Annotated in this window: 55 protein-coding genes, 1 other RNA gene and 1 pseudogene (1 of these 57 running past the window's edge); 33 read left to right on the top strand and 24 right to left on the bottom strand. The window is 44.0% G+C overall.

Going from position 1 to position 56,516, the window contains the following annotated elements; translation table 11 throughout:
* Window positions 1-195: the final stretch of a YbaY family lipoprotein gene (locus AACT19_RS23605; RefSeq protein WP_076649053.1), read on the top strand. The gene continues 246 nt to the left of window position 1, outside the view; 195 of the gene's 441 nt are visible here — the last part of the coding sequence; its start codon lies off the left edge, out of view; its stop codon occupies window positions 193-195.
* 75 nt (window positions 196-270) lie between these two features.
* On the opposite strand, the gene AACT19_RS23600 is transcribed toward AACT19_RS23605, so the two are convergent.
* Complete coding sequence (locus tag AACT19_RS23600) at window positions 271-573, bottom strand: MGMT family protein (RefSeq protein ID WP_004736416.1); 303 nt, start codon at window positions 571-573, stop codon at window positions 271-273.
* 51 nt (window positions 574-624) lie between these two features.
* On the opposite strand from AACT19_RS23600, the gene AACT19_RS23595 reads away from it, so the two are divergent.
* From AACT19_RS23595 to AACT19_RS23585, 3 genes are all read left to right on the top strand, one after another.
* Window positions 625-1,368 (top strand): hypothetical protein, encoded by a 744-nt coding sequence (locus tag AACT19_RS23595; RefSeq protein WP_017080372.1) that lies wholly within the window; start codon window positions 625-627, stop codon window positions 1,366-1,368.
* A 196-nt stretch (window positions 1,369-1,564) separates the two neighbouring features.
* Window positions 1,565-1,661: signal recognition particle sRNA small type (gene ffs / locus AACT19_RS23590), an RNA gene on the top strand.
* A gap of 132 nt (window positions 1,662-1,793) precedes the next feature.
* The gene (locus AACT19_RS23585) at window positions 1,794-3,725 is read left to right on the top strand and encodes a site-specific integrase (RefSeq protein ID WP_076649051.1); all 1,932 of its coding nucleotides are present in this window, start codon (window positions 1,794-1,796) and stop codon (window positions 3,723-3,725) included.
* Window positions 3,726-3,807: 82 nt separating this feature from the next.
* Here AACT19_RS23585 and AACT19_RS23580 read toward each other — a convergent pair whose 3' ends face one another.
* Entirely contained in the window at window positions 3,808-5,532 is a 1,725-nt protein-coding gene (locus AACT19_RS23580; protein WP_076649049.1) for a DUF3987 domain-containing protein, read from the bottom strand.
* A gap of 248 nt (window positions 5,533-5,780) precedes the next feature.
* Between AACT19_RS23580 and AACT19_RS23575 the strand changes: the two genes are divergently transcribed.
* The 4 genes from AACT19_RS23575 (at window position 5,781) to AACT19_RS23560 (ending at window position 9,165) form a co-directional block, all read left to right on the top strand.
* Window positions 5,781-6,662 (top strand): hypothetical protein, encoded by an 882-nt coding sequence (locus AACT19_RS23575; RefSeq protein WP_242658975.1) that lies wholly within the window; start codon window positions 5,781-5,783, stop codon window positions 6,660-6,662.
* Window positions 6,663-6,986: 324 nt separating this feature from the next.
* Entirely contained in the window at window positions 6,987-8,159 is a 1,173-nt protein-coding gene (locus AACT19_RS23570) for a hypothetical protein (protein WP_076649045.1), read from the top strand.
* A 9-nt stretch (window positions 8,160-8,168) separates the two neighbouring features.
* Entirely contained in the window at window positions 8,169-8,675 is a 507-nt protein-coding gene (locus AACT19_RS23565; RefSeq protein WP_076649043.1) for a hypothetical protein, read from the top strand.
* 169 nt (window positions 8,676-8,844) lie between these two features.
* Entirely contained in the window at window positions 8,845-9,165 is a 321-nt protein-coding gene (locus AACT19_RS23560) for a hypothetical protein (protein ID WP_076649041.1), read from the top strand.
* Window positions 9,166-9,535: 370 nt separating this feature from the next.
* On the opposite strand, the gene AACT19_RS23555 is transcribed toward AACT19_RS23560, so the two are convergent.
* Together AACT19_RS23555 and AACT19_RS23550 are read right to left on the bottom strand one after the other, a co-directional pair.
* Window positions 9,536-10,297 (bottom strand): transporter substrate-binding domain-containing protein, encoded by a 762-nt coding sequence (locus tag AACT19_RS23555; RefSeq protein ID WP_004736414.1) that lies wholly within the window; start codon window positions 10,295-10,297, stop codon window positions 9,536-9,538.
* Window positions 10,298-10,550: 253 nt separating this feature from the next.
* The gene (locus AACT19_RS23550; RefSeq protein ID WP_004736413.1) at window positions 10,551-11,183 is read right to left on the bottom strand and encodes a LysE family translocator; all 633 of its coding nucleotides are present in this window, start codon (window positions 11,181-11,183) and stop codon (window positions 10,551-10,553) included.
* A gap of 90 nt (window positions 11,184-11,273) precedes the next feature.
* Between AACT19_RS23550 and AACT19_RS23545 the strand changes: the two genes are divergently transcribed.
* Window positions 11,274-12,191, top strand: coding sequence for a LysR family transcriptional regulator (locus AACT19_RS23545; RefSeq protein ID WP_076649039.1), 918 nt, complete (start codon window positions 11,274-11,276; stop codon window positions 12,189-12,191).
* Between the two features lie 33 nt (window positions 12,192-12,224).
* On the opposite strand, the gene AACT19_RS23540 is transcribed toward AACT19_RS23545, so the two are convergent.
* Window positions 12,225-12,563, bottom strand: a complete 339-nt coding sequence (locus tag AACT19_RS23540) for a hypothetical protein (RefSeq protein WP_076649037.1) — start codon at window positions 12,561-12,563, stop codon at window positions 12,225-12,227.
* Between the two features lie 237 nt (window positions 12,564-12,800).
* Between AACT19_RS23540 and AACT19_RS23535 the strand changes: the two genes are divergently transcribed.
* The 4 genes from AACT19_RS23535 (at window position 12,801) to AACT19_RS23520 (ending at window position 15,707) form a co-directional block, all read left to right on the top strand.
* Entirely contained in the window at window positions 12,801-13,634 is an 834-nt protein-coding gene (locus tag AACT19_RS23535; RefSeq protein ID WP_004736410.1) for an AraC family transcriptional regulator, read from the top strand.
* Between the two features lie 157 nt (window positions 13,635-13,791).
* Window positions 13,792-14,520 (top strand): AzlC family ABC transporter permease, encoded by a 729-nt coding sequence (locus AACT19_RS23530; protein WP_076649035.1) that lies wholly within the window; start codon window positions 13,792-13,794, stop codon window positions 14,518-14,520.
* 2 nt (window positions 14,521-14,522) lie between these two features.
* Window positions 14,523-14,852, top strand: a complete 330-nt coding sequence (locus tag AACT19_RS23525; RefSeq protein ID WP_004736408.1) for an AzlD domain-containing protein — start codon at window positions 14,523-14,525, stop codon at window positions 14,850-14,852.
* An 81-nt stretch (window positions 14,853-14,933) separates the two neighbouring features.
* The gene (locus AACT19_RS23520) at window positions 14,934-15,707 is read left to right on the top strand and encodes a ribonuclease H1 domain-containing protein (RefSeq protein ID WP_076649033.1); all 774 of its coding nucleotides are present in this window, start codon (window positions 14,934-14,936) and stop codon (window positions 15,705-15,707) included.
* Between the two features lie 159 nt (window positions 15,708-15,866).
* On the opposite strand, the gene AACT19_RS23515 is transcribed toward AACT19_RS23520, so the two are convergent.
* Window positions 15,867-17,015, bottom strand: coding sequence for a glycosyltransferase family 4 protein (locus AACT19_RS23515; RefSeq protein WP_017100983.1), 1,149 nt, complete (start codon window positions 17,013-17,015; stop codon window positions 15,867-15,869).
* 294 nt (window positions 17,016-17,309) lie between these two features.
* Between AACT19_RS23515 and AACT19_RS23510 the strand changes: the two genes are divergently transcribed.
* The 6 genes from AACT19_RS23510 to AACT19_RS23485 all read left to right on the top strand — a co-directional run bounded on the left by AACT19_RS23510 (window position 17,310) and on the right by AACT19_RS23485 (window position 22,190).
* On the top strand, window positions 17,310-18,236 hold the full coding sequence (locus AACT19_RS23510; RefSeq protein WP_076649031.1) for a glycosyltransferase family 2 protein: 927 nt from the start codon (window positions 17,310-17,312) through the stop codon (window positions 18,234-18,236).
* Window positions 18,237-18,252: 16 nt separating this feature from the next.
* On the top strand, window positions 18,253-19,689 hold the full coding sequence (locus AACT19_RS23505) for a lipopolysaccharide biosynthesis protein (RefSeq protein ID WP_076649029.1): 1,437 nt from the start codon (window positions 18,253-18,255) through the stop codon (window positions 19,687-19,689).
* Window positions 19,690-19,805: 116 nt separating this feature from the next.
* Window positions 19,806-20,159 (top strand): hypothetical protein, encoded by a 354-nt coding sequence (locus tag AACT19_RS23500; RefSeq protein WP_083717904.1) that lies wholly within the window; start codon window positions 19,806-19,808, stop codon window positions 20,157-20,159.
* A gap of 130 nt (window positions 20,160-20,289) precedes the next feature.
* Window positions 20,290-20,904: a LysE family translocator gene (locus AACT19_RS23495; RefSeq protein ID WP_017089636.1), complete on the top strand. Its 615-nt coding sequence runs from the start codon at window positions 20,290-20,292 to the stop codon at window positions 20,902-20,904.
* 36 nt (window positions 20,905-20,940) lie between these two features.
* Window positions 20,941-21,717: a phosphotransferase family protein gene (locus AACT19_RS23490; protein ID WP_065607228.1), complete on the top strand. Its 777-nt coding sequence runs from the start codon at window positions 20,941-20,943 to the stop codon at window positions 21,715-21,717.
* Between the two features lie 38 nt (window positions 21,718-21,755).
* A complete protein-coding gene (locus AACT19_RS23485; RefSeq protein WP_076649025.1) occupies window positions 21,756-22,190 on the top strand; it encodes a GNAT family N-acetyltransferase in 435 nt (144 codons plus the stop codon).
* Window positions 22,191-22,232: 42 nt separating this feature from the next.
* Here AACT19_RS23485 and AACT19_RS23480 read toward each other — a convergent pair whose 3' ends face one another.
* The 4 genes from AACT19_RS23480 to AACT19_RS23465 form a co-directional block, all read right to left on the bottom strand.
* Window positions 22,233-22,700, bottom strand: coding sequence for a DUF3429 domain-containing protein (locus AACT19_RS23480; RefSeq protein ID WP_076649023.1), 468 nt, complete (start codon window positions 22,698-22,700; stop codon window positions 22,233-22,235).
* Complete coding sequence (locus AACT19_RS23475; protein ID WP_076649022.1) at window positions 22,697-23,242, bottom strand: glutathione peroxidase; 546 nt, start codon at window positions 23,240-23,242, stop codon at window positions 22,697-22,699. Before AACT19_RS23475 ends, AACT19_RS23480 begins: the two co-directional genes overlap by 4 nt.
* 104 nt (window positions 23,243-23,346) lie before the next feature.
* Window positions 23,347-24,666, bottom strand: coding sequence for an ABC1 kinase family protein (locus tag AACT19_RS23470; RefSeq protein WP_076649020.1), 1,320 nt, complete (start codon window positions 24,664-24,666; stop codon window positions 23,347-23,349).
* A gap of 222 nt (window positions 24,667-24,888) precedes the next feature.
* Window positions 24,889-25,275 carry a thiol-disulfide oxidoreductase DCC family protein gene (locus tag AACT19_RS23465; RefSeq protein ID WP_076649018.1) on the bottom strand — a complete coding sequence of 129 codons (387 nt, stop codon included), beginning with the start codon at window positions 25,273-25,275 and terminating at the stop codon, window positions 24,889-24,891.
* Window positions 25,276-25,675: 400 nt separating this feature from the next.
* On the opposite strand from AACT19_RS23465, the gene AACT19_RS23460 reads away from it, so the two are divergent.
* A complete protein-coding gene (locus tag AACT19_RS23460) occupies window positions 25,676-27,466 on the top strand; it encodes a hypothetical protein (protein WP_076649016.1) in 1,791 nt (596 codons plus the stop codon).
* 130 nt (window positions 27,467-27,596) lie between these two features.
* On the opposite strand, the gene AACT19_RS23455 is transcribed toward AACT19_RS23460, so the two are convergent.
* On the bottom strand, window positions 27,597-28,940 hold the full coding sequence (locus AACT19_RS23455; protein WP_076649014.1) for a sigma-54 interaction domain-containing protein: 1,344 nt from the start codon (window positions 28,938-28,940) through the stop codon (window positions 27,597-27,599).
* 288 nt (window positions 28,941-29,228) lie between these two features.
* On the opposite strand from AACT19_RS23455, the gene AACT19_RS23450 reads away from it, so the two are divergent.
* The 4 genes from AACT19_RS23450 (at window position 29,229) to soxR (ending at window position 33,026) form a co-directional block, all read left to right on the top strand.
* The gene (locus AACT19_RS23450) at window positions 29,229-29,786 is read left to right on the top strand and encodes a DUF1439 domain-containing protein (RefSeq protein WP_054546797.1); all 558 of its coding nucleotides are present in this window, start codon (window positions 29,229-29,231) and stop codon (window positions 29,784-29,786) included.
* A gap of 225 nt (window positions 29,787-30,011) precedes the next feature.
* Window positions 30,012-31,574, top strand: a complete 1,563-nt coding sequence (locus AACT19_RS23445) for a glutamate synthase-related protein (RefSeq protein ID WP_076649012.1) — start codon at window positions 30,012-30,014, stop codon at window positions 31,572-31,574.
* Window positions 31,575-31,899: 325 nt separating this feature from the next.
* Window positions 31,900-32,421, top strand: coding sequence for an NADPH-dependent FMN reductase (locus AACT19_RS23440; RefSeq protein ID WP_076649010.1), 522 nt, complete (start codon window positions 31,900-31,902; stop codon window positions 32,419-32,421).
* A gap of 164 nt (window positions 32,422-32,585) precedes the next feature.
* Window positions 32,586-33,026: a redox-sensitive transcriptional activator SoxR gene (gene soxR, locus AACT19_RS23435; RefSeq protein WP_017087167.1), complete on the top strand. Its 441-nt coding sequence runs from the start codon at window positions 32,586-32,588 to the stop codon at window positions 33,024-33,026.
* 17 nt (window positions 33,027-33,043) lie between these two features.
* Here soxR and AACT19_RS23430 read toward each other — a convergent pair whose 3' ends face one another.
* Together AACT19_RS23430 and AACT19_RS23425 are read right to left on the bottom strand one after the other, a co-directional pair.
* On the bottom strand, window positions 33,044-33,808 hold the full coding sequence (locus AACT19_RS23430; protein WP_076649008.1) for a carbohydrate deacetylase: 765 nt from the start codon (window positions 33,806-33,808) through the stop codon (window positions 33,044-33,046).
* A gap of 132 nt (window positions 33,809-33,940) precedes the next feature.
* Window positions 33,941-35,269 (bottom strand): 6-phospho-beta-glucosidase, encoded by a 1,329-nt coding sequence (locus tag AACT19_RS23425; protein WP_076649006.1) that lies wholly within the window; start codon window positions 35,267-35,269, stop codon window positions 33,941-33,943.
* Between the two features lie 104 nt (window positions 35,270-35,373).
* On the opposite strand from AACT19_RS23425, the gene AACT19_RS23420 reads away from it, so the two are divergent.
* The 3 genes from AACT19_RS23420 (at window position 35,374) to AACT19_RS23410 (ending at window position 37,307) form a co-directional block, all read left to right on the top strand.
* Window positions 35,374-36,258: a LysR substrate-binding domain-containing protein gene (locus tag AACT19_RS23420; protein ID WP_076649004.1), complete on the top strand. Its 885-nt coding sequence runs from the start codon at window positions 35,374-35,376 to the stop codon at window positions 36,256-36,258.
* A 76-nt stretch (window positions 36,259-36,334) separates the two neighbouring features.
* Complete coding sequence (locus AACT19_RS23415; RefSeq protein ID WP_004736381.1) at window positions 36,335-36,715, top strand: VOC family protein; 381 nt, start codon at window positions 36,335-36,337, stop codon at window positions 36,713-36,715.
* A 172-nt stretch (window positions 36,716-36,887) separates the two neighbouring features.
* On the top strand, window positions 36,888-37,307 hold the full coding sequence (locus AACT19_RS23410; RefSeq protein ID WP_029406066.1) for a globin: 420 nt from the start codon (window positions 36,888-36,890) through the stop codon (window positions 37,305-37,307).
* A 96-nt stretch (window positions 37,308-37,403) separates the two neighbouring features.
* Here the strand turns inward: AACT19_RS23410 and AACT19_RS23405 are convergent, their stop codons facing one another.
* On the bottom strand, window positions 37,404-38,174 hold the full coding sequence (locus AACT19_RS23405; RefSeq protein ID WP_076649002.1) for a DUF481 domain-containing protein: 771 nt from the start codon (window positions 38,172-38,174) through the stop codon (window positions 37,404-37,406).
* A gap of 137 nt (window positions 38,175-38,311) precedes the next feature.
* Here AACT19_RS23405 and AACT19_RS23400 point away from each other — a divergent pair, with 137 nt between their 5' ends.
* Window positions 38,312-38,701, top strand: coding sequence for a DUF4345 domain-containing protein (locus AACT19_RS23400; RefSeq protein ID WP_076649000.1), 390 nt, complete (start codon window positions 38,312-38,314; stop codon window positions 38,699-38,701).
* Between the two features lie 9 nt (window positions 38,702-38,710).
* Window positions 38,711-40,213 (top strand): arylsulfatase, encoded by a 1,503-nt coding sequence (locus AACT19_RS23395; RefSeq protein WP_065681155.1) that lies wholly within the window; start codon window positions 38,711-38,713, stop codon window positions 40,211-40,213.
* Window positions 40,214-40,362: 149 nt separating this feature from the next.
* Here the strand turns inward: AACT19_RS23395 and AACT19_RS23390 are convergent, their stop codons facing one another.
* From AACT19_RS23390 to AACT19_RS23375, 4 genes are all read right to left on the bottom strand, one after another.
* Window positions 40,363-41,394, bottom strand: coding sequence for a LacI family DNA-binding transcriptional regulator (locus AACT19_RS23390; protein ID WP_004736374.1), 1,032 nt, complete (start codon window positions 41,392-41,394; stop codon window positions 40,363-40,365).
* Window positions 41,395-41,657: 263 nt separating this feature from the next.
* Window positions 41,658-42,752 (bottom strand): porin, encoded by a 1,095-nt coding sequence (locus AACT19_RS23385; protein WP_076648998.1) that lies wholly within the window; start codon window positions 42,750-42,752, stop codon window positions 41,658-41,660.
* Window positions 42,753-42,951: 199 nt separating this feature from the next.
* Window positions 42,952-43,968 carry a nuclear transport factor 2 family protein gene (locus AACT19_RS23380; RefSeq protein ID WP_004736372.1) on the bottom strand — a complete coding sequence of 339 codons (1,017 nt, stop codon included), beginning with the start codon at window positions 43,966-43,968 and terminating at the stop codon, window positions 42,952-42,954.
* A gap of 126 nt (window positions 43,969-44,094) precedes the next feature.
* Window positions 44,095-45,390, bottom strand: coding sequence for an MFS transporter (locus AACT19_RS23375; protein ID WP_004736371.1), 1,296 nt, complete (start codon window positions 45,388-45,390; stop codon window positions 44,095-44,097).
* Window positions 45,391-45,738: 348 nt separating this feature from the next.
* Between AACT19_RS23375 and AACT19_RS23370 the strand changes: the two genes are divergently transcribed.
* Both AACT19_RS23370 and AACT19_RS23365 read left to right on the top strand, forming a co-directional pair.
* The gene (locus AACT19_RS23370; RefSeq protein ID WP_076648996.1) at window positions 45,739-47,280 is read left to right on the top strand and encodes a sodium:solute symporter family transporter; all 1,542 of its coding nucleotides are present in this window, start codon (window positions 45,739-45,741) and stop codon (window positions 47,278-47,280) included.
* Between the two features lie 26 nt (window positions 47,281-47,306).
* A pseudogene (locus AACT19_RS23365) lies at window positions 47,307-48,602 on the top strand (L-serine ammonia-lyase).
* 117 nt (window positions 48,603-48,719) lie between these two features.
* Here AACT19_RS23365 and AACT19_RS23360 read toward each other — a convergent pair.
* Window positions 48,720-49,205 (bottom strand): Lrp/AsnC family transcriptional regulator, encoded by a 486-nt coding sequence (locus tag AACT19_RS23360; RefSeq protein WP_004736367.1) that lies wholly within the window; start codon window positions 49,203-49,205, stop codon window positions 48,720-48,722.
* A 122-nt stretch (window positions 49,206-49,327) separates the two neighbouring features.
* On the opposite strand from AACT19_RS23360, the gene AACT19_RS23355 reads away from it, so the two are divergent.
* Window positions 49,328-49,927 carry a LysE family translocator gene (locus AACT19_RS23355; protein WP_004736366.1) on the top strand — a complete coding sequence of 200 codons (600 nt, stop codon included), beginning with the start codon at window positions 49,328-49,330 and terminating at the stop codon, window positions 49,925-49,927.
* Between the two features lie 187 nt (window positions 49,928-50,114).
* On the opposite strand, the gene ahpF is transcribed toward AACT19_RS23355, so the two are convergent.
* From ahpF to AACT19_RS23330, 5 genes are all read right to left on the bottom strand, one after another.
* Window positions 50,115-51,707 carry an alkyl hydroperoxide reductase subunit F gene (gene ahpF / locus AACT19_RS23350; protein WP_076648994.1) on the bottom strand — a complete coding sequence of 531 codons (1,593 nt, stop codon included), beginning with the start codon at window positions 51,705-51,707 and terminating at the stop codon, window positions 50,115-50,117.
* A gap of 227 nt (window positions 51,708-51,934) precedes the next feature.
* Window positions 51,935-52,492: an alkyl hydroperoxide reductase subunit C gene (gene ahpC / locus AACT19_RS23345; RefSeq protein WP_004736364.1), complete on the bottom strand. Its 558-nt coding sequence runs from the start codon at window positions 52,490-52,492 to the stop codon at window positions 51,935-51,937.
* A 201-nt stretch (window positions 52,493-52,693) separates the two neighbouring features.
* Entirely contained in the window at window positions 52,694-53,887 is a 1,194-nt protein-coding gene (locus tag AACT19_RS23340; RefSeq protein ID WP_065607710.1) for a multidrug effflux MFS transporter, read from the bottom strand.
* An 11-nt stretch (window positions 53,888-53,898) separates the two neighbouring features.
* Window positions 53,899-54,570, bottom strand: coding sequence for a glutaredoxin 2 (grxB, locus tag AACT19_RS23335; protein ID WP_065607708.1), 672 nt, complete (start codon window positions 54,568-54,570; stop codon window positions 53,899-53,901).
* Window positions 54,571-54,583: 13 nt separating this feature from the next.
* Window positions 54,584-55,450, bottom strand: coding sequence for an MBL fold metallo-hydrolase (locus AACT19_RS23330; RefSeq protein WP_065607706.1), 867 nt, complete (start codon window positions 55,448-55,450; stop codon window positions 54,584-54,586).
* Window positions 55,451-55,554: 104 nt separating this feature from the next.
* On the opposite strand from AACT19_RS23330, the gene AACT19_RS23325 reads away from it, so the two are divergent.
* Entirely contained in the window at window positions 55,555-56,454 is a 900-nt protein-coding gene (locus AACT19_RS23325; RefSeq protein ID WP_004736360.1) for a LysR family transcriptional regulator, read from the top strand.
* Window positions 56,455-56,516: the final 62 nt, after the last annotated feature.

Below are 56,516 nucleotides of genomic sequence, written 5' to 3'. Positions count from 1 at the left end.
GACGGTAAGCAAGTGCCGTTCGCATTCGAGCTGAGCTACGACAATAACAAGATTAAAGCTAACCACCGTTACAACATGCGCGCAACGATTCACGTTGACGGTAAACTGCGCTTCACTACTGACACTATTAAGTCAGTAATTACTGATGTAGAAAATACACAGCAAGCAGACCTACGTTTAGTTGGTGTTCGTTAACAAGAAATCGATGCCATTGTTAAGGCATCTTGATTGGCTTAACTTAGCCAGTTGAATTAGCGATTAGTGGCAGCTCTAGGGCTGCCATTTGTATATTCTGAGTTTGATCTTTCCTGCATCACTCACCTCAACCCCTTCTTTAACCAAATGCTGCTTTTGTCGGTCGAACGAATCACCCTTTAAAGATATTTCACCCTTGCTGTTGATTACCCGATACCAAGGCAGTTTACTACCTTCTGGCAGGTTACCCAGCGCTTTACCAACATGGCGCGCATAGCCCGGAAATCCTGAAAAACGTGCGATGTCTCCATAAGTTGTTACTTTCCCATATGGAATTTGGTGAATCACAGCAAAGATTTGAGGCAAAAATTGGTCCATACTAAATGTTCCTAGTTCATTAATACCACGGATCGGTAGAAGGAGAGGGCTATGGTATTTACAACGTTTCAGTTCTTGATAACCACATTATTAGCGGTTGTCTGCGCGAGAGCAATCAGTTTAAGTGAGGGAGATATCCCAGTACTTGCAATGGTCATTCCTGCTTTATGGATTTTGCCGCAAGGAGGCATCGCAGGATTAGCTTTGCTTGTCTCCATGACCACTTATGGATTAACGCTACCGCTACAACCCATAACGCTCTCAGTCAGTGTATGGGTATTATTCCCACTATTGATGGTGGTCTTTTCAAAACGCAGCAGTTTGTCGGTCGTGATTATTTCTGGCTTGATCGTCGCAACGCTACAAGTCGGGATTATGGTCACGCAATCTGCAGGTAAGCTTGAAGGCGTTCCTTGGGTTACCACACTACAAACCTTGTCAATCATCGTTATTTGGTGGGCGGCAAATCATCTTAAGCCAGCCAGCCGACACAGCTGGTGGTCATTAGGCTTGATACTTCCATTATGGATGGCCGATTTACCTTATGCCGCTTTGGTTGCTTTGTGTGTAACGGGCATCATGGCATCGATGGAAACACTGACGCGCTTGAAAACCTTCCGCTGGAATAAATTATTGTGTTGGACATTGCCGACGGTTGGTTTTGCGGCACTGGTGATTACCCCAAGCATCGAAGTGCCTAGTCCAGTCTTTGTGGTGTGGTTATGTTTATTAGGCACCGCGTGGATGACAGACTACATCATTCGTACAGAAGATAACGAAGACATCGATATCTAGTACGTAGATAAACCAAACCTTACAAATGCAGGTAAATGGTGAATTTACCTGCGATTTTCTAGTGGTTTGAATAAAGGATAAGCACTTAGACAGCAATTGTTCAAAAATAGGGTGGAAGGGCTTGCAATGGTTGCTGTGATGCTTAATAATCCAATCACTCTTTGAGGCAAGCCTCTTAGAAAACGAATCTATGGGGGCCTGGTCCTCCCGCAACAATAACTCGTGAACTCGGTCAGGCCTGGAAGGGAGCAGCCGCAGCGAGTGACTTGTGTGCCGGGATGTGGCTGGGTTCCCACCCATTTAAAAAGCCGTTACTGATGTGACGGCTTTTTGCTATCTAAATCCTTTCAAATCATGTGCTTACCACAACTGAAAGTAAGCTAAAAAGTGAAAATACGCTTGGTACTAAAAGATGGTACTAAACTATGCGTTATCTCCAATTAAAACCGAATGGAAAGTGGCAATTTCGCTTTCAAATTCCCCCTCAGTTTCGTCAACACTTCAACCATCGTCGAGAAGTAAAAAAGACTTTACATGCTAGTTCGAAACAGGAAGCATACTTATTAGGAATACAACACGAACTGGCAATTAAAGAATATATGTCCGAGATTACGATCGGTGGAACTGTTACTAGCTTCGATGAAGTTCATGTGCGAGAGATGGTCGCGAGAATGGCGACCAAAGGAATCTCTTTAATTCATGAGGCGGTATCGAGAATTCAGAATGACGCGACTTTCAAAGCGGCATTAATGCAAGCGAGGGATACTCAGGACGCGTGTGGCGGTGCAGAGCAAGTCGAGGGCTTCTTCTCGTTAGACTTAAGTTGTAGTGGTGCACTTAGTTCATTGAGAAGTATTTATCCTGACTCTGTATCACCACGAAAAAGGGCTGAGCAGTTAGTTAGATCTGAGAGTCTTTTAGATGAATCTGCGAAAGGAAGTGCAGCCTTTGACTTATTCTTCAATAAGTTGATCATGGTTTTCAAACATCTGATTGATGCGAGAATTTCGATTGAGAATATGGAGCTTGCTCAGGCGAGTGCTATTGCTGTTCAATTAAAAGATCTTTCAGTTATGGATAGCCAATCAGCTACGGTGAGAGAAGCTCATGCTCTGGTATCGTCATCTATTGCTGAAATGTTTGAACGAGGTAATGCAGTTAGACAGAAACATGATCGCGGGTCATCAGTGGCTGCTAAAGCCGTCACTCCTCCAGAATCTTCTTTGGCAAATACAACACCAATATTGACAGTTGATGAGTTAGAAAAAAGTTACTTGGCAGAAAAAGCAAACCAGAAAAAGAGCGAAAAGCTGCAGGCAGGCAAAGGTGGCGAAGAGATTAATCTAGCTGACACAAAAAAGGCGATTAATCGATTCAAAAAGGTTATTGCACTTACAGGTATCTCTGATCTAAGTAAAATTTCCCGTGATGATGCAATAGAAGTAGTTGATATATTGAGAATGCTACCTGCAAATCCATTCAATAAAAAAGGTAAAAGGCATCTTTTTGATGCGAATGATGTTAGTAGCTGGGTTGAAGTAAATAAAGAAGCTAAATTGCCAACAATTCAGGAGACTACCGTTGGTGCGTATATGGAAGCCGCGTCAACCATTTTTAATTGGGCAGTCAAGCATCAAAAGCTAAGCTATAACCCATTTCGTGGAATTGTTAACAAAAGAAAAGGCTTAAATAAGGACATCCAAAAGTCTTTCTCAGAGGACGACTTAGAAAAAATATTTAGTCATGATGTGTTTACTAAGCTAGAGCTTGGAACTGCAAGGAATACGAACCTACCTTACCAGTCACGATACTGGGTACCACAATTAACCTTATTACATGGAGCACGCCCGAATGAGATGGCTCAGTTACAAGGTAAAGATATATTTAAAATCAAAGATATATGGTGTTTGCGTATAACGGATGAAGGCAAGCATCAAAGTGTTAAAAATAAAAACTCACGCAGAATAATACCTATTCATAAATCTCTGATTGAGAGGGGTTTTTTAACTTATGTTGAAAGTATTGGTAAAGACGAACAACTATTCCCAGAGTTGGTGCACCATAATTCGGAACATTTTATGAAAAGGTTAGGAGACTGGTTTAGGACTTATATATCTGAACCAAATGGCTTCACTATGCGAAGTTTGGGCTTTTATAACTTTAGGCACACTTTCATTAACCACTTTAAACAAAATGGTGTTTCTGATGTCGTACCCGCTGAGATCGTTGGGCATCTTCATCAAAACTTCACCTACAACAATTACGGTGATGCAGTTGATGTGGTTAAGATGAAAGAGCACATAGATAACTATCAAGTGCCTGCTTTAGAGCAGGTTCAGCCTATGTTTCAGCGATAGAGTGCCATTGAATAATTTGTACTCTTAAATCTGGACTGCATTTGAATGATTGGAAGGGGCTAGTACATAGCCCCTTGCCATGCTAGACGTGATCTGGGTGAATGAGTAAACCTAATACAGGTTTGCTCGATTGTTTCGTTGTGATCATGCCCTCTCTCAAGTAACCGTGTACGATTAGCGTGGTGATGGCTTCTTCGCGTTGCTTAGCTGTTGTCAATGACTTCCAACCCTTCTGAGATAGACTATGTCTCGTGAACTGACCTTGGAATTTCGATAGGCGTGAGAGAAGTATTTGAGCTGGGCCATCAACCGCCACCTTGTCTTGTGCCGAGGCAACAATTCGATAAGCGTGAGAACGAAGGTAGCGCATCCACACCATAGCTTGGGTAATACTCTTTACTTCTACAACATTATTTGGCTGAAAGGGGCTACCCTTAGTTGTATTCGATGCTTCCTCAATCAGGTGAAAGATCATCGCAAGTTTTGCGCAATGCTCTAATCGCTTGACGTGATAAGACTCCATCATTGATGAACTATTCGACACATCTAACAACGCTTCTTCTGACCACTTTGTCCATTTTTCCTGCGCCTTATGAGAAAATTTGAGTACGATGGGGTCAAGAGGTGTATCCAACTCAGCCAACTTAGCAAATACATGATGCACAGATGCAGCTGCTTTGTCGGATACTCGATGATCTGTAGGTTTACTCTCAGTTCTATTCGGTAGGACTGACATTTGCAGGCAGCGTTCAAGAAAACCATCATTCTGTTTTCCCTCTGTTGCAGACCTGATGAGAGGCTTCAACATATCGGGCTGAATTCCGCCGAGTAACCCGACAAAAAGTTGCGGAAGAACAACATCTTCGCGGCTGACACGACGGATGACATAAGAGTTACGTTGACCACTGTAACCCTCCAAATAAACAGAACGTTCATGGCTTCGACTTTGTTGATTAAATACACTCAGTAGTCCTGAGATCTCATCTCGAACAATTGTTAATCCTGATAAAGATGTCTCCGCGCACTGAGTTAGAGCCTCAACTGTGCAGTCATTAATAAAAATTTCCCTCTGATCGAGAATTGGTGGTTCTTCTAGTTGAGCAATTTTATCTGCTATTGTTATTTGGAGTAGCTCATCTTCCATGTCGAAAGCATCTTCTAATTCTTGTTCTAACTCTTGACGCTTTACATTTAAACGCTTCCTCTTTAGGACATTTATAGTGGCGTTGCGTTTAGTTACAGGAGCAATGACCTCCTTCTTTACCTTATTAACAAAAGACATCGTTGCAGACATTGCTGGTGTTTTTTTCTCCGAGGCTTTACCTACCAACAATGACCACAGGATACAAACAACCCGCCATTTGTCATGTCGTTTCGGCTCTATTTCGACATTGCTACCGATCACAGCAGCTATCATAGTAATAAGTGAAACAGCGAGGTAGTCGGGCGACATGTTATCAATCGAGTATGCTTTTTCTCGAACAAATGCGCGAATTGATTTCGGTAGCATCTCATCACGCAGTTTCAATGCTGGGGGAAGGTCATCCTCAATGAGAGGTCGAGGTAGTTCCCACTTTGTAAATGTATCCCCTTTACCTGCAACACCTGCATCACCTGCCGAGTGGTTAGAGTCATCACTTGTTGGCTCAATGTTTGGTAGCTCAAGTTGTCTATAACTTAGATCACAAACGGTGTGTTCTACTTTTTGAATTGGGTCGTTGACCCTAACTCTAACGTTTGTTCCTTTTGGTTGTTTTTGCTCGATATTAGGCAGTTCAAGCTGTACCGCGTTCTTTATGTTAGACATAGATAGCTTCTTTCGATGAAACATCATTTATTTGTGAGAGAGACGCAAGTGCTCAACGAAAGAAAATTAAATAGAAGCACATATCTATTTGAAAATACTGTAAAGATTTTTAGGGAGTTCAGAGGGGCTCCCTCTGGCAAGTGGTGAAAAATTTAGCGACGAAGTCGCTGTTTTCCCTATCTTGACTACATCAGACTCAATGCAAGATTTTGTTTTAGCAAGGAAAAATCATATGATTTAGAAAAAGCATGCTAAAAAACTGGACGGTTATTACACAAGCAACCAGAAATGTGATGGCGAGGGAGCACTACCTCACTAATATGAAACATCGCAATCATAAAGAGACAGAGGCAATAGTGAATATCTATGGTTCAGAGATACAGTCACTAAACATGCTCCGAAATTGCGAGCGTTACAAACTAAAACAAGCAGCAGCAAGACGGGGGGGACGCCCTCCTAAAGAAGCGGTTGAGTTTTGCTTTACGTTACCGAAATCAATCCGTCCTTCACCTGAGAAGTGGCGTCAAATTCTTAATACACTGATGGTAAATTTAGCGTCGCATCTTGATGTAACAACAGGTCAATTAGCTCCGATCTCTCGTGCAGTCCTGCACCAACAGGAACAAGATTCACTGGTAAGAGGCAGCGGTGATCATATGCACCTGATCATCGGCAAATTTACGGACAACCTAACATATCTAGCGGAACTACAGCGTAAGTCGACAACTAGACTGCTGAAAACGGCATTTAATAACGCAGTATATGAGGCAACAGGGATCAGCCATCAATCATACCAACTGCAAAAAAACTATAGCGGCACAGCAAAGAAGAAAGCACCCAGTTGGAAGGTGAAAGCGGCTCGGAAACAAGAAGAAATCAAGTTACAAGAGCAGCAATTGATGCGAATGATTGGTCAAGCGGAGAAGTGGCTTCAAGCCTACGAGCTAGGTGACATCAAGCAAATGAACAGGCAATACAATCGTTTAGTCAAAGAAGTAGATACCATTGACGTATCAAGTGAAGAAATTGCATCGTTATATGAATTTATGCAGCAGTTAGTTCGTAAGGTAGAAACCAAAGCGCAGAAGGGGGAACCGTTAATGAATAGGGTTCCACAACCTTTAGTTTAATGTTGGCATCTATCGCACTTCTGGGCATAAGTTTCTGAGGGTAAACAATCAGAGCCGACTTCGACTGCCTAATGGCAAGCTTGTATCACCTCAAGATATCATTACAGGTCAAGCGCTATTGGAAATGGAATTAGAACTTGAACTGCAAGTATGTCGAGTCCTATTTTCCTATGTGAGGATACCTGCACCGTTAAAGAATAATTAGAGAAAGGCTTCTTTGTAGATTCTTTTACTTGGAAACAAATAGTTCAAGTTAAGTAATTCATTGATATAATTGATTTAAATTATGCCATTACTAATGGATATATCAATAGAGAGAGAATTATGTCAGACGTTAGAGGCTTGGTTACATATTTTAACTTCGACCACTTTGGGTTTTATAGAATTAGGCAAGGCAAGGTAGGAGAGCTTCACAGCGGCACAATCGAGCAAATTTTTGGAGATCTGCAGGCTTGGTTATCAGGAAAGCACCTAAAAGATACACTTGTTTTTGATGCTGAATCTAGTAGCCGAAGAAATCGAGTGTATTGTCGTAGTTTTGCAAAGAATGATGAGACAGGTGACATCGTGATTACCTTATGGAAAGCTGTAGGTAGTAAGAATGGTGGTGTAGGTGGAGCTTTTGCTGATGAATCCTTGTCTGCTGGGTCTAAGCAAACTTTAACCACTGGTACAGAAGTTGATGGGAAGGAGATCATTTGGGGGCAGCCATCTTACTATTGGGTGATTCCAGAACACAATAAGTTAGCTTCAATTCGCCTCACTAATTCGTCTGTGGATACAAGTGCTTTTTGCCAGTATATCAAGTCTTATGTCGACTTCAGACGAACCGATCCAGCTAAGAAAGTAACCGATAGAACGTTCGTTCACCCAAAAACGAATACTGAAGTTAAGAGTAAGACCGTTACATATAAGGTTGAAATTAAAGGAGAAAATGAAGGCCAAAGTGAGACTTGTTCACTTTCTTTCAAGTCAATTGCTCGACAATTTAAGAAAGGGACTTCTAGCGTAGATATAGAGACAATTTGCGAGGACGTGACACATATTGTTTATAGAGAGTCTTTTGAGAAAACAGTTCCTGATACACGAAGCGATTGGATGAAGCTTTATGATAAGCTTGGTGACTTATTTGATTTAGATACAGGTTCGCCGTCTACTAGCGAAACCACTAATATAGAGCTAGTCGTTGAAGCCAAACCAACAGTAGAAGCGCTACAAGCAATGATGGATGACTACACAATGAACTACGATGGCAAGGAAGAGTGGTGCAATGTAGGTCTAAAAAGAGACGGTAGGACTGGTAGAACAACATGGCTTGACGAGTTTGTTGTTACTGATGAAATACAGCTACCGATCAATAACAATGATTACTACGAATCAAGTGAAGTCTTATCTGTCATTAATACACACAGGCAAAGACTTTTGTCTTCATTAAAGACTCCGAAGCCGGTCCAAGAGCCTGAGCCTAACGAAAGTTTGGTAGCAGCCAATGGGTAGTATAAGCATATGAAAAGAATGATAATAAGTAACATTATAGCCTTTGTAGTGATGTTGGTGATAGCCAAGTTTACTTATTCTCAGGTTGTATACTCGGATATAAAAGATGTACTAGATATTTTAAAAAATGCGTCGGCAATGATCTTTACAATTGTAGGGATTTGGATTGCATATATATATCCAAATGCAATAACAGCGATTGTGAATCCTGATTCAATTTCGGTAGTCGCAGGAGAAAGAGATGCAAAAAGGATTGAAATGCTCGTAGGAGTAATTTTGTCCTCGGCGTTCGTGATTGCAGGAATTGTTGTGTTCTTTGTAGTAAAAACCCTTCTGGGTAATACTGCCACCTATGCAAATAACATCAATTGCTTCAAACCTGTTGGTATAGCTGTAGTGTTCCACTTAGCATTTCTCCAACTTACTGCATTGGTAAAGGTTGGTTGGAGCAATTATTTGTTCATTAATGACCTTCATTCAAAGATAAACAAGAAAAAGCTAGCAAACGAAGAGTAATTGTCAGTCTGTATTACATCTTGGAAATTAACTGCGAACCGAATGAACAGGGTGTGAAGGAGGTAGCGACAGAATTGTTCGGTATCCAGACCATCATGTTCCCTCGGTAACCACAGATAGCACAAATAATTTGTTGTCATCCCCAAATTATGTATGTTTAAGAAAAAGCATGCGACAAATTCCTATTACTCCCTTGGGAAGAGCGCTCCTCGGCGATAAAGAGATCAAACGAGCACTACTATTGAAACAAGTGGAAGACATCTGCCTTGAGGTTGGATTGCTTACACAGCTAGATGTCCTCACTAGCTCTAAACAATGGCACTGGGTGGAAGAGATAGTGGACGACCATATTATGGGGTCAGGACTACTTCGACGCTTAATGTTCAAGCATGCTAAACCAGATGATGGCTGTGAGTTGTTCAATTCGATTGTGCACGACATCGTTGAGAGGCTTATGAGCAATAAGAGCTCTTTTCCACGCAGGCGTTAAGCCAACCATAGAGGGTGCCAATATGGCACCTTTTTTAATATCTTTTTCGCAGGTAATGCAGGCTGTGCAGGTATCCTCTCCTCATTTGATGACACCATCGAGACTTCTTTAAGCGCAGCGATTGGTTTTTGTTGTTATCGATTATAAGATAGTTAAAGGTGGTACTGAAAGACGGTACTAAAATAAAATCTACCGAATCAAGGTTTTTTCATAAGAGTTTGATTTAAAGGCTTTTGTTGTTTTATAGGATGGGGAGGCTGGGTTCCCACCCCTTAAAAAAGCCGCTCTTTATGAGCGGCTTTTTGCTATCTGAAACTTTCAAAAAGTGAACAACAGTTCGTGATTGGTGGTGTTCACTCTGTACATCAGCCTATTCGTAAATGCTGTATGAAAAGTATTTACTTGCGATTTTTTGATGTTGACCATTGTCGATCAGTCTTTGTATTCCACTATCGATAAGATCTTTTAATTCGTCATCTTGTTTTCTAACAGCGACTCCAATACCACGACCAAACCACTTCTCTTCTGTGAATTTAGGGCCTGTAAAGTGATAGTCCTTACCCTGATCCGTTTCAAGAAAGCCTGCGTTGAGCCCCATTGAACCACCAAACACGCTATCTAAGCGGCCGTTGAGTAAATCGGTAAAGGCTTCATCGAATGAGCCGTAACGTTTGATATCTACATCTGGATAGATCTCAGAAAGGTACTTGTCACCAATAGTTGCTCGTTGAACCCCAATTGTTAGTTCATTTAAGCTGCCGTCATCCATATTGATTTCACGCCCCTTTTCCATGACAAAACGAGTGGGAACTTTAGCGTAAGGCATAGTGAAATTAACTTTCTTTTCACGTTCTTCGGTAATGGTCATAGCCGCTATAATTGCATCGTTTTTACGGCTTAAAAGTGATGGGATAATACCGTCCCAATCAGTTTTTGAGATGATACATTTTACTTCTAATTCGATACACAAAGCGTTGGCTAAATCGACTTCAAACCCCTCTAATTCACCATCTTGCGTTGTCCAACTGAACGGTGGGTAGGCCCCTTCAACAGTAAAGCGAATTTGTTTCCAATCTTTTGCGTATGTGAACACAGAGAAAACACTGACGAATGCAACAAGTATCCATTTCATTGGTTATTTCCTTATAGTAATAATGGATATGGATAATTAACCAATTGTTAACATTTATCAATGCAAATGCATATTGATGTGAGCAAAGGCATGCAGATCAATTAGTTTGCTCCAGTTTTATTGCCAGAAGTACTGTTAGCGTATTTAAGGACGTTAACAATACTTATCCGATTAATCCGCAGGTAGCGTTACAGCAGACGATTTTTCCCCTCGAATGAAACCCAATTTATTGTTTTTCCCTTTACTGGCTCGACTATAGGTTGGAGCTGTGACTTGTTACTGCGAGCGCGATGGCTGCAGTTAAAAGCGCTGAGCCACCGATTTTATTCAGGTACGTTGGGTGATCTTGCATAAACCCAAGCAGCTTCTTGGCAGAGATGGCGTAAATCATCACCCACGTAAAATCCAACACTGCCATTGTGGGGCACATCACCAACATTTGTGATAACAGGGGCTTGGTTGGGTCTATGAACTGGGGGAAGAATGCAGTGAAAAAGACAATCGCTTTGGGGTTACCCGCAGCAACGAAGAAACCACTTAAATAGAGTCTGTGGCCTGAAATCGCGGTGGGTGAATTGGTGGTTATTTGTGCATCACACTCAGGTTTATCACGCAACATCTTGATACCCATATACAGCAATGTTGTGACCCCAAGCCACTTGATAACGGCGAATGCTAGTTCAGACGTTGACATTATGATGCCAAGTCCAACTGCAACAATGATCATCTGTATGAAGTTTGCTGAGATATCGCCTAGTGCCGTAAAAATAGCTTTATTAACGCCATATTTCATTGAATGAATGACGCCCAACAAAATGCTGGGACCTGGCGTCATGGTTAAGATAAGTGAAGCGAGGCAGAAGGTTAGCCATGTTTCTATAGTCATTTGTTTTCTCCGGGTGACTGGTATCTATTTTTCGGAAAAAGTAGTCTGCTAGCATAGAGATAGATATCAAAATAACCTGAGGTTATATAAATGGTTGAAGACTTGGAAAGCATCCCATCATTAGTTCCCAAATTACTTCTGCAGCTACTAGCGCTCGGAAGTATCACTGATGCCGCTCTGGTATTAGGAGTCAGCCAACCCGCAGCGAGCAAAGCTCTTCGACGTGCTGAAGATGTGTTAGGTTTCGCTTTAGTCCGAAGAGACAGTCGTCCCTTATTGTTAACAGAGGAAGGGAGGTTGATTGCTGAGTTCGCTAAACAGCAGGAATTGCAGGGAGAGGTGTTATTGAGACAGCTTCGACTTATTCAAAAAGATGGCGCTGGACAGGTGAAAGTGGCTTCTTTTGGCGCATCCGCTTCCACACATATTTTACCCAGCCTAATTCATGCGATCAGCCAACACTTACCTCAAGTTAAAATTGAAATAGGCGAGTTTACTGACGAAGGAGCATTATTGGCATTGCGAGAGGGGCGCGTAGATTTTGCAATCGCGGTTGATAAAGAGTATTTAGATCTAGATATCATCCCAGTTTTTACTGACCGTATGGTGGCTTTAGTTCATGAAGATGACCCTTTATCCCAGTTGTCAGTTTTGTCGGCTGTGGATATCGAAGATCGAGATTTTATACTGAGTAAAGGGGGCAGCGAGGCGCTCATTAGAGAATGGTTTAAGCTATCAAAATCTCGCCTTAAAGAAAAACACACCATTGTTCAATTGACCTCGATACTTGCTTTGATTAGAGCGGGCTTAGGTGTTTCTATTGTTGCAGAGCTTGCCGTTCCAGAATCTCATCCCAGCGTAAATGTTATTCCTCTTGCGCCCGAGTACCCTCGTAATATTTGTGTAGCGAAAAGAAGCGGTTGTTTTTCTTCGAACGCAGCCAGGTTAACTTGGGACTTTTTGAGTAAAAATAGGTCACACAGTTACCTAAGCAAGCGAGGTCATTAAGTGCGAACAGGCGTTTAGCTGTCATTGCCTCATTTAATTCGCTGGCAATACTACAGCAGACGCTTCTTCGTCTGAATCTTCTTTGTCTTCTACTTGGTCAGCAACCCAATCAATTGTCTTTGTTAGATAAAGCTTGTTGGTTTCGGTGTCACACCAACTCTTAGATAATCCTCTTCGATTGAATTCACTGCCAATTGCTGCGAGTGTCTGGTTGCTTGATCGCCCGTAATACAAGGTGTCGCACAATTGCAGGTTCGACATGGATTGAGGGTACGTATTGACTGGCGAGGAGTTCATGCTCAGTGCTTTTGATTGGTTATGAGTGCACCCAGTTAGGCTCAGGAAAAAGAAAAGGATTAGCGTATTTTTCATGGTGTATCAGGTCTATTGCCGATGATTTGAAGAGAGTATTGCCATGATTGCCACACTAATTTGTCAATTTCTCGCCAACTAGTTATAGACCAAGACTTTCCTCCCAGTTAGAAAGCGTTATTAAGCCAACGATAAAAACAGTATTAACAAACAAAAGCGCAATTTTGTACAAAAGCTGAAAGAGCCTATAGAGTAGACTGATAAGTCGCTCGATAATTAACAGGCTTGGGGATTGTTATGGAGAACAAGAAACGCTCTAAAGAAAAGGCCGAATATAAGATCACAGAAGAGCTCGGTGGCCTTGAAACCCTTAATGCTGAATACGAAAAGCAGAACTTCTCGCGCCACAGTCACGAGGGCTACACGCTTGGGGTTATTGAGCAGGGCGCTCAGCGTTTCTATCGAACGGGCGGGCATCATATAGCACCACAAGATGCGATTATTCTGGTCAATGCCGACGAAGTTCATAGCGGTCACTCTGCCACTGAAGGTGGTTGGGCATATCGAGCCATGTATCCTCTCCCAGAGCAACTTGCCAAGATCACTCAAGAGCTTAACCTACCGAACTACGGCGCGCCTTATTTCCCAAGAGCGGTTGTTGAAGACCCTGAACTCGCTAATCAATTGAGATTAGTCTTTAACACGATTGATGAATCTGACAATCGCTTGTTAAGAGAAACCTTGATGTACGGGATGTTGGTTAAACTGATTAGCCGACACGGAAAATCGCCGCTTAACCCTCAACTCGATGGGAAAACTCAGCGCCAACTTGTCTTAGTGAAAGAGTTCTTAGATGACTTTCCACAAGCCGATGTGTCCCTAGAGGAGTTGTCTAAGCTAGCGGCATTGAGCCCGTTTCACTTAGTGCGTTCTTTTCAGAAAGAATTTGGTCTTCCGCCGCATGCGTATCAAATCCAATCTCGGTTAAGGCTTTCGCGTAAGTTATTGAAACAGGGACATACCATTTCTGATACCGCGCAAGAGTGTGGTTTTCATGATCAAAGCCATTTTCATCGACACTTCAAAAAGGCCAATGGATACACGCCGGGGCAATACATCAAAATGCTCTAAACTTGCATGGCTAAGGTATGGCCAACTTGTGTTAAGTACGGGCAAGTGCGGTTAAGTGTGGCAAACAGAGGGGCATGAAATCGAGCAAGTTTGTACAATCGAACCGACTCAACTCCTCTTACATTGAATAGCCAATGTGAAGAGAGAAAAGAACTATATGGATAGTGAAATAATGGATAGACGAACACAGTTATGGAAGGGCGTTTTAGCGGGAATGCCCTTGAGCATTGCGGTAATCCCTTGGGGAATTCTAGCGGGCTCATATGCGATAGATGCTGGATTGAGTCAGCTTCAAGCGCAAGCGATGTCGGCTATTCTATTTGCTGGCTCTGCACAACTTGTCGCTGCGGGTATGTTCAAAGCGGGTATTGGTTTAGGCACCATGTTGTTGACTACCTTATTCATCACGTCTAGACACTTTCTGTATAGCGTATCGATGCGTGACAAAATCAGCCATCTTCCTGCGCGTTGGCGCCTATTACTTGGATTTTGGCTCACCGATGAGCTGTTCGCGATTTGTAGTGGGCAGTCTCAGAAAGAATTTAATCGCTGGTATGCTGCGGGTGTAGGCGGCGGTTTTTATCTCGTTTGGAATATTGCGAGCTTTGTTGGCATTGTCGCGGGAAGCCAAATTCCTTCACTCAATGAAATTGGGCTCGATTTCGCGGTCGCAGCAACCTTTATCGCCTTGGTGTTCCCATTAATCCGAACTCTACCCGTCGTAGTGTGTGTGGTGGTTTCATTGGTCACTTCGGTTGCCATGTCGGTTAACAATATTGAGGGCGGGCTAATGATTGCAGCGATTGCCGGTATGTTAGCGGGCTTTATCAGCGAATCGTTCCAAGAGCGAAACAACGGCAACAAGACAATTGTGGAGGGGAAATAGAGATGATTTGGTTAACGATATTCCTTATGACAGCGATTGTTTTTTTTAGTCGGTATCTGTTTCTAGAGCCAGCAATCCCGCTTCGATTAAATCAAACCACGCGTCGCCTGTTACGCTATTCAAGTCCCGCTGTGCTTACCGCAATTTGGGGGCCGATTGTATTTGCACCAGAGCAGACATTTTGGCCAAGCCTTGAAAACCCATACTTGATAGGCGCGCTGGTCACAGGTCTGTTGATTTGGAAAACAGGCAATGTGCTACTTACTATCGGCGTCAGCATGGCGGTGTTTTTGTTCTATAACCTCGTTGCGGTTGATTACCTTTTTAATTGATTGACCTTGCAACGTATAGCGTGGTGGCATCTAATGTATTGATTCACTGTTTGTGTGTTTAGGTTTTGGCAAGGAGTTAGTTTGGCTAAGAAATATTATGTGGTTTGGAAAGGTCGTACACCGGGTATTTTTACCACTTGGAACGAATGTAAATCGCAAGTCGATGGCTTTGCAGGGGCAAGATATAAATCGTTTCCAACACTAGGTGAGGCTGAGTCTGCTTTCGGTGGTAAAACGTCGTCTGCGTCAGGTTCTACAGCGACAAAGCCAAGCTCTGCGGGTAAGGTGACGAAAGTGAAGGTGCCGCCTCTTTCGGAGCAGCAAATCACTGATATGCCTTTTGATATCAAGATCTTTACCGATGGTGCTTGTGAGCCAAATCCTGGTGAAGCGGGGACGGGTTTAGCGGTATACCAAAACAACCAATTAACAGAATTGTGGTATGGCTTGTATCAGCCTGTTGGTACCAACAATACCGCCGAGTTACATGGGCTTAAGCAAGCGTTTATTCTCGCGAAAGAGAAGTTAAACGCGGGTCTGTCTGTTGCGATTTATTGTGACTCTAAGTACTCAATTGATTGTATTACTAAGTGGGCAACGGGCTGGGAGAAAAAGGGCTGGACCAAGTCGGGCGGCGAGATCAAAAACCTCGATATTATTAAGCCTGCGTATGCTCTCTACCAAGAGCTGGCTTCAAAAATTACCATCTACCATGTGAACGGACACGTTGGTATTGAAGGTAACGAATTGGCAGATAGAATGTCGATTGTGGCTATTTCATCGAAAGAGCAGGAGTTAGCTCAATATCGTGACATCGAAGATATTGAGTCTATTTTGGCACTTCGAGCCGGCTAGCTAAGCTTCTTAATGAAAAGCTAATGAAAGTTACTGAAAGCATAAGTTGCCATCATTAGGCTGTGCTAAGTTGAGCGTTACATTCCAAATTGATGTAGCGCTCTTTTGATCTTGTGGTGCTCAGTCGCTTTTGTGAGGCATAGCTGTCTGAGTTAATCCTTATTGAGCTGGGTTCTCTATCCAACGAGATAATTGCTGAGCTTGTTTGATTGAATTAAAACTGTCTTTCACTCTCTCACGTGCCTTTAACCCCATCGATGCTTTATCGTTACTGCTTAGCTGCGCGAAACGCTCAATCGCTTCTCTTAATTCTTCCACGTTCTTTTCGCTAACCACAAAACCTGTTTCTGGTGAGACGATCTCTTTGCATCCCATGATGTTGGTGGTAATGACGGGTGTGCCCACGGCCATCGCTTCTTTTAAAACCAGTGGACCTGTATCCACACATCCAGTTTCTGAAAAACAGAAGGGCGCGATTAGGCTGTCATAATTCGATAGTTTTTCTTTGACCCACTCGTGAGGTTTAGCGCCAAGAAATGTCACGTTTCGAGTGAGCCCTTGCTCTTTGACCTGCAATTTTAACTGTTGCTCTAAATCGCCAGTACCGATGATATCGAGATGAATATCGAGAGGCTCGGCAATCGGCGCTAATGCATCAATAAGATGGTGGATGCCTTTTTGCTCCACTAATCGGCCAAGAAAAACGAGACGAAGTTGCTTAGCTTCGGTTTTTGGGTGTAGTTGAAATTGTTTGGTATTTACCCCACAGTGCAAGAGTTTAATGTTTCCTTTAGCCATGGTATTGAAGTCGGTGAGCATGTCTTTGCACACTGCGACCACAAAATCACTCGAAGAAATTTTCTGCTCAATGTCATAAGCGAATTCGTAAACATCATGACCGTGAGCCACGAATGAACAAGTGATGTTCAACAGTTTTGCCGCGACGATGGCGTGAGCTGTGGTGTGCTGACAGAAATGCGCATGAACGTGTTCGACGTCATTTTCCGCGAGTTGCAGTGCCAGTTTGAATCCATAAGCGAACAGTGATTTTTTGGGCATACTGGTTTGCTTGGAAACAAAGGATACCGCCCGGAGAAAGCCAAACCAATTGATGCTGGCTATCTTACCCGCCCGAACATCCTTACCAATTTTTATGATGTCATAGTCAAATGACTTTTCACTCTCTTCTATCTCAAATGCCATCACGCAAACATCGTGTCCACAAGCTTTCACCGAGTCGACTTCTGTTTGGATGAAGGTCTCGCTGAGTACAGGATAAGTTGGTGCTATAAATGCTACTTTCTTCATTTTTTGCTCCTTTGACTAATGCTATTAAAGTCAAATAAGCAAAATACGAACCAAGATAAAATCGTAGCTTTGGAGGGCTTTCGATGGTTTTCCGAAGGTTATCCCCCCAGCAGTCGCTCATTTTCTCAAATTGATAATCAAATTGGAGTTTTGACGCTCATGTCTGATCACCCTGTTCGTCATTTTGAGAGTGTCTGCGTAGGCGACTGATCTAAAAGTGATTTCATAGCAATACACTCTCGGCATAGAACATGCAACGTCAGCCATATAACGTATAAATCTGAGGGCGTCATTATGGCTAAAGTAAGTGTTGTTATTCCTACCTACAATTGTTTGGATTACCTGCCGAAGGCAATTGGCAGCGTACTGAAGCAGACTCATCAAGATGTTGAGCTCATTGTCATTGACGATAACAGCAACGATGGAACGTCGACGTATCTCGCTTCGATAGACGATGAACGCATTATTACCTTATCCACATTGGGTGTCGGGGCGCCTCAAGCGAGAAACCTAGGGATTGAAAAAGCGACCGGAGAATACATCGCTTTTTTAGACGCAGACGACTTCTGGTTTCCTGAAAAACTCGAACGCCAACTCGAATTTCATCAACGATACCCAGATCTCGCGATGAGCTTTACTAACTACGAACACCTTACTGAAGATTACCAAGTGATAGTCGACTGCTTTAGTTACTGGTCGCAGTTTCAAGACCAAGACGAGCTGTTCATCAATATCGAGAACCCGTTGGAGTTCATCATTGAAAACAATGTAATTGGAACATCGACGGTCATGGTAAAAGCGGATGTGTTTTCTCAAACAGACAGTTTCAATGCTGACATCAAGTATGGGGAAGATTGGGAACTGTGGCTTCGAATGAGTGAAAGCCATCAGATTGGTGTGTTGAACTCTGTGCAGGTTGGCTACTTGATGAGAGCCAGTTCCGTTACCCAAACTGAAAGTCTTAAATTGAGAAATTTGCAGTCTATCGAAACCATTCTTCAACGTTACCAAGATGACAGTCTGAGATGGAACTTACGGACGTCCAGTATCAAAATTGCAAAGGCAAGAATACTAGAAGGTTACGCCGACTATTACAGAGGCTTACAACAGAACCGACGGGCCATGTCTTATAGCATCCGCTCGTTAGCGTTGGCTCCTCAAAAAAGAACCTTACGACATCTTCTTGGGGACTGTAAGAGTTTCCTAATGCCTGCATTGTAAGGAATAGGTGTCTGCTATGGGGTCACTAAAACAGTCTGCCTATTACGCCATTGGCATCGTGATGATGAAAGGGATCTCGCTCGTGATGATCCCCTATATCACCCATAAGATGACGTTGGTTGAATACGGTTCTTTAGAAGCCATTGTCTTATTGGCTGACATCGGGACGATCCTATTTAGCTTTGGGATTGTTGAGGCAATGTACCGGTATGTGGGCGTCGCTGAGGGTGAAGAAAAGAGAAAGCTTGTCTCGAACTGTTTCACGTTGAGTGTCTTGGTCTGTGTGCTAGGTGGGGCTTTAATTGCTCTTAGTATGCCGTTGTTGTTACTGATGTTGCCCGTCGAGTTTCAACCTTATCAAATCCTACTTTTGCTAATACCGACCATGTTAGATGGTGCGATTTCTATCCCGCTAACATTGATGCGAATGAATGCGATGGCTAAGCGCTTTTGTATGCTCAATGTAATGAAGGCGAGTGTGCAAGCTGCTATGACGTTTGCATTGCTTGAAGCAGGTTATGGCATTGATGGTGTACTAATATCTGCCGCTGTTTCGAGTGTGTTGTTGATGCTGTGTTTACTGCGTTATCAATGGCAGGAGATGGGCTCATTTGGCAGCCTCAAATACTCTGCTAAGATCCTAAAGTTTGGATTGCCCACGTTAGTCGGTGGAGCTTCGATGTATATGATCACAGGGCTAGACCGTTGGGTGATGGCAAGCTTTGTTGGTGTTGAAGAACTTGCAATCTATGCGGTCAGTGGCAAGTTTGCATTGCTGCTTGGCTTGCTACTGCAGCCTTATGCTCTGTGGTGGTTTCCAAATCGGGTGGCCATGCTGCAACAACCTGATGGTAAGAAAGAGTGTGCGGACAGAGCGCTAGTCGGCGTTAATCTGGCCATTGTGTTGGGTTGTTTGATGATCCTCACTGTACCCGGTTTTATTACTTTGATTTTGCCCAGCAGTTATCAATATGCGGGTACCATCGTCGTGGCACTCTTGGCCATCGGCGTGATTAAGAATGCAGGGGATTACCTTAACCTTGGTTGTTTTAGCGGTGACTCAAGTCAGTCGCAAATGTGGATACAGGGTGGTTGTGCGATCTTAGCAACCATTGGCTATCTTGTTGTGACACCGATTTATGGCGTGTGGGCCGTGGTGGTGGTGCTTTGTGGTACTTATGCCGTGAGGTTGTCACTGCTCTATATCGTGAGCCAAAAAATGGAATATTTACCTTATGATCACCGTAAATGGATGGCAGCGTTGAGTATCGCCATACTTGCGATTACCAGTGACAGGCTTCTTGGTTGGGTGTTGATTGATGTTCATGACTTTGTTTTAGGCAGTTTTGTGGCAATAGTGACGTTAGTCGTCTTTGTTCGATACTCTGTTATTCCTGTTCCGCAAGCGCTGCTTGATAAGTTTACGCTAGGTAAGCAATCACATGTAAGTTGAACTCACTTCATCTAGATCGCGGGAAATCCTGATAAGCGTCTAGAAATATATGAATTATTAATAATAAAACACTGTTCATAATTATTTTAATTAGATAGTATTTATAAATATAACGAATGCTAACGATGGAAAGATATATGAATAAGTGGATGCTGCTCCTTTCTCTGTTTTCAGCTGTCTCATACAGCTCCTCTAATTTTTCAAGCGAGGGTATTACTGCTCCCGACTTCAATTCACCAGATTTCAAGCCGCCTGAAGTTTCTCAGCAGGAACAACACAATATCGTTTGTGAAAGCGTGGTCTGCAAATCAACGTCTGCACGCCCGTCGGTTCCTGTTGTTGGTGAAGTGCCCGATAGAGAGCTTAATCAAACCATCGAAACCCTTGCGAGTGCTATCTATATTGTCGGTGAAATTGGCGTCGCGGAAAATTTGTCTACGCCAGAATATGAGAAATTTTTTGAGAACTAATTAGCACGGTGCGTCAGAGAATGGTTACTGCTTTCAAATGTTGCTACCAAAGATATTAAATGCTGTTATAAAAGGTAAAGTCTCGTTCAACGATTCAATCACCGCGGCATCTGGCAATTAGGAAGCACCAATGGAAATCTGGAAGTTACTGCTGTTCATCCCCGCTTGTTTTGCGCTCAACATGACACCGGGCCCAAACAATTTGTTATCAATGAACAACGCCCGTTGTTATGGGTTTCAGGCCGCCTTTGTCGCAGGCCTAGGACGAATCCTCGCTTTTTCTGGCATGATTGCTTTGGCTGCATCCGGCTTGGCTGTCGTGCTTTATACCTCTGAAACTTTGTTTTTCCTTATTAAGCTATTTGGCGCGATGTATCTGTTGTGGATCGCGTTCAACCTATGGCGCTCACAAGCCAGCCCGGTCGCGGATATCGAACGAAATAAGAATTGGTTTGGTCTGGTTAAACAAGAGTTCGCGCTCGCGGCGGGCAATCCAAAAGCGATACTCATTTTTACTGCATTCCTCCCTCAATTTGTCGATGTTTCAGCGAACGTAAATACTCAATTCTTTGTGTTGGGAAGCACATTCTTAGTATTAGAAATGCTCGCGATTTCTATCTATGCCGCCTTTGGTTTATATCTACGAAATTGGTTTTCAAAACCTCAAATGGCCAAGCGCTTCAATAAAGCATGTTCTGTGTTTCTTGCCTTGTCTGGTGCGAATTTGTTAGTGAGCCGTCAATAGATTTGATTTTGCTGTTTACATAGATAGAAGGATGCTATGAGTAATCAAGACCTTTCACAAATGGGCGCTGCGCAGGTTTCATTAACTCAGCGTAATGGCTTTCCTTGTATTCATAAACAAGGGGCTGGCGAGGTTGAAGTCGCTTTTTACCAACACGCAGCGCAGCATCTTGATGGAGTGAATACGCCTCAACTTCTTGCGGTCGATGGTTGTGAGCTTTTTCTCGAATACATTCCTAATTCGGTTTGTCTTACTGAGCTACAAACGACAAGTGACGTATTTCAGCAGCTCGCGAGTATTCATCGTTCTCAATATCGACCAACATTCGAAGTTAAGCGCCATCAATGGAGTTTAGATGACACCACATCGGCTTTATCTTCCCTACAGTTGCCTCAAGTTACGCAAGACAGTCTTAAGTACATTCAATCGCAGAGTGATGTTCTTTTTAATCATGACACATTAATTTCGGGTGACTCCAATGAAGGAAATTGGGGAAGAAGAGATAACGGTCAGCTCGTGTTATTTGATTGGGAGAGGTTTGGCTTTGGTAGCCCCGCGATAGACTTGGCGCCACTCGTTTCTCAAATGGGTACTCTGAAAGATTATGAGCTGATTGTTGAACAGTATCTTTGCCATAACACCTTGATTCCGCGTGAAGAATTAATAAAGCAATTGATCATCGCTAAAAGCTGGATCGTAATAGAAGTCACGAATATATTAGTCGGTCGTAACAACCCACAAGCTTCCAAGTACATCAATTGGTTTAGAGATCAATTGCCAACTTGGCTGGCTTCAGTTGAAGGTCAGCTGTAGCTGAAGGGCGGTTGTAGTTAATCTATAAAGGTCTATCTATGAATATTGTCTGTGCGGAAAAACAAGAACTGGCTGATATCTACCAGCTTGAACATGTTTTGTTTGGCGATCACGCCTATCCGCTGTTTTTCTTTCGTCAGGCATTTGATTGCTGGGGGAAGGGCTTGCTGGTGGCGAAACAGGATTCGCAGGTTATGGGCTATGTGTTAATGACGCCAACCGACAAACGACAAGAGTATTGGGTTTTGTCACTGGCTGTTGATACTGCTTACCGAGGCATGGGGATTGGCCGTTCATTGATGCAGCAGGCAATAGAAACCTTGCCACAAGATTCCAAGCTGTTGCTTACTGTTGATCCAAATAACAGCTCGGCTTGTGAGCTGTATTTGTCGATGGGCTTCGTGACCATCAAAGAAGAGAGTAATTATTTCGGTGACTATGAGCCTCGTTTGGTCATGCAGCTCATCGTCTAGTTCCCGTTTCATTGTGTCTATTTAGATGCAGGCATCACGCGCTTAGGGCAGCATTACGATACCGTGCATCAACACCACGCTAGAGGTTAATCGTGTTCGCATATCAAAATAGCCGTCGGGGCCTTCACTTTGGTTCTCTTCTCTCACTGACCTTTCCGCTCGCCAAGCCGCAATGTAGCCTAAGATCAGAATCAGAGTGGTGAGGAACTCTTTCTGTTCACCGAGTAGCACCGCTAGCCACGCTGCCAACACAATAACATTGCTTAGAATCAGAGCCTTATTGCTGGATTGGCTTTCGAAGTTCTCTATCGCATTGCCCCACAAAATGCCCGACAAAAAGCTCAAGATAACCACGCTGTAAGTGATGAAGAGTGTTTCGCCGCTCAAGCTGAAGAATTGACTGTCGGTGAGTGATAACAGTAGACCGAACAAAAACGGTATTAAACCCATATAACCAAGCTTGGCCATGGTGTTGCGTGTTTGAGTTGTTTCCATGTAACCCGACCTCATAACTGTTGCTCAATAGCATTTTTGAGGGTACTACTGGTTGGCGATGTAGAACTCGGGAAGGTTGCTATCACTTTGCCTTCTTTGCTGACCAAGAACTTGTAGAAATTCCATTTCGGTTTGATACCAGCTTGTTGTTGGATTTCGGCAAAGACTGGATTTGCGTTTGGCCCAGAGAGTGAAGCGCGCGCCATCATCGGAAAGGTGACGCCATAATCTAGGTAGCAGATTTTAGCGGATTGCTCCTCGCTTCCTCTGTCTTGGCGAAAATCATTGCTTGGGAAACCAACAACCGTGAGTCCTTCGTCTTTATACGTTTGGTGAAGCTGCTCAAGTTGCTCGAACTGTGGGGTGAAACCGCACTGACTTGCCGTGTTCACGATCAATAAAGTTTTACCTTGAAACTCTTCACACAGCTCAATCTCTTCGTTTGAATTTAACAACCTTTGTTTACCGTTGAGTATCTCAGGGCAGTTAGCTGAAAATGCGAATGAACTTGTTAGGCTCGCGATCAGGGCGGTGGAGCACAGCAGTGAATGTTTCATAAGTCTGACTTATTTTAGTTGGCGTAACTGTTATTACTGTTCAACGACTTAAAATGATCACTTTAAAGACTAGAATTGCTTCAGTATCAGCTATCAGTTAAGTATCAGCTGTCGCTTAGCAAATAGGGCGCCACCAAGCGCCTGATATTCACCTTGGCTCCAAGGCGAGATGCCAGCAGGTACATGCCTCCAATCTTTCGGTGGAGGAATAGAGCGTCTGCTGGTGGCGTGTGCCAATACTCTTGCTCCATGCTGAGTATGGTTCCCGCTTCACGAAGCCTTTGGGCTAAACCACTGGCTTTGAAGTCGTAATCTTCATCGACAAGCATGGGTTCACAGGCCATTTTCACTAAGTTGAGAATCGCTTGGCGCTGGTCTGGGAGGATGGTCTCGCTAAAAAATCCAATCTGCTCTAACGCCTTGTTGAGTCCTTGTTCATCGTGAGTAATCACAGAGGTAAAAGCCAAACGATAGCCATCACTGAAGCGGCCGCTGTATTCTCGGGTTGCTCCAAAGTCTAAAAGCCCAATCTGTCGCGTGTTTTCAACGTAAAGGTAGTTGGCGAAGTTGGGGTCGGTCTGCACCATCTTAAAATCGAACAATTCCCTGAACAGAAGCTCGAGCAAGCTGTGCATCACAAAATCACGGGTGCTTTGATCGTAACCTTCTATTTGCTCTATCGAGACGCCTTCAATGAAGTCCATTGCGAGCACTGATTCTGAAGACATTTGGGGGTGAATTTTAGGTACAACGAAGTGAGCGTGTTCTTTTAATACATTGTGATAACGAGTCGCATAGTCAGCCTCGCGAGCATAATCCGCTTCGTCGTGGAGTTGTTTTTTTGCCTCTTCTAATAAGCCTTTGTAATCGACAGACTTGGGAATCAAACCAACGATGTTCAGCAATGTACCTACGTTGTCTACATCACTGTCGATGCTTTTTCGAATGCCTGGGTATTGGACTTTTATGGCAAGTTTGTCTCCCGCATCGCTATAGGCTTGGTGAACCTGGCCTATAGATGCGCTGGCAATAGGTTTAAAGTTGAAGGAAAGAAATTCTGCTTTCCAGTTGATGCCGAGTGAGCTTTCTAACACTTGGTTGAGCTGCTTTGTTGGCAGAGGATCTGCGTCTGAGCGCAGGCGAGAAAGAATATCGGCTAATTCAGGTTCTAAGACATCGCCTGCATCCATTGATAGCATCTGCCCCAGTTTCATTGCTGCACCGCGCAGGTGTGCGAGTTGATCGGTGAGCCGAGCAATGTTTTGTGGCGTTAATACCAAGTCTTTTGCTTTGGGTCTGTTTCCCTGCGCGAGCTGTCTCGTACCTTCAGTGATGACACTTCCGGCTACTCGAGTGGCGAGAGACGCGAACTTACTGAATCTTGAAATACGATGGGTAGGTAGATTTCTTTCTTTTGCCGACATAAAGGTTCTCACTTAGTTATCAAGACTCACTACAAAGTTCTATAAATCATTACCCAACCGAATGTTTTGTTGTGGTAACTTGTCTCGCGAAACAGTAAACAAAATTTAAAGGACAGAACATGAAGTTTATTTGGTTAAAAGTTGCGGTTACCGTTTTAGTTTTTGCTGCGCTGTTTGGTGTGGTGTATTACAAAGTCGCAAGTGGTATGTCTTAACCAAGTACTATTTTGTGCAGCTGTTACCATCGCAGCGTGACTTTCCAGTTAGCCAGAAAGAGACTTTGTATCGGTTCTTGGCAAACCGAAGATAACACCAGTCGGCCACTGGCTTGAATATCGCCCAACGTAAAGGGGCGTAAAGCCAACCTTTTCCTACTAAGCGCCATGCTTGGTAGGTCACGTCTAAACCTAGCAGCAGTTTTCCATTCTCATCCAGTGCATGCAAAACGGTGTTGGCTGCGTTGGCATCAATCTGAGGGTAGTCTGAAAAGGCTTCACTGTAGATATCGATGGTTTGAATCTTATTCTCGACATCATGCTTTGCAAGTGCCGCCATCTCCTTTGCGCACAATGGACATGTCCCATCGTAAAATATCGTAAGTTGTGTCATCGTCTGTTCGCCTATCATTTCACGAGTGAACCTTCAGTTACCCGTTAAGTCGGCACCCGTCAATTCAATCGCTTGTTATTCAATAATCTAGCAATGGCTACGTGATTGTACCTTTTAAAGATCACTCTCCTCGTATCAAAGCTAAAAAAATGTCTGACGTAAACACTTTGTTCATCTTTTCAAGTCCTTGATTGTTTGGTCAAATCTCTGGTTTATGGACAAAGGATAACAAAGCGTCCAATAAAGGTTTGCCTTCAATATATAAACATCAATCAATTCAACAAGTTGAACTTGGCTTGGAATATGCTCTATCGAACCTACGAATTGCTAATGGATTTTCTCCAATTTGGGCATGGCAGAAAACCCTAAAAGCATAAGTATGGATAAATGGAGAGAGAACATGAAGGTTATAAATTATTTACTTAGTGTGCTTTTGTTGTTTAGTAGCCCCCAGTTGGTGTGGGCTACTGTTGATGTGATGGAACTCGATGGTAACGCGACCAGTGATAATAGTGGTATTGATTGGGATGACGTAAATGATCCTAACAGCATGGTTGGGATTGCAGAATTTTTCGAAAAAGACCGTAACGGTATCGACCAAATCTTTTGGAAGGGTGGATCAAAAGATGATTCCGACATTACAGATTGGGCGTTCCGTACCGCGTCACCACAACCAAAAGATGACTTTACCAATGCGTATGCCGCTGCCTTTGAAAGCGAAGGTGACTTGCTGATTTACTTTGGTGCAGACCGATATGCGAACAATGGTGATATGTACATTGGCTTCTGGTTCTTACAAGACCAAGTAGGGTTGCCGGATGGGAAAACTAAGGGCGACTTTGTTGGGCAACATGTCAATGGAGACATCCTTGTGCTGATTTCATTCCCACAAGCGAGTGGCGGTAATCCGTATATAGAAGTGTTGCAGTGGGATTTAAATAATGTTGATGTCACCGACAACATGACGAGAATTTTCCAAACGGACGGTGACCCTAAATCGAATGACTTCGTTGGTGCAAGATGTGGCAGTGGTGCTGTCGGTGTCGAGAAGATCTGTGCGATTTCAAATGATGATTCTATCGGGGCAATTGATCTACCCAATGTACAAGGTTGGGAGTATCTCGCGAAAACGGGTGAAACAACCTCTATTCCGACAGAAAGCTTTGTGGAAGGTCGATTAAACTTGTCAGCTCTGTTGAATGATGAGTTTGGTATTGAGGATATTCCTTGTTTCAGTAGCTTCTTAGTGGAGTCACGAGCTTCTCGTTCGATTGATGCATCTTTGGCTGACTTCGTTGTCGGTTCATTCAGTTTATGCAGCATCAATATAGCGGCGACTTGTAACACAACCAGCTTTACGGTTGATGGTATGTTCAACATAGATTACACCGTGACGGTCACCAACACTGGCCCTGGTTCGTTAGGCACCAATGGTGACTACGAAGTGGCCTTTTTATCTGAGTCACCAATCTTAGGTGCACTTCCAGTGGTTGGTAACGGCGATGAAGTGTGGAGTGTCGGTGAGTCATTCGCAATCATGGGGAATTATCTGTCTGTAAATAACGGTGCCGTCGGCGTGATAGATGGTGCGGTGGATCTTGATGGGCTTATCGTGAATGCTCAAGCGCCAGTGGCCTACAATTGTCCACCAATAGACTTGAGCCCGATGGTTGAAATTTCTAAGGTGTGTAATAGCTTCTTAGAGGTTGATGGCGGTCAAGTTGTGCTTAAGAAAACCTATGATGTTGAAATATGTAATACCGGTGATATCCCATTAGCCATTGAATCGCTGGTGGATTCTAAGGATGACTCTTTGAGCCGTTCTGATTTACCTACTGAAGTAGTCAACAGCAGTTATTACCTCGACTTTGCTTTACCTTGTGATGATCTTGAGGATGTGACCACATGTGGTGCTGGCAATATGTGTAGTGCATTAAGTGCCGACCCTGAGTTGTTTGCTTGTAAAACGGGTGAAGGAGAGTGGATACCGAACTTTGGTGATGCGATTGGCCAAGTGTGTACACAAGTAAGTAAAACTTATGCGCCAAATGTGTTACCAACCGGAACTGCAGGAATGCTATCTAATCAAGTGACAGCAACGTTTGACTCGCTGTTCTTGCAACAAGCATTTATGGAAACATCGAACATTGCAACCTGTGATGTTTGTCCGTTTACTGTTCCTGAGCCATAAGTACTTTCATTAATTGAGTACAACTAAACTCCAAAGCAGCCTAGTTCGTTAGGCTGCTTTATTAGTTATTTAGTTATTTAGTTATTTAGTTATTTAGTTATTTAGTTATTTAGTTAGCTAGCTAGGCGACTTAAATTACTATCTGATGTTTTTTAATCAGCTTGTATAAGGTTGTTCGGGAAATAGACAATGCTTTAGCAGATTGGGAAATATTGTAGTGGTGTTGCTGAATCACTCGACGAACATTTTTTGAAGAAAGTCGTGCGTCACTCTCAGTATCGGGCGACGCGTCTTTTAATTGAATTCCCATATGACGAGTAGAGAGGGCGCTTGAATTAGAAAGAACAATCGCCCTTTTTATGCAGTTGAATAACTCTCTAACATTGCCCGGCCAATGGTACTGTTTCATTTGCTCAAGGGTGTCACTAGGCAGTTTGGTTTTGGATGCGTAATTGTGCTTCAGTTCAAATCGAACCAAATCTTCAATGTCTTCTTTGTGATCATTGAGTGGTACTAGGTCTAATGGAAGTACATTGATGCGATGAAAGAGATCCTTTCGAAATTTACCCGCAGCAACGGCTTGTTCGATATTGACGTTGGTGGCGAAAATTACACGGCAATCTACTGGCAATTGGTTATTACTACCGAGTCGTTCTATCGAACTATTTTCAAGAAAGTGGAGCAGGTAAGTTTGCAGCGAAAGTTCAAGGTCGCCGATCTCATCCAAAAATAGTGTGCCACCATTCGCTCTTTCCACGTGTCCGACGTAGCGTTTGTTTGCACCCGTGAACGAGCCTTTTTCAAAGCCAAATAACTCTGAGTGAATCAGGGATTGTGGAATTGCGCCACAATTTACAGCGATGAAAGGTTTTTGACTGCGGGCTGAGGCCTCATGTATTAAACGCGCACATAGGCTTTTTCCTGTTCCGGTTTCCCCTTGAATCAGCACTGGAAAATCGTTGTTAGCGATCTTGGCTATCTTCTTTTTAAGTTGCTGGATGGTTCTGGATTGCCCCACCAATTGACATTCATGGCACGAGACAGGCTTAGGTCTAGTTTGCTTGATGTCTACCATGCCATACGCATGCCCTAAATTTCGACAAAGCCATTCTGTATCAATAGGGAGGTGGTAATAATCCCAAAAGGTTTGCTTAATGAGCGATAAGTTGCGGCTTGGTGGTTGGTTGCAGATAGCGATTGCTTTTAAATTTGGAGAGTGAACCTTTAACGCTGATATTTGCTCACATTGTTTGTCGATTGAGGATGATGTTAGACAAGAAACCACAATTGGTGCGTAGCTTTCGCTGCGTGTATCGAGTAAGTGAATGGCCTGTTCGGTTGTTTCTGCAACTTGAGCTTCCCAGTTATGGAGACGCAGTTCTCCAACCCACTGACTATGGTGCAGGCATGCGGTGTTGCATAACAAAATCACAGAACGAGTTATTGGCTCAGGTGATACTCTTTTTGATGGCATTGTGCTCACTCTTCATGTTTCGATATCCATGATGAAACCTTCAGTAAGCCCCCTAAATATCCCATAAGCTTAGAAGCAAAATTCAATTAATTCGAGCACACAAATCTGATGGCGTTTGGCTGACAAGTGTCATTATCTCAAGCGGGAAAGCCAATCTGGTGCTTTACTTACTGATATTTATGCTTATTAATTAAAGGTATTCACGAATATCGTGTTTTTACTGTTTTGTTTATTGATGATCACACAGTAAACTCCGCGCTAATCACTAACGATAAAGAGCTGATATTGATGATAATTAACGTAGCAAAAAAGTTCATTTTGGCAGCGTCTGCGCTGGTGCTAGGTGGTTGTGTGAGCTATAGCGTGACTGAACAAGAAATGACGAACTACCTTCAAGATTCGGTGATGTTAGAGCAAGAAGTGGGTGTACAAAACGTTATGTATGCGCAAGTCGCTGTCGATGACTTAGCGGTGCAAATTGGCCGAGCTGATGCCGAGCGCGTTTCTGTTCTGGCTAATACCAATGCACAAGTTCAGGTGTTTAACGTGCCGAACATGAGGTTGGATCTTGATATCGAGTTCAGTGCGATTCCTGAATACGACAAAGAGAGTGGTGAGATTTATTTGAAATCACTGCGTTTAGAGCGCTTTGAAGAAAAAGACAAACAGCTTTCGCCTGAGGTCGCCAAACTACTTAAGCCTGCCGTTTCTATGATTGGTTTTGCGTTGTCTCAGTCGCCAGTTTACAAATTGGACAGCAATAAGGTTCAAGAGTCATTGATTAAGTCATCGGAACCTAATCTTGTGATTAAAGACAACAAGCTGGTCATCGAGTTATTCGATTAACCATTCACATTTAGCTGAGACTTAGATTTAAAACACAATGGCTGCCGATTTGGTGGCCATTTTTGTTTGTGTTGAATCAGCAAGATTTCTGTTTTTAGGCTGTCTATTAAGCTTGTTTTCTCTGGCTAATTATTGAATTAGCCGCGTATCTCACCTTTACTTTACTCTTGTGAGCAAGTCATCGCTTCAGTCATCAAATCATAAGAAAGAAAAGGTGAGCGAACTATGAAGAATCCAGTGATAGCGGATACCAAGCCAGTCAAAGTGGAGCTAACAGAAGGGGAGGAGTATTACTTCTGTACCTGTGGGAAATCGAAAAACCAACCGTTTTGTGATGGTTCTCATGCAGGAACGGGCTTCAAACCGAAGAGTTTCGTGGCCGAGGAAACCGGCGACGCTTACCTGTGCCGCTGTAAGTATTCGAACAATCTCCCTTTCTGTGATGGCACCCATAAACAGTTTACGGCTGAGCAAGTGGGCCAAGAAGGCCCTGATGTTCATATCCAAGCGGCAACGCCCGATCTCTCACCTGCGGCTTCTGCAACCAAAGAGGAGCCCACGGTTGAGTTCATTCATCAATTAGCACGAGATGGCTTATCCAAAGTGGGTCACCATGGGCCGATGACCTCAATGGGTGTTCCAAGATATCTACTGCCTCACTGGGATGATATTCAAGTGATGGTTGCACAAATGGCGACCAAACCGTTATTGGAACATGTGCCCGTCGGTACTGAGCTTATTATTGGGCCAAAAGCGAAAAAGCCGCTTAAATTGAACATCTCTTTATTTGTGTCTGATATGAGTTTTGGTTCGTTATCTGAAGAAGCGAAAATTTCTTTAGCGACAGGCGCGGAGCTTGCGGGAACGGGGATCTGCTCGGGTGAGGGCGGCATGTTGCCCGAAGAGCAAGCGGCAAACTCACGTTACTTTTATGAATTAGCCAGCGCACAATTTGGCTACGATGAATCTAAGCTCAAAAATGTCCAAGCCTTCCATTTTAAAGGTGGGCAGGGTGCTAAAACCGGAACAGGAGGGCACCTACCGGGGGCGAAGAATATCGGTAAGATAGCAGAGGTGCGTGGCATTGAAGCGGGTACCGCCGCGATTTCTCCACCCACCTTTGTTGATCTAAAAACCGTCGAGGATTTCAAAAATTTCGCCGACCGAGTTCGAGAAGTGACGGGCGGGATCCCAATTGGCTTCAAGTTGAGTGCCAATCATATTGAAGAGGATATTCAGTTCGCACTTGATGCCAGTGCCGATTACATCATCTTGGATGGTCGAGGCGGTGGTACTGGGGCGGCGCCAGAAATGTTCCGTGACCATATTAGCGTGCCCACTATTCCTGCGCTTGCTCGTGCCAGAGCTTATCTAGACAAGCAAGGCGTCAGTGACAGAGTCACCTTAATCATTACTGGTGGGCTTCGTGTTCCGATGGACTTCGTAAAAGCGATGGCGCTTGGTGCAGATGGTGTCGCTATCTCGAACAGTGCCATGCAGTCGATAGGTTGTGTTGCTGCCCGAATGTGCAACACCAATAATTGCCCGGCGGGCATCGCGACTCAAAAAGCCGATTTACGCCAACGCTTAAATGTCGAAAAGGCCTCGAATCAATTGAAGAACTTCTTCGAAGCTTCGACTGAATTGATGCAAGTGATGGCGAGAGCGTGTGGTCATGATCATTTGAATCAATTTAATCCTCACGATTTGGCAACATGGAATCGCGAAATGGCCGAGCTATCCGGAGTCGCTTACTCTGGTGTCAGTCCATTAAATCAACTTAAGTAAATAGTATTTCGATCAAGCACACTCACTGTATTTTGGGTGTGCTTATTTTTGTCTGTGTAATGCCAACCTATGTTTAACCTTTCGTAATTAACTGCTTTATAAGTGTTTTTAAATTATTTCCTATTTTTTGAAAATATCGCTTTACCTCAAGTTAACTTGAAGTTCTATCATCGTCCCCAATCTAAAAACACAATCTATCACCTTGTCGCCTAGTGCAGGTTTTGATGTTATCAAACAGACGTTACGAATCTTCAGTTATGAACTTTGAGCTCCGTAATTGAAGTCATGAGTGCAAAAAGGTGAGAAAAATGAACAAGGATCAACAATGAAAGTATTAGCGATTGGCGCGACCAACAGTAAAGCATCGATTAACCAACAATTGGCAGCGTACACCGCAAGCTTAGTTGAGGGCGCGCAAGTAGAGGTGCTCGATCTTAATGATTTCGAGATGCCCATTTACAGTGAAGACAGAGAAAAAGAGTCCGGTGTCCATCAACATGCGCAGCGCTTTTTTAGCAAGATTGGCGAAGCAGATGCTGTGGTCATCTCTTTTGCAGAGTACAACGGTTCATACACCGCAGCCTTTAAGAATGTGTTTGATTGGACATCACGAATCGACATGAAAGTGTATCAAGGCAAACCTGTTGTTATGCTCTCCACATCACCAGGCCCAGGTGGCGCAAGCTCTGTGTTGTCGTCTGCGGTACATTCTGCACCTTACTTTGATGCTGATGTGAAGGGGTCGATGTCGGTGCCAAGTTTCTACGACAACTTTAATGTAGAAACGGGTGAGATCATCAATGCCGAGATGGTCGAGAACTTGAAATCGATCATGAGTCAGATTTAGAGAGCGAGAACACCACAATAAAACAAAGCAGCCATTTGCGTGGTTTCTTTTCATTGCGCCCGTTGTCAAAGTTTAAGGACATTAACTGGTTAAGGTAACAATAGGTCGCTATTCTAAAGTTAAAGTAAGCTTTAAATATTTATGATCTCAAGGATAGTGTAACAATGAGAAACATCGTATACCTCAGCATAGGCCAGTTGGCAGAGCGCAGTGGCGTGGCTCCTTCGGCCTTACGTTTTTACGAAACCAAGGGGTTGATTGCTTCGATTCGCACTAACGGAAATCAGCGCCGGTATCAGTCGGCGATGTTGAGACGAATAGCATTGATACAAGTCGCGCAGTCGATAGGCTTCACGCTGGAAGAGATAACCGAAGAGTTATCGACACTGCCGATGAACCATACCGCGACTAAGCGAGATTGGGAGCGCGTTGCTAAGAAGTGGCAGGGGCAACTCGACAGTAAAATGGCGCAGATTAAATCGCTACAAGAGAACTTAACCGGCTGTATCGGTTGCGGGTGTTTGAGTATGCAGAAATGCCACTTGTTGAACCCTGAAGATATTCTGCATGATCAAGGGCAGGGCGCACAACGGATCGTTGAGTAGCCCTGACTTAAGGTTCCCTATTTGAGATCTTCGAATCCAATGCACTCAATCTGATGCTCAGCTAACCACTGTTTTAGCTCTGGGCTAGTGAGAAGTTGATGCTCTTCGACGCGTTTATCACTATAGCTTGATAGGGACTTAAGCTGTTCACTTGCCACTGATGAAGGGTGGCACATTAACTCAAGCACACCGTCAGGCATCATAGCTTGGTAGCTCAGCAATAAATCTTGCAGGCCATTAAGCGATACGCCTTCGTCAAAGAAACGCATATCGAAAGCGTCTGGCGTTGGCACTCTCAGTGCATCTTGGCCACTTAGGATGTTATCGATTCGTCTAACTGGAAGACCAATGCGATTCACTGTGCGGGTAAACGCTGCTTTTAGAGATTTAAATACACCACCAAAGTGATGGCTGTCGATATGGTTAATCTTTAAACCGGCATCGACAGCGGCTTGATATTGCGCGTTGAGTTCGAGCATCACCTCATCTTCATTCACGTCTGATTTATCGAACAGGGTGACGTTGCTAAAGAAGTGGCCGTGTTCGTCGACTAAGCTCGGAACTAACTCTTGTGAAGTCAGTGGTTTGCCTGCGGTGACCGTAAAGTGCAAGCCAACTTCAGGGACTAAACCTTGATGATAGAGCTCAATCGCGTGCTGTGTACCCGGTTGATTCATCATGATGGTGGTCGACTTAACCAACCCCGCCTTAAAGCAGTCGACGATGCCATGGTTCACGCTTTCAGTGAGGCCGAAATCATCGGCGTTGAGTATCAATTTCATCATGACCTCTTATTAAAAAATTTGGATTCAATATCTTGAATGAACTCTGCTGTCACTGAGCTCATTAGCTTGTTATCACCGAGCTTATTAGTTGTTATCACCGAGCTTATTAGCTGCTAACAAAATGCCACATTAAGTGAGTCGATGAGCAAACGCAGGCATGAAGTCTAAGTTCTCGCGAATGGTTTCTTGCAAAGCCTCGTCGATGTGCGAACCACTATCGACGATAGGGTTTAAGATCAGAGCACGTTTTGCTGTTGCGATGTCACCCGTCATCGCCGCTTTAACGGTCAAGGTTTCGAACTCTTTCATCTGCTGAATCAAGCGCAGCGTGTCGCTATCAAAAGGTTCAACGTTCAGTGGCAGGATTGCACTGCTGGTGATTACCGAACTTACTTCTACCGCACAGTCATCGGGTAATCCTTGAATCGCACCATTGTTGCGAGTGTTGACGTGCATGATAGAACGTTTGTTATTGTGAATACTGCTCATCAGCTCACAGGCCGCTTCAGAGTAATAAGCGCCACCACGTTCTTCTAACAATTTAGGCTTGGTATCGAGCATGGGATCTTTGTAGATCTCTAACAACTGTTGTTCAACCTTGGCAACTAAGTCTGCGCGATTGGTGCTGTTTTCAGACGCAGCAAACTCTTTGTCTAAGATATCTCTGGATTGGTAGTAGTAACGTAGGTAAGCACAAGGAACGATGTTCAGAGAACGAATCAATTCAGCGTCCCACTCAAAAGGAGGGATGTTCTTTGGCATCATTTGATCGTTACCACCAAGGAGTTGTTCGATGAGTTCTCCCAACTTGTCTTCACCTTTATGAAGCACCTTACGAGCCCACACTAGATGGTTTAAGCCAGCGATCTGCATCGTGACATCTTTACGTTCTGCGCCGAGCATTTTCGCCGCGCCTAGCTCCATGTTGACGGGAACGTTACATAGACCAACGGTTTTAATGGTTGAGTGCTTAATCAGTGCTTCCGTTACCATGCCTGATGGGTTGGTGAAGTTGAGTAACCACGCATTTGGACACAATATTTCCATCTCTTTCGCTATCTCGAGTGCAATCGGAATGGTTCGGCAAGCATTAGAGAAGCCACCCAAGCCATTGGTCTCTTGGCCGATCATGCGATACTTCAGAGCAATCCTCTCGTCACGTAATCTGGCTTCCATTCTTCCGGCGCGAAATTGTGAGCAAACAAAATCCGCGTCTTTCAGCGCTGATTTTCGATCCGTGGTGAGGTGAACATTAATCTCATAGCCTGCTTTGTTAATCATTCGCTTGGTGAGCGCCGCGATTATCTCTGCTTTTTCCATGCCTTGTTCGATATCGACCAACCACAGATCAGAGATAGGTAATTCGTGATGGCGCTTGAGCAGTCCTTCAACGAGCTCAGGGGTGTAACTTGAGCCACCACCAATCACAGTTACTTTGAGTTTTTGATTCTGTTGCATGCTGTTCACCATTTAATGTTGTAGATTACTTGGTTTAATTTATATGATGGTTACATACACCGACAAACCAGTTACGACGACTTATGAATTAGTGAGGTTAATGCATGGGGCTGTTCGAAAATCGCCAGCAAACGCTGTCACTGCTGCACACCTTTAGTGTTGCGGCTAAACATTTAAGCTTTACGCTTGCCGCCGATGAGCTCTTCTTAACGCAGGGAGGGGTCAGCCATCGCATTAAAAAACTCGAACAACAATTGAAGTTCAACCTGTTTGTGCGCAAGACAAGAAAGCTCGAACTGACGCCAGAAGGTCAGCGTGTATTATCCATGTTGAACGTCTCGTTTGAGTCTATCTTTTCCGAACTCATGGATATTCAAACGGGTGAGCTAAGCGGGGAGTTATATATCGCGACATCGCCTTATTTCGCTTCCTCGTGGTTAATGCCGCGTTTGCCGGAATTCAGACGCTTGTATCCGAATCTAAGCATCAAACTGCAAACCAAACAGAGCCAGGCAGACTTCCAGTTTGAACCTTATGACGTGGCAATTTTCTATAGCGAAGGCCATTACCCAAACTATTACAGTGAGCGATTATTCAGTGGAGTAAGAACTCCTGTGTGTAGCCCTGAATACGCGAAACGCTTCAAACTAGACCAAGGCATTCAACACTTAGACGATGTTCGTTTCATTCACAGTGGCGATATTACTGCGTGGCAGCGTTGGTTGTATGAAGCTCAAAGTGATACAAACTGCGCACTTCAGTGTGACTATTACAGCGATAACCGCTTGGCGATGGATGCGGCGATATTATCGATGGGGCTGGCACTAGGGCGGTTAGAGTTCATGACACCGCAGATTGAACAAGGCTTATTAGTCGCGCCTCTTATGAGCATTGAGTCGGGCAAAGGGTATGATTTAGTGTGTCCGAAAGGCATGGAGCAACGAACTAAGTTTCAGGTGTTTGCTCAATGGGTTAAGCAACAGTTGTGACCGAATAGCGTGCCTAGACAAACACGAATTATAGGTCTAGTTTAGGTGGTTCTTTCAATAAAAGAAGAGGTTAGTTATGTTCAGCCATGTTTTTCTCGGTACCGAAGATATTGAACGCGCGAAGGCTTTTTATGACCCAATCATGAAGGTGCTTGGTTATAGCGAAGGCTCTGTTGATCCCAAAGGGCGCTGTGTTTACGTTAGTCAAACGGGTGTGTTGGGTTTAACAAAGCCGATTGATGGTCAGCCTGCGACTCACGGCAACGGCATGACGGTGGGTTTTCTTGCGTCTTCTCCTGAAGTTGTAGATGAGTGGCATCGGATTGGCGTCGAAAATGGTGGTACCAGCATTGAAAATGGCCCCGGAGCGAGAGGTTCTGACGAGCGTCGCTTGTACATGGCTTATTTGCGAGATCCTGATGGAAACAAGATCTGTGCAACTCACTTTATGCCATAGTTCGCTTTATGTCATAGTTTACGTTATGCCACAGTTCGCCTTATGTCCTCGTTCAAAATATGCAACAGTGGCGTATAATTAGAGTGTGTTGATAGCTCGGAGTTAGTTTATAGCTACTCTGAACTAACCTGTTATTTTAAAAAACTGCTGACTATTGCAAAGGACTTGCTAGATGAAACCGAACGAACTGTTTTATGAAAGCTTTGAGCGCTGCCGGATTGACCAAGAATTTTTGGAGAGCTTTCTGGCGGATTTTTGCGAGCATAATCCAAGGTTTTCAGAACGTTTTGAAAAGATAGGGTTAGAGCAGCAAACCAAGATGCTTAAAGCCTCGATCATTCTTATCTATAATTCTGCTGGTCTGCCGAGCGTGCGTAACTCAGTAAAGAAATTGGGTAAAAGGCATAAAGACTTAGGACTGGATATTTCCGAGATTGAGCTCAACGAGTGGTTCAATTCGTTACTCAATACGGTTAAAAAATACGATCCTCACTATGATGAAAGCGTTGAACAAGCTTGGACAGAAACTCTCGAAGCTGGCTTAACTATCATGAAGAAAGAATGTATTGTGCCACACCCTGTGAATCCATAGGTAAGTCACCAGCAGCTTTTCGTGAAAGGTAGACTTCGTTTGAAAGGTAAGCCATGAATCTGGCTTACCTAAATTTCTAATATCCTGACTCTCTAATTAAAAGTGAGCAGCCCAACCAACCAGGAACCCTTGCGATGCGGTATCGTATTCAAAGGTGCCTTTGTTTTCGTAATCAACCCAAGTCGATTTGTAGGCAACATTTAAGTCAGACCAACTGTTTATCTGGTATCGCACGCCAGTTAACAGAGACGAGGTAAAGTTGGTGTCACTGCCAAGCCCTGCGTCAATAGTTGCGTGAAACTTCCAATCCTTATTGAGCTGCGTTATCCATCTCACACCTATTTGGTAATCAACCCAATCTTCATCGAGTGATCGGTCTACACTTAGATTGCCACCTGAACCGTAAAGCTTGGCATCAATGTCGTTATCCCACCAACGAAGTCCAAACAGATAATCAATCGTGCCAAAATCGTATTGGTAGCGCTTAAACCCCTTCACATCTAAAACACCTTGTCGGATATCAAGATTGCCCCTCAATACCTCTAGGTTGCTACCTAACACTGAGTTTGTTTTTCCGCTTAACTTCATGAAGCTGTAGTCAATGTAATAGCCCCACTGATTGTCATAGATACCCTCTAAACGCACCATTGCGGTCATATCAAGATGATCCATGATGAATGCAGGATCAACATCGACATCAGTAGACAAATCACTAATGGTGCTGTCTCCGCGGATGTTGAGTGCGAGCGCGTAAATTTCGAAGCTATGTTGCCACTTTTTTGTATCCGCTTGTGTGCTTGCTTCCTGAGCATTTACGGTTGAACTGGCAGCCAATGCTGATGCGAGTAGGTAATGCCATTTAGCCATATTGATATCCTTATCCGGTTTGAAGAACACATACTATAAATGTATGTATTCATTATCCATTTTTCATATATGCAACTTGTATATTGCTGATTGTAGACTATGTTTTTTAAAAAGAGCCAAATTTAAAGAGTGAGGATATGAAGTTACAGAGTATTTTTTTGTTCGTCGCGGTTTTGGGATTAACGCCTATTGCATTGTCTTACGGGTATGCACCAGCTATTTCTCTGGATTACCTTTTCGGAATCGATGCTAGCCCTATTAATGTCACACATATCTTTCGTGCAGTGATGGGGTTGTACTTAGCATTGGCTTTGTTTTGGATAGTAGGGGCGTTATTAAAGAAATATCGATTGCCAGCACTTTACAGTTTGGTGGTCTTCATGTTGGGTTTGGCTGTCGGCCGAGTCATTAGCTTGGTGATAGATGGCATGCCTCACTGGCTACTTGTCGTCTATCTACTATTGGAGCTTGGCTTTGGTTTGGTAGGAATAAAAATGATTCATAAAGAACAATCTGAAACAGTATAAGGACATTCTATGAAAAGGATTTTTCACCTTGTTACTCTGAGTGTGTTGAGTAGCTTTTCGCTATCAGCATGGTCAGCCCAAGAGCAACCGAATATTTTTGTTATCTTCACGGATGATATTGGGATCTCAAACCTGAGTGCTTATCACAATGGTGTGATGAGCAGCGAAACACCGAACATCGATAGTATTGCTGAAAAGGGCATGCTACTGACTGATTATTACGCACAACCCTCTTGTACGGCGGGGCGTTCCGCATTCTTAACGGGTCAACTTCCTGTTCGAACAGGCATGCACTCAGTTGGGTTACCGGGTGGCCCAGTTGGTTTAAGTGCTGACACGCCAACGCTTCCTGAGGTTCTTAAAACCATGGGTTATGTCACGGGGCAGTTTGGTAAAAACCACCTTGGTGATAGAGATGAATTCTTACCGACGATGCACGGTTTTGATGAGTATTGGGGTTGGTTGTATCACTTGAATGCAATGGAATACACAGAAGATCCAGATTGGCCAAAAGATGGATCTTTGGATGCGTTTGCACCTCGTAATGTTATTTACGCAAGATCAGATGGCAAAGGCGGTCAAACGATCGAAGATGATGGTGCATTGTCGATTGAGCGTATGCGTACACTCGACGATGAAGTTAATAAACACGCGATCAACTTCATCGAAAGGGCGGTTGAAGCGGATAAGCCATTCTTTACTTGGTACTGTCCATCACGTGGTCACGTTTGGACGCACCTGTCACCTGAATACGAAGCTATGCTTGGCCAAAACGGTTGGGGACTTCAAGAAGTGGTCATGAAAGATCTTGATGACCATGTTGGTGAAATGATGGCGAAAATGGAAGAACTTGGTATTGCCGATAACACCATCATCATTTTCACTGCGGATAATGGTCCTGAGATCATGACGTGGCCAGATGGTGGTATGACACCATTCCATGGCGAAAAAGGCACAACTTGGGAAGGTGGTGTTCGCGCTCCTGCACTGGTTAGCTGGCCGGGTAAAATACCTGCAGGTACTGTAGGCAATGGCATCTTTGATGGTATGGACTGGTTACCCACTCTGGTCGCTGCGGCTGGTGGTCCAGCGGATCTTAAAGAAAAAATGCTGAAAGGTCACGATGGCTTTAAAGCGCACCTTGATGGTTACAACCAAGTGGACATGCTGACAGAGAAAGGCGAGTCAAATCGTAAAGAGATCTACTACTACGAACGAGACAAGCTACAAGCGGTTCGTATTGGCGATTGGAAGGCGCACTTTGTGGTCCAAAACCATGGATGGAGTGGTCCGAAAGAGGAGCTAAACGCACCGTTACTCTTTAACTTACGTCGTGACCCATACGAGCGAGCTGCAGAAGAGTCGGGCATGTACTTGAAATGGATGGGGCAGAAAATGTGGGCATTTGGTCCTGCTCAAGCTGCTGTACAACAACATCTAGCAACCTTCCAAGAGTGGCCCCCAGTGACACCAGATTTACCAGCTGAGAAAACAGGTGGTGTGGGTAATTAATACGCACTTGTCTCAAGTAGTTGGGACAGCAAAGGCTGAGTAGAAATACAAAATCCCGTTGGAGACTCTAATCGTCGCCAACGGGATTTTTTGTATTTTGGTTGTTTAAAAGCGTGTTTTAATCATGCAAACAAAGGCTGAAGAAAACGCTATTTTACTTTCAATGTAGTGTTACGTTCTACAAATTGAACCGGCACCATTAATTTCACTAAGCTGGTGTCTTGTTCTTGAATCTGGCTAACGACAATCTTCACGGACTCACGTGCAAGGCGTCGGAAATCCTGCTTGAAAGTGGTCAATTGGTAGTTCAGCCACTGAGTTTGTGGGATGTCATCAAACCCAATCACTTGTAGGTCTTCTGGGATACGGAGCGCGAACTCTAAACGAGCCACGTCCATCACTGCCATAGCGAGATTGTCCGTCGCACAAAATATGGCTTCAGGATGAGAAGCTTCTTTGAACATGGCTCTGATGATCTCGAGTGAATCAAGGTAATCGTAGTCAGCTTCAATCACGCGAGCCTGTTTGCCAGTTAAGTCTTCAAATTCTGTGCAGAAACCCACTTGGCGCTCGCCATTGGTAAATGTCGGGACGTTACCTGTGAGGTAAGTGGCTGACTTGATACCAAGTTTATGAAAGTGCTGAGCAGCAAATTGGCCTGCAGCGTAGTTGTCGCTCACCACATGGCTACTCTTAGTCCCTTCAACAACACGCGCGAACTGAACGATAGGGATGTCGAACTCTTCACACTCTTCATAAAGCGACTTATTAAAGGTCGCAGAAGCGGCAATCACGCCATCAACTCGGTATTGGAAGATATTAGGGATAGAGTGGTTATCGTTTCCATCAACTTGCCAAGGAATCAATACCGCAGAGTACCCCTGTTTTTGTAGCTCAGTAGAGATAAGCTGCAGTGTTTTCATGTGAATAGGGTAGTCGGCATCAGGAAAAACTAGGCCAATCAATTTGGATTCATTTGTCGTCAGACTGCGGGCAAAGGCATTGGGACGATAATTCAACGATTTTGCTGCATCGAACACTTTCTGCTTGGTCTTTTCAGACACTGAACTGCCCGGTACAAATACGCGAGATACTGTTGATTGAGAAACGCCAGCAAGCTTAGCGACATCTTTAGAGGTGACGGTTGGCTTTGACGCCGTGGAGTGTTTCGGAGAGTTCATAGACCATACTTTTGAACCAAATTGACTGCGCACAGAGTAACATGATTAGGTACGTACTCATAAAGTAATGCCAAGGAATGATATGAAAAATAAGGAATAATGGTTATTTTGAATTCTATGTTGGGTACAACCCATTAACTGTGTCGCTACAAATGTCGTTACAAAAATGTAGCTTTAAATAAATAGTGACTAAAAAGCTCTGCTTAGACGCAGAGCTTTAGATTACAAATTTACTCAAAAATGAACCACATACCGCTACATCGTTAGAAGTAGTAACGAATACCGGCAGCAAACTGATCATCGTTGTTTTCGTATTTCACACCATTGTATGAATCTTTACCGTTGTCGAATTGGTACTCCGTCCATACTAAGAACTTGTTCTTCTTAAAGTGGTACTCAAGGCCAGGGATAATAAGCTGACGTTCGTAGCCATTCGCGTTGTCGTCTGTGTCCGTTAAGTAGTTAACGTTAAAGGTTGGACGTAGACCATTTTCAAAGTGGTAGTAGGTGAAGAATTCAGCACCACGGTGGTCGTAGAATTCAGATTGGCTGGTGGTCTCCCAGTTTGAACCTTGGCTGTAGGTGAAACCAACAAATAGTCCATCATTAGTGTAGTTCACACCTAATAAACCTATGCGTTGTGTGTCGCCATCTTTGATGTTTTGAACTGTGTTATCCACATCATCAAACTCATTCTGATGGTACGCTAAACCAATCGTTAGGCCATCCATAACGGTGTACAGCGTTGAAGCTCCGATACCGTTTTTCAGCGTAACAGTATCTGAATTCGTTTGGTTGAATCTTGTTGATACAGCGACATCTTCACGAGTTGTTTGGTAAGTGAAGCCGTATTTCCAGTTGTCGTTAATGTTGTTGCGGTAAGTTATCGAGTTTTCAGCACGGCCTGTGCCTGATGAAATACCCCAGTCAGATAGGTTGTAGTAACCAGAACCACGTGAACCAAACACACGACCCATATCGGTAAACCAAGCCACATCGTAGAAGGTAGACCACTGCTTAGTACCTGCTGCGATCTTGCCGTATTTCTCGTGTTCTACGCCTGCGTATAGAAGTCGGTCGTAAATGTTATCGCCGTTAGCGCCCGAGTTATAACCCCATTCGGCATGGCCAAAGCCAGTCCAATCGTTGTCTAGTCCCATTTGACCTTTAAGGCCGAAACGAGAACTACCACTGTTCCATTCGCCATTATGATCGCCACCTTTGTCTTGGTAACGAACGTCGAAACGACCGTCTAAAGTAAGGCTATCGCCCGCGTCATTGGTAAAAGTGTGTGCAGCAAAAGCTGAACCTGATGTAAGTGCCGTCAGGATCACTGCAGAAAGTATCGACTTGTTCATTGTTGTTCTCTTTATTCAGGCCGCAGAAAGCCACCGTGCTTTCAAGCCCGTTATATAGGTAATGGTTTGGCAGGGTGTGCCCATCCGTGAGGCACAAGTTGGTTATCTTGGGTGGAGCAAGTTGCCGAGGGCGAGAAGGAGCCCTCGGCAGTCATGCCTGCCTAGCGTAGGTAAGGACTAGGTAGGCAATAGGACATGGTTACAGCGTTGGATTCATGATAGATGAAGTACGTTCGAACACGTCCAGACCTTGCTGTTGTAGCCAGTAAGGAAGGTCGATAAGAACCCAGTTCTCAGACAGTTTGTCGCCGTCACGGTAGTACACGTCAACCACTTGCATGTTTGCGCGTACTTCGCCGCCAGTCATACCTAGGAAGCCACCTGTTGGTGTGTTTGATAGGTTTGGCCAACCGAAGAAACAAGAGAAGTTACCTTCAGCGAAACGACAAACGTGACCGTTGAACTTCTTGTCTTTCAGGTTGTTACGGAAAGGAAGTTGGTGCTGCTGTTGGTAGCGAGGAATCGTGTAAGACGCGCCGATACCACATGGGCCGTACCAAATCATGTCTTTTGACCAGCTCTTCGCTAGTACTTCTGGTGGGCAACCCATCGCGCCGCTGTCGTTAAGAGCAGACAGGTCATCAACCATTTTGTTTACTAGAGCAAGCGTTGCAACGCCTTCTTCTGGAGCTGCATCTTCGAATAGCAGACCATCGTGATTACGTGGACCAGGGTAAACGAAGTGCTTACCTGTTGATGGTGGAAGTGGGTAGCAACCCGCTTGATCCATCATGCCTAGAAGATCTAGGAACAGGCCTGTCTTTGTGATTTTTCCATCAACAACACAGTTAAATTCTGCGTAGCGAACGTTCATGATCTTGCCAGTAGGGCGCATGCCAAGGTATTCAGCGTCGAACAGACCCATGAAGTGACCCATGCTCATTACCCAAATCTCATCAGGGTTAACTTCGTTGTTACCGCCGATGAAGATATCTTGACGACGCTGCATGCGAGTCATTGACTTCATCATTGGCGCCCAGAATACGTCAGCCGCTGCTTGTGCGCCTTCTTGCTCGCGGAATGGGTAAACACCGCGCCACAAGTAATCTTCAGACGTGTGCGCTTTTAAAACTTCAGCAACGTTCTCGTGTGTTGCGTTTTCGATAGCGTCAAAGTAGTCACGAACAATGCGTTTAGCTTCTTGATATTTAGACATAATTAATTCTCGTTTTGTTGTCGAGTCAACATTCGGAACAGGACTCGATTTGGATTTTGTTTCCGGCTGACTGCTCAGCCGGATTGATGTTTATTTGCGTCTTTAGAGGCGTTCAAATAAAGGGGATTAAGCTTTTGCTGTTTCCGCTTTTTTGCTCTTGTCGAAAATGCCGCCTTTCAATGTTTCTGGTAGAGATAGCCACAGTAGGCCAGCTAGAATCCATACGATTGGCGAGCCCCACATTGCTGTCGCAAGGTCGCTGCGCTCTTGGATGAATACCAACACCATTGGTGCCCACATGCCGATGATACGACCACCGTGGAACAGAGCTGCACCGAAGCTACGTAGGTGAGCAGGGAACAACTCAGAGAAGTAACCACCCCATACCGCAGAAGCAGACAGACCGAAGTTGTAGATAAGGCCTAGGATAGCCAGCATGTTTAGGCTGCCGATCATCACGTCGCTTGGTGCTACGAAGAAGACTGAAGCCATGACACCCGCAAGGATGAAACCAAACGCGTTCACTTTACGGCCGTATTTGTCGGCGATTGCACCCCATACCCAAGCACCGAATAGAGAACCGAACGCTGAGATAGAGAAGATGATGCCGATAGTTGAACCGTCAAATTGGCGAACTTCTTTCAGGTACGTTGTCACGAAGCCTGAGAAGAATTGGTAGCCATAGAAGTTAAGGCCAGCCAGTAGTAGACAAGTGATGGTTAGCTTGCGGTAAGGCGCGCTTAGCATTTCACCCCAAGAACCTTTCTTCGCTGGTTTATTCGATGCTTCAGCTGCGGCTTGATCTTCTTCACCGTAAGCGATCACTTTTTTGTCGCTAGGCAGGATGAAGATCATCAGTGCAGCAGCAACGAGAGGAGGAATACCACCCACCCACATTAGGCTCTGCCAAGGTGCATCAACGCTAGAAATGAACGCTGCGTAAGCACCCATTGCCATCAGAGCGACCGAGAACATAGAAGAAGCGAATGCGGTTAACTTACCGCGAACCGTTGGTGTAAATAGGCCTATCATCAGGCTTACCGCTACCGTGAAGTAACCACCTAAAGAAATACCGATGATGAAACGCATTGCTGCCCACATCGCGTAGTCAGTAAACATCATGTTGATGATGGTTGCGCCACCGTTAAGTGCAGTGATGACAATAAGAGTCGATTTCTTACCAAAGTTTGATGCCACCCATGCACAGCTCAGAGCACCAATAAGTGCACCAACCGACTGCCATGTATAGAACTGAGCGGTATCCGCCAAGTTAATACCATCATACGCATCAACGATGTATGGGCGTACGTAGTCAATAATTACAAAGTTATAACAATAGAAAAAGTAGCCAACTAGAATTGCAAGATAAGCAGCTACCCTTTGAATCATAGGAACTTCGCTCATGTGTTTTTTAGTAGTCATGACCGATAAACCTTTATTTTTTATAGGGTGTTTTTAGTTTCGATTATTGTGTGACGGTTATTGAATATCACCACACCATCTTCATTTCGGGAGAGATAATAGAATTTTTGTGGTTATTAGATCCGTGATCAAAGTCAATTTTAAAATGAGTGCGTACCCATTCTGTGCATTTTAGTGATCTTGATCTCATTAGATCGTTGTTTTGGGACTTTTTGGCCATTTAGAGTGTTTAATCATCTATCTTAGTGACAATACTCACACTTATTGTGGGTTTTTGAGGGAAAGTATCCATTTTTGAGTACTATTGGCGGCGAATGAATTGCGAAATATAATAAACGGAATCTAAAAATGGTTACGTACTCAAGTTTTGTGGTTATTGCTCTTTATGTACTAACTACTCTATTTATCAGTTACTTAGTGAACAAGCGTTATAGCGTTGGTGGCGATTTCTCAACGGGCGGAAAACAATTTGGTTGGTTTACGGCAGGTGTGTCGATTCTTGCCACCTACATCAGCGCAATGACGTTCGTGGGCATGCCGGGCTGGGTTTATAGCTCAGGCATGGAAGCGATGAGCGTCCATTTGAATTATCCAATAGTGATCTTTTTCGCTGTGGTTTTCTTTGTCCCGGTGTTTTACAAACTCGGCCTAACCTCGATTTATGAATACCTAGAGCACCGCTTTGGCGTTGTTGCTCGCACGATCAACTCTATCGTGTTTATTGTGGTTCAGTGTATTTCGGCAGGTGTGATTTTGTATGCGGTTGCACTGATCTTGGTGCAAGTGTTGCCGGTGAGTATCTCCGAGGCGATCATCTACATCAGTTTGTTTACCGCTCTGTATACCTATGCAGGGGGGATCTCGACCGTCATATGGACAGACATGTTGCAGTCGGCGGTATTGATCATCGGCAGTATTGCTATTTTTGCCTTATTGCTAATGAAGATTGATGCAGGTGAGGTGTTGTCTCCTGAATATCTAAACATCATCAATCTTGATTTCGACTTGGGTGTTGATACCACCTTATGGGCGGGTGTGGTGGCTGTGAGCTTCTTACATCTAAGTGTGTATGGCACTAACCAACTGATTATTCAAAGAACGTTGGCAACAAAGAACGTGAAGACAGCACAAAAATCGATGCTGCTTTGTGGTTACGGCGCATTCTTTATTTACCTGTTTTTCTCTGTAATGGGCGTTCTATTGAGTGTTTTTTATCAAGAGCAAAGCTTTGAAAACAGCAATGAAGTGATTCTCGATTTCGTGTTTAACCATACCAACCCAATCGTTGTTGGTTTGGTGATTTCCGCACTATCGGCAGCGGCAATGTCGACACTGGATTCGACTTATAACTCAATGGCGACAGTGGCAACGTTCGATTTCTATAAGCGCTTTTTCCGTAAGAAAGCTTCCGATGCACATTATGAATCGGTGGCAAGAAAGATGAGCTTGGTTGCTGCGGCTTCAGTTGTCGTACCGGCTTTGATGGCGGTTTCTAACGAATCTGTGCTTAAGACGATTGCCAGCCTGACGTCCATTTTTGTTGGTATTCGCCTTGGCTCTTTCATCCTTGGTTTGTTCTTTAAAAAGGCAAATGAGAAAGGGGTGATTGCAGGCAGTATTGGCAGTGTAGCTGTGGTGTTCATTGCTAAATACAGTGGCATCTCTTGGCCTTGGTTTGCCTTGATTGGCACTGTGGTTTTCTTACTGTTAGGTGTTGTTGTGAGCCGCTTCTGGGGAGAAGTGACGGAGCAACAAAACGAATTTATAGCCAAGCAAAAGCATTTGTTTGCAAAGCCTACCGCGAGTCATTACGGCTTGTTGGTGTTCGCTGTTGTGACGATTGCTGCTTGTACTGTTATCCCTGATTGGCTTTATGCCGCTCTTTCTTAATTGACCGATTTTTTACTGGTATATCTATGTTATCGATCTTTGATATCTACAAAATTGGTGTAGGGCCATCGAGCTCACACACTAACGGCCCAATGATTGCGGGTTTCCATTTCACTCAATTAGTCGCGGATAAAATCACGGAAGTGGTTCGTGTTCAGGTGGATTTATAAGGTTCTTTGTCATTGACTGGCATAGGTCACCACACCGACAGAGCAACCATCTTGGGTTTGCTCGGCAATAAGCCAGACACGATTAAGATCACCAGCGCTAATGAAGCGATGCGTCTTGCTATCGACAGTGGTGAAATGCAGCTGAGTGGCCATCACACCATTGGCTTCAATTATCAAACCGACATGCTATTTCACGAAGATAATCTGCCTCTGCATGAAAACGGCATGATGATTACTGCGTTCGACCAAAGTGGAAACGTGATTGTCGATGAAACTTACTATTCGATTGGCGGCGGTTTTATCGCAACCGCGGATGAACTGCAGAATGGAACTCAAACCCAAACAGTAGAAGTCCCTTTCCCATTCAAAAATGCCGATGAAATGCTGAGAAAAGCAGAAGACAGCGGCATGAGTTTGGGTGGCATGATTCTACAAAATGAATCGGCTTTCCAAAGCGCGGATGCTATTTCAGAAAAGGCCGATCAAATCTGGCGAGTAATGACTCGTTGTATGGAGCGTGGCTTTGAAACTGAAGGCATTCTTGATGGTGGTTTGAACGTCACTCGTCGTGCTCCAAATTTGTTGAAGAAGCTTGAAGCGAATGCGGCCGTTGAAAACGATCCAATGGAAATCATGGATTGGATTAACTTGTTCGCCTTTGCGGTGAGTGAAGAAAATGCGGCTGGTGGCCAAGTTGTGACATCACCAACTAATGGTGCCGCGGGCGTTATTCCAGCTGTATTGATGTATTACCATCGCTTCATTAAAGAGTTGGATACTAAGCAGTTAAAAGACTTCTTAGCCGTATCGGGCGCGATTGGTATTTTGTACAAAACCAACGCTTCTATTTCTGGTGCCGAAGTGGGGTGCCAAGGTGAAGTGGGTGTTTCGTCTTCTATGGCGGCAGCGGGTTTAACCGCTTTACGTGGTGGCAGTAATGAGCAGATTTGCATTGCGGCAGAAATTGCGATGGGCTCGATGAAAGCGATTAATGCTTCACGAATGGCACTCAAACGTAACAGCAAAAGCCTGATTTCATTGGATAAGGTTATCGCTACTATGTATCAGACGGGTAAAGACATGAATAAGAAGTATCGTGAAACGTCTCTAGGTGGTTTGGCGCTGATTCATTTAGCTCACCCTTGTGAATAGCAAGCGTAAATAAACGATATCTGTTTCAAAATAACAAAGCCCAGCCCCTAAGTTATAGAAATCTAGGGAGCTGGGCTTTTATTTTTCTTAAAGAAAAGGGCTGTCAGGAGAAGTGAACTAGTCCCCAAGAGGCAACTTATAGCTGTTTTTCAACTCTTTAACCGAGATATTCGACTGAATCGCACTTACGCCTTTTACTCGCCTGATCGAGCTAATACGCTCAAAGTACTCTTCCAAATCTTTCGCTAGCACTTGAATCATATAGTCGGCACCACCTGCAATGCAGTGACACATAGGAATCCAATCGGTTACTTCGACAAACTCTTCAAACGGTTCTGTGTTTTCTACTTCATGGTTACCCAAGGTCACAAGAGTAAAACCAGCTACATGAAAACCAAGCTTTTTGCGGTTTAGCTTCGCGGCGTAACCATCGATATAACCCGTCTCTTCCATGCGTTTCCAACGGCGCCAGCACGGGGTCTCGCTGAGGTTCACTTTCTCTGCGAGCTTACTGTTGCTCATGCGTCCGTCTTGTTGGATATGTTCTAAGATGGCGATATCTGTGTCATCTAACACTTCTTTGGTGGATTCTTTCTGTTTCATGGTGTTTTTAGAAAAGTCTTGCTCAAATTTGCATTAATATTAGCCTATATAGCAATTTAATTCCTAATCGAATCTGTAAACTCTCTCCGTATAAATACTTTACTTATTAGGAGTGAGAGGAAATGAGCTCTCAATTAATGCTGGCGTTCTTGCTATTTTCAACATCAATTGCAATTACACCTGGGGCAGGCAATATCGCATTACTTGGGATTTCAAGTCGTTATGGGTTTGCTGCGACTTTACCTTTTATCTCTGGAAACGCTGTTGGCATCATCATCGTACTGGCCGGTTCCAGTGTCGGTTTGGTGAGCCTATTTACCCTTTACCCAGAGCTATACAACATTTTGAAATACGCGGGTGCGGCTTATTTGCTGTTCATGGCATGGTCGATTGCGAACATGCAAATCGAAGAAAGCACCACAGATAAACGTTCAGGTTTTATGTCAGGTGTGTTGGTGCAGGTGTTAAACCCTAAAGGTTGGATAGCGTCATTGACCGTGTTTTCACAGTTCATTACTCCGAATGCAGATTACTTGATTCAAGTAGTGACCATTATCGCGGGTATGGTGATTACTGGTGTGCCGTGCATGTTGGTGTGGGCGTATTGCGGCACCATGCTGAAAAAATTACTGCAATCACCAAAACAGATGATGTTTGTGAACCGTTGTTTGGGTGGAAGCTTAGCGATGGTGGTTGCCTTTATGCTTTATCAACCAGCATAAAGCGTCTCTACAAATAAAAAAAACCACTCCTAAATCCATAGGAGTGGTGTCTAAAAGTCGACTAAGTCGTTAACAGTAAAGAATTAAGTTAACAAATATTTAAGGAACTTGAGTTAAAAGCTTTTATGCCTAGAAGCTTTTAAGTTTTAAGTTTTAAGTTTTAAGTTTTAAGTTTTAAGTTTAAAGCTTAAGCCGTTTCAGCCTCTTTAACTGGAGCTGAGTTACGGATTAGGTGGTCAAATGCACCTAAGCTTGCTTTTGCACCTTCACCCATCGCAATGATGATCTGTTTGTAAGGTACGGTTGTTACGTCACCCGCTGCGAACACACCTTTCATTGATGTTGCGCCATGAGCGTTAATTTCAATTTCACCGCGTGGTGACAGCTCAACTTTCGAACCCTTCAACCATTCGCTGTTTGGCATCAGGCCGATTTGAACAAAGATACCCGCAAGTTCGATCTGTTTTAGTTCGTCGGTGTTACGGTCTTTGTATTCCAGACCGGTTACGCGGTTGCCATCACCAATCACTTGTGTGGTTTGAGCCATCTTGATGATTTCGATGTTTGGTGTTGCGTTCGCTTTGTCGATAAGCACTTGGTCGGCACGCAATGTGTCTGCAAATTCAAGTACGGTTACGTGTTCAACTATACCCGCTAAATCAATTGCCGCTTCGATACCTGAGTTACCGCCACCAATAACCGCTGTTTTCTTACCTTTGAATAAAGGGCCGTCACAGTGTGGGCAGTAAGCGACGCCTTTGTTGCGGTAGTCTTGCTCACCCGGAACGTTCATTTCACGCCAGCGAGCACCGGTACTTGTGATGACCGTGCGAGATCGTAATGTTGCGCCGCTCTCTAGCTCAACGTGGATGTAGCCGTCTTCTGTGTCTTCTGCCGCAATGATGTTTGCAGCGCGCTGCTCAGTCATTATCTCAACACCGTACTCTTTTACGTGCTCTTCAAGGCTTGCCACTAATTTAGGGCCGGTCGTCGCTTTCACTGAGATAAAGTTCTCAATCGCCATCGTATCCATCACTTGACCACCGAATCGATCAGCAACCACACCGGTACGAATGCCTTTACGTGCTGCGTAGATAGCGGCTGAAGAACCTGCAGGGCCGCCGCCGACAACCAATACATCAAACGGTGCTTGTTGGTCTAGGTTTGCCGCTTTCTTTTCTGCAGCGCCTGAATCAACTTTGTTAAGGATTTCAGCCAGTGACATACGGCCTTGACCAAATAGCTCACCGTTAATAAACACGCTTGGAACTGCCATGATGTCGCGAGACTTCACTTCGTCTTGGAATGCTGCGCCGTCGATCATGGTTGTCTTAACTAGAGGATTAATCGCCGACATCATGTTGAACGCCTGAACCACTTCTGGACAGTTTTGGCACGATAGTGAGATAAAAATATCTACATTAAGCTCTTGATTAAGCTCTTTAATTTGCTCAATTACGTCAGCTTTAAGCTTGATAGGGTGACCACCACTATGAAGCAGTGCAAGTACCAGTGACGTAAACTCATGACCCATAGGCAAACCTGCAAAACCGATCGCTGTGCCTTTCTCTTGGTTCACGACCTGCATAATTGGGCGGCGAGTGCTTGCGCTATCATCTCGAACTACTTCAATTTTGTGGGTGAGAGAGGCGATATCATTCGCCAGATCTTGAAGTTTGTTCGCGGTGTCGCTGTCATCCAGGCTAAGGACTAACTGAACATTGGTTTTTAGGTTTTCTAGGTATGCTTTTAGCTGCTGCTTCATTGCTTGATCTAACATAATCGTGCCTGCTCTTAAATTCTGTGTCTTGGTATTGACCAATACCTTCTTGCTGAAAAAGGAAAATAAAAAGGGGGCGCAAGTCGGCAAATATTGTGGTGTTGATGTTTTGAAAGGGTGGCGCGCAACTGCCCTTTAGGAGGGGGCCGAAGCGCGCCTGTAGAACCGTTTAACTGTTCTGTTTTACTTGTTATTTCTTAGCTGTTCTTCTTTGAACTAGGCTTAGATTAAATCTTGCCTACTAGGTCTAGAGATGGCGCTAGAGTCTCTTCGCCTTCTTTCCATTTAGCTGGGCAAACTTCACCTGGGTGAGCGGCTACGTATTGCGCCGCTTTAACCTTGCGTAGTAGGTCTTCAGCGTCACGGCCGATACCTTCAGCAGTGATTTCCATTGCTTGGATAACGCCTTCAGGGTCGATTAGGAAAGTTGCACGGTCTGCAAGGCCCTGACCTTCACGCATAACGTTGAAGTTATTTGTGATGTTGCCTGTTTGGTCGCCTACCATGAAGTATTCGATAGTGCCGATTTTGTCAGAAGTATCGTGCCATGCTTTGTGAGAGAAGTGCGTGTCAGTTGATACTGAGAAAACTTCTACGCCGCGAGATTGAAGCTCTGCGTATTTGTCTTGTAGGTCAACTAGCTCAGTTGGACATACAAATGTGAAGTCTGCTGGGTAGAAGAAGAATACAGCCCACTTGCCTTTAACGTCTTGCTCAGTGATTTCTACGAATTCGCCGTTTTTGAATGCTGTTGCGTTGAATGGTTTGATTTCTGTGTTGATCATGATTCGACTCTCTTTCTAATTTGTAGTGTTTAACGCTATCCCGCGTCGATGGAGCTATATTGCATTCGCACCGGAAATTAGTGAAATCGGACATTTCTATAGATTCAATAGGCAAATCCTATCTTCGAAATAGGAAGGCTATCCATAAAAAGGATTGGTAGAGATACCAATCCTTTTTTGCTTCTAATTACTTCTTACTGACTAACCTAAGTCTCTTTTAGGTGAACTTAACATTCGATTGTCTAATGTGATTAATAAAACAGGCAGTAGTGAAAGCAGCATGACTACCGCCAGTGTAGAAATACTGCTAACTCCCAAGAGGCCGGACGTAGCGACAAGCAGTGCGCCTCCTATCATTCTGAAAAAGCCATCAATAGATGTCGCCAAGCCAGCACAATACTTAAAAGGTTCAAGTGCAAGAGATGTAGCAGAGCCAGATAAAAGGCTAAAGCCAGCTGCTCCCAATGCAGATAAAGCAAAGAATAAATAAGTAGCATTAAAGCCTATAAACAATAACCCCATTCCTCCGACGGTGATAACAGTGGCACCAAGTCGCACAGTATTCCTACGGCCAAACGACTTAATCAATCTGGGCGCTATAAGGCTAGCAAGTATTTGAAAACCTCCTATAACTCCAAACATAAGTGAGAACTCCACTTGAGAAAAATCGCCTTCGCTGATTGCAACAATTGGAGCAACGGAAATGTAAGTTAGCAGAGCACCAAAGCTGAGCATGTTCGTCAGTGAATACACCAAAAATGTACGATTACTTAAGATATCTCGCACGTTACATTTAAGTGCCTGTGTGTTCTTTACATCAACCGTGGTCTTAACACTCTTCTTAGACTGAAGTGCTACCGCTGATATAACAAATAGCAAGAGAGCTAAACCAGCCATGAGGTAGAAGCCACCTGTCCACCCCCATAAGAGAGCCAACCCACTACCAATGAGCGGCGCAATGGTTGGTACTGCACTGGTAACGCCGCCCATATAGCTTAACCACTTACCCGCAACGTCACCTTCGTAGTTGTCTCTAACCCAAGCCATGGCGGTGATCATAGTAAATGAAGCGCCTACGCCTTGCAGAGCTCGCGCTGCGTATAGCATCTCTAAAGACGAAGATGCCACAACCAACAAGCTACCTGCTGCATACATGAACAGCCCAAGCATGGCAGAGAACTTACGCCCCTTGCGATCAGAAACTGGGCCCGCAATTAATTGACTCACACCCAGAGCCAGAACGTAAATCGAAATAGTCTGTCTTATTTCGCTATCAGAGACAGCAAAAGCCTCGATCATCTGCGGAAAAGATGGCAAGTAGATATCAATAGCCAGTGGCCCCAAAGGTATGAGGGAAAAAATAACCAGTAGTGGAAGAAATTTGTTACCTGCCATCTTAAACCCCTTTACTGACTTATTGGTGGATATAGCGACATACCAGAACGTGATGCGATGAAACTAACAAAGCTCATCATGCGCTCACTCATTTCTAGTTCAGCGACCATTGTGTGGTTTCGTAGCTCAGAAAACGCGGCTATGTCGTCAATGTTCAACTTGCGCTCACCAGATACAAGAACATCAATATCGAGCAAGGAATCCAGCTCTTCCAAGATTCGTTTAAGCTCCGGAAGGTACTCTTCTGTTCTCACCAACGCCTGCTCAATGGATTGGCTTAATGCGCCTTTGCGTGACTCAACAAATAGACAGAGAGCATCTGGCGTTGACAGCTCAGGGAGATTAAGCCGTGGCATGCGAGGATACAAAAGCTGTGCAGAGATCGGATAAAGCCGCTTTAGAAGGTTGTTCAGGGCTTCTGATACTTCGTAACGGGTGAACATGGGTTCATCTTGTTGATCTAAGTAGCGGATAATGTCGAGGCTCTCAACCATCACCGTATGCTTACCATCATGCTGTCGCTGTTCAAGCACAGGGACAGTCAACCTCTCTAGTTTCCCCTCTAACGATTCTGGCAATTGCCCCAAAGTCATAGGGCTAATTTCACAATCAATATTTTTAAGCCCAACAACGGTCTTAACACGAACACAAAATGGGCAGCTATCAAATACATGCAGCTTCATCATAAAGATCCTATTAATTACCGTGCCAAATCGAATAAGCCATGCGCTCTACATGAGCAGGAAAATGCTCTTTATAGTCTTTCCAGTGGCTGAATTTTGGTAGCTTTATCGACTCTTTTAGTTCATCTACAGACTTTCCTTCTTGCAAACCTTTCCATACTGCATCAAACAGAGCCTGAACGAATTCTTCACTTTCTTTTAGTAGCTCTGGCGAGTCGACTGGAGTGTGACCATTTATGATAGTGTCAAACTCTAGTTCTTTACGTACGCGCTTTATCGTGTTCAATGTAGCAACATAGTCCTGTTCAATTAAGCGTCCTCCGCTGACTAAGTACTGTGGTAAATGCCAATCTACTGCAACAAGTACTTTATCTTCCGGCATGTGAACAATACTCATACAGTTACCATCATTCTTGCCGTAGTAATGCAGATCGACATTTTTGCCACCAAGAGAAACTGTCATCTGGTCTTTGTAGGTTGTTGTTGGGTAGGCTACTTTGTCTTCCAGATCTCGTGAAAGCAAATCGGTACAGTATTCCTGCGCGATAAATTCGGCACCTTGTTCTTTGAATATCTTACCGCCGCGAGAGTGGTCAAAGTGATCATGGGAGTAAATCACTTTTTTGACAGGCTTCTCTGTTACTTTACGGATCTCCTTCATCATTTGTGCAGAACGAACATCGCCAGAAGGATCGGTAACAATCACACCCTCGTCGGTAATAACAACCAGACTGTTATAAAAAAACTGAGAATACTGATAGATACCGTCTTTTAGTTCTTTCATTACTGGCTTAGAAGGATCAAAACCATCGGTGGCGCTGGCACCAGAGACCATTCCAAGAGCTAGAGCCAAAGTGGCTATTTTTGAATTCAGTGACATTGTTGATTCCTATTTTCACTATTGATATTTAATGAAAGATAATTAACATTAACAAATAGAATAATACGCCAAAAAGTAACTTCACTTAATACAATAGGTATCAAATGGATAAGTATCGGAATATGCAGCTATTTTGTACTGTTGTCGATAAAGGCAGCTTTTCTAGAGCAGCGAAAGCGTTAGGTATTACCCCTGCTATTGTCGGCAGGCACATTGCAGCAATGGAAGATTCTCTAGGGTTTGTATTGCTGAATCGTACAACGCGCAGTATGCATCTTACTCCAGGGGGAAAAGCTTATTATGAAGGCGCGCAAGCGGTATTGAGTGATATTGAACAATTAGAAGATTCGCTGACAACTGCTCATCAGAACAATCCTGAGGGCTTAATCCGGTTGTCTGCTCCCGATGCGATGGGGCCTTATTTAATGACGGTGATTAAAGAATTTCGCAAAGAATACACAGGGATTCGTTTTGACCTTGCTTTATCTAATAGCCACCTCAACCTAATCGAGGAAGAGATCGATCTCAGCATCAGGTTCTCATTCGAGTTACAAGATTCGTCTTATATTGCGACCAAACTCGGAGAGTCAGAGCTTGGCTTGTATGCGTCACCTTCATACATAAGCGAGTATCAAGCACCTTCCGATTATACTGACTTAAAAAATCATGATTGCTTACATATGGGAAATTCGAGAGATGGCGACTACTGGATGCTAACTGTCGATGGAAAAAGCCTTTCATATCGGCAGCCGTGGGTCGCTGTAATTTCAGATAGCAATACCTTAATACAAGCGGCAGTGGATGGGATGGGTATAGCAATGATCCCTAGCATATTTGTTAATAAATACGTTAACAGCGGTAGCTTAGTTAAAATTAAAAACGTAGCTGAATTTCCAATCGTGAATATTTATGGGATGTACCCAACTCGCAAACACGTCCCGTATAGACTATCGCTATTCTTGGAGTATTTAAAAGCTAACTTTATTCATATAGTTATATCGTAAATAGAAATAGCTATATGTACTACACGATCTTTCTGTCAGTGATGGGCTTTGTTGCGTAATTC

Source organism: Vibrio sp. 10N.222.47.A9 (assembly GCF_963872585.1).
In the GTDB taxonomy this organism is placed as follows: Bacteria; Pseudomonadota; Gammaproteobacteria; order Enterobacterales; family Vibrionaceae; genus Vibrio; species Vibrio splendidus.
This window is presented reverse-complemented; position numbering and strand designations above follow the sequence as displayed.

Excerpts from the sequence above, each read along its gene's own strand:
- AACT19_RS23600 (WP_004736416.1), bottom strand. The coding sequence starts at position 573 with ATGGACCAATTTTTGCCTCAAATCTTTGCTGTGATTCACCAAATTCCA.
- AACT19_RS23595 (WP_017080372.1), top strand. The coding sequence starts at position 625 with ATGGTATTTACAACGTTTCAGTTCTTGATAACCACATTATTAGCGGTT.
- AACT19_RS23585 (WP_076649051.1), top strand. The coding sequence starts at position 1,794 with ATGCGTTATCTCCAATTAAAACCGAATGGAAAGTGGCAATTTCGCTTT.
- AACT19_RS23580 (WP_076649049.1), bottom strand. The coding sequence starts at position 5,532 with ATGTCTAACATAAAGAACGCGGTACAGCTTGAACTGCCTAATATCGAG.
- AACT19_RS23575 (WP_242658975.1), top strand. The coding sequence starts at position 5,781 with ATGCTAAAAAACTGGACGGTTATTACACAAGCAACCAGAAATGTGATG.
- AACT19_RS23570 (WP_076649045.1), top strand. The coding sequence starts at position 6,987 with ATGTCAGACGTTAGAGGCTTGGTTACATATTTTAACTTCGACCACTTT.
- AACT19_RS23565 (WP_076649043.1), top strand. The coding sequence starts at position 8,169 with ATGAAAAGAATGATAATAAGTAACATTATAGCCTTTGTAGTGATGTTG.
- AACT19_RS23560 (WP_076649041.1), top strand. The coding sequence starts at position 8,845 with ATGCGACAAATTCCTATTACTCCCTTGGGAAGAGCGCTCCTCGGCGAT.
- AACT19_RS23555 (WP_004736414.1), bottom strand. The coding sequence starts at position 10,297 with ATGAAATGGATACTTGTTGCATTCGTCAGTGTTTTCTCTGTGTTCACA.
- AACT19_RS23550 (WP_004736413.1), bottom strand. The coding sequence starts at position 11,183 with ATGACTATAGAAACATGGCTAACCTTCTGCCTCGCTTCACTTATCTTA.
- AACT19_RS23545 (WP_076649039.1), top strand. The coding sequence starts at position 11,274 with ATGGTTGAAGACTTGGAAAGCATCCCATCATTAGTTCCCAAATTACTT.
- AACT19_RS23540 (WP_076649037.1), bottom strand. The coding sequence starts at position 12,563 with ATGAAAAATACGCTAATCCTTTTCTTTTTCCTGAGCCTAACTGGGTGC.
- AACT19_RS23535 (WP_004736410.1), top strand. The coding sequence starts at position 12,801 with ATGGAGAACAAGAAACGCTCTAAAGAAAAGGCCGAATATAAGATCACA.
- AACT19_RS23530 (WP_076649035.1), top strand. The coding sequence starts at position 13,792 with ATGGATAGTGAAATAATGGATAGACGAACACAGTTATGGAAGGGCGTT.
- AACT19_RS23525 (WP_004736408.1), top strand. The coding sequence starts at position 14,523 with ATGATTTGGTTAACGATATTCCTTATGACAGCGATTGTTTTTTTTAGT.
- AACT19_RS23515 (WP_017100983.1), bottom strand. The coding sequence starts at position 17,015 with ATGAAGAAAGTAGCATTTATAGCACCAACTTATCCTGTACTCAGCGAG.
- AACT19_RS23510 (WP_076649031.1), top strand. The coding sequence starts at position 17,310 with ATGGCTAAAGTAAGTGTTGTTATTCCTACCTACAATTGTTTGGATTAC.
- AACT19_RS23505 (WP_076649029.1), top strand. The coding sequence starts at position 18,253 with ATGGGGTCACTAAAACAGTCTGCCTATTACGCCATTGGCATCGTGATG.
- AACT19_RS23500 (WP_083717904.1), top strand. The coding sequence starts at position 19,806 with ATGCTAACGATGGAAAGATATATGAATAAGTGGATGCTGCTCCTTTCT.
- AACT19_RS23495 (WP_017089636.1), top strand. The coding sequence starts at position 20,290 with ATGGAAATCTGGAAGTTACTGCTGTTCATCCCCGCTTGTTTTGCGCTC.
- AACT19_RS23490 (WP_065607228.1), top strand. The coding sequence starts at position 20,941 with ATGAGTAATCAAGACCTTTCACAAATGGGCGCTGCGCAGGTTTCATTA.
- AACT19_RS23485 (WP_076649025.1), top strand. The coding sequence starts at position 21,756 with ATGAATATTGTCTGTGCGGAAAAACAAGAACTGGCTGATATCTACCAG.
- AACT19_RS23480 (WP_076649023.1), bottom strand. The coding sequence starts at position 22,700 with ATGAGGTCGGGTTACATGGAAACAACTCAAACACGCAACACCATGGCC.
- AACT19_RS23475 (WP_076649022.1), bottom strand. The coding sequence starts at position 23,242 with ATGAAACATTCACTGCTGTGCTCCACCGCCCTGATCGCGAGCCTAACA.
- AACT19_RS23470 (WP_076649020.1), bottom strand. The coding sequence starts at position 24,666 with ATGTCGGCAAAAGAAAGAAATCTACCTACCCATCGTATTTCAAGATTC.
- AACT19_RS23465 (WP_076649018.1), bottom strand. The coding sequence starts at position 25,275 with ATGACACAACTTACGATATTTTACGATGGGACATGTCCATTGTGCGCA.
- AACT19_RS23460 (WP_076649016.1), top strand. The coding sequence starts at position 25,676 with ATGAAGGTTATAAATTATTTACTTAGTGTGCTTTTGTTGTTTAGTAGC.
- AACT19_RS23455 (WP_076649014.1), bottom strand. The coding sequence starts at position 28,940 with ATGCCATCAAAAAGAGTATCACCTGAGCCAATAACTCGTTCTGTGATT.
- AACT19_RS23450 (WP_054546797.1), top strand. The coding sequence starts at position 29,229 with ATGATAATTAACGTAGCAAAAAAGTTCATTTTGGCAGCGTCTGCGCTG.
- AACT19_RS23445 (WP_076649012.1), top strand. The coding sequence starts at position 30,012 with ATGAAGAATCCAGTGATAGCGGATACCAAGCCAGTCAAAGTGGAGCTA.
- AACT19_RS23440 (WP_076649010.1), top strand. The coding sequence starts at position 31,900 with ATGAAAGTATTAGCGATTGGCGCGACCAACAGTAAAGCATCGATTAAC.
- soxR (WP_017087167.1), top strand. The coding sequence starts at position 32,586 with ATGAGAAACATCGTATACCTCAGCATAGGCCAGTTGGCAGAGCGCAGT.
- AACT19_RS23430 (WP_076649008.1), bottom strand. The coding sequence starts at position 33,808 with ATGAAATTGATACTCAACGCCGATGATTTCGGCCTCACTGAAAGCGTG.
- AACT19_RS23425 (WP_076649006.1), bottom strand. The coding sequence starts at position 35,269 with ATGCAACAGAATCAAAAACTCAAAGTAACTGTGATTGGTGGTGGCTCA.
- AACT19_RS23420 (WP_076649004.1), top strand. The coding sequence starts at position 35,374 with ATGGGGCTGTTCGAAAATCGCCAGCAAACGCTGTCACTGCTGCACACC.
- AACT19_RS23415 (WP_004736381.1), top strand. The coding sequence starts at position 36,335 with ATGTTCAGCCATGTTTTTCTCGGTACCGAAGATATTGAACGCGCGAAG.
- AACT19_RS23410 (WP_029406066.1), top strand. The coding sequence starts at position 36,888 with ATGAAACCGAACGAACTGTTTTATGAAAGCTTTGAGCGCTGCCGGATT.
- AACT19_RS23405 (WP_076649002.1), bottom strand. The coding sequence starts at position 38,174 with ATGGCTAAATGGCATTACCTACTCGCATCAGCATTGGCTGCCAGTTCA.
- AACT19_RS23400 (WP_076649000.1), top strand. The coding sequence starts at position 38,312 with ATGAAGTTACAGAGTATTTTTTTGTTCGTCGCGGTTTTGGGATTAACG.
- AACT19_RS23395 (WP_065681155.1), top strand. The coding sequence starts at position 38,711 with ATGAAAAGGATTTTTCACCTTGTTACTCTGAGTGTGTTGAGTAGCTTT.
- AACT19_RS23390 (WP_004736374.1), bottom strand. The coding sequence starts at position 41,394 with ATGAACTCTCCGAAACACTCCACGGCGTCAAAGCCAACCGTCACCTCT.
- AACT19_RS23385 (WP_076648998.1), bottom strand. The coding sequence starts at position 42,752 with ATGAACAAGTCGATACTTTCTGCAGTGATCCTGACGGCACTTACATCA.
- AACT19_RS23380 (WP_004736372.1), bottom strand. The coding sequence starts at position 43,968 with ATGTCTAAATATCAAGAAGCTAAACGCATTGTTCGTGACTACTTTGAC.
- AACT19_RS23375 (WP_004736371.1), bottom strand. The coding sequence starts at position 45,390 with ATGACTACTAAAAAACACATGAGCGAAGTTCCTATGATTCAAAGGGTA.
- AACT19_RS23370 (WP_076648996.1), top strand. The coding sequence starts at position 45,739 with ATGGTTACGTACTCAAGTTTTGTGGTTATTGCTCTTTATGTACTAACT.
- AACT19_RS23360 (WP_004736367.1), bottom strand. The coding sequence starts at position 49,205 with ATGAAACAGAAAGAATCCACCAAAGAAGTGTTAGATGACACAGATATC.
- AACT19_RS23355 (WP_004736366.1), top strand. The coding sequence starts at position 49,328 with ATGAGCTCTCAATTAATGCTGGCGTTCTTGCTATTTTCAACATCAATT.
- ahpF (WP_076648994.1), bottom strand. The coding sequence starts at position 51,707 with ATGTTAGATCAAGCAATGAAGCAGCAGCTAAAAGCATACCTAGAAAAC.
- ahpC (WP_004736364.1), bottom strand. The coding sequence starts at position 52,492 with ATGATCAACACAGAAATCAAACCATTCAACGCAACAGCATTCAAAAAC.
- AACT19_RS23340 (WP_065607710.1), bottom strand. The coding sequence starts at position 53,887 with ATGGCAGGTAACAAATTTCTTCCACTACTGGTTATTTTTTCCCTCATA.
- grxB (WP_065607708.1), bottom strand. The coding sequence starts at position 54,570 with ATGAAGCTGCATGTATTTGATAGCTGCCCATTTTGTGTTCGTGTTAAG.
- AACT19_RS23330 (WP_065607706.1), bottom strand. The coding sequence starts at position 55,450 with ATGTCACTGAATTCAAAAATAGCCACTTTGGCTCTAGCTCTTGGAATG.
- AACT19_RS23325 (WP_004736360.1), top strand. The coding sequence starts at position 55,555 with ATGGATAAGTATCGGAATATGCAGCTATTTTGTACTGTTGTCGATAAA.